A 53117-nucleotide genomic window follows, 5' to 3' on the forward strand; every position below is an offset into this window, starting at 1 on the left:
ACATGGCAGACAAAAAGCAGGATTCGCCGATTGACCTCGGCATCTATGGCAGCAGGGCCGGGCCGTCGGGCCTGACCGCGGCCGATATCATTGCCTTTGCGCTCAGCCTGCTGTGGCTGGCCGCGTCGGGCGCGTTTTTCATGTTCGCCAAATCGGGGCCGGAAAGCCTGCAATTCGGTCCGATCACCTTCGTTCTGACCTTCGTGGCCATTGCCATGCCGGTCGCGCTGATCTGGGTCGCGGCCTCGGCCGCGAAAAGCGCGCGTGTGATGCGCGAGGAATCGGCGCGGCTTCAGGCCGCGATCGACGCGATGCGCCATACCTATATCCAGCAGCAGCAAAGCGTCGGCATGGGCACCCGCCCCACGGTCGAGAAGAAGCTGGACGAAATCGCCGCGGCGCAAAAGCAGGCCGAAAGCGCGATGGCCACCTTCGCCAGCAGCCGCGCGCGCCCTGTCGCGGTCGCCGCCGCGCCGGTACCGGCGGTCAAGGCGGATACCGATCAGCCGTCGCTTGCCCTGGGCACCCCCGCCGAAGAGCTGAGCCCGCCGCTGCCGGTCGAGGATTTCATCCGCGCGCTGAACTTCCCCGAAACCGCCGACGATCAGGACGGGTTCCGCGCGCTGCGCCGCGCGTTGCAGGACCGTGCGGCGGCCAAGCTGATCCGCTCGGCCCAGGATGTGCTGACCCTGCTCAGCCAGGACGGCATCTATATGGACGATCTGCGCCCCGACCGCGCCCGCGCCGAGATCTGGCGCAGATTCGCCACCGGCGAACGCGGGGCCGCGGTGGCGGGTCTGGGCGGGGTGCGCGACCGGTCGTGCCTGGCGCTGACCGCCGGGCGGATGCGGCAGGATCCGATCTTTCGCGATGCCGCGCATCACTTTCTGCGCCAGTTCGACCGCACCCTGACCGAATTCGCACAAACCGCCAGCGATCAGGAAATCAGCGATCTGGCCGAAACCCGCACCGCGCGCGCGTTCATGCTGCTGGGCCGGGTCTCGGGCACCTTCGACTAACGCGCCAGCCCCACCTGCCCCAGGATGAAATCGGCCACCGCGCCGGTATCGTCCAGCGCGAAGACCGGCACATGCAGTCCCGGCTGCGGCACGTCGCTGGCCACCGCCCGCACGGTGGGATCGCCGGGCGCGATCAGCGCATGACCGGCATCATCGCGAAACGCCTCGACCTTGGGATGGGCGTCGCGCTTGTAGCCTTCGACCAGCACCAGATCGACCGGTGACAGCCGGGCCAGCAACGCCTCCAGCGGTGGCTCGGGCGCGTCGCACAGTTCGTGCATAAGCGCCCAGCGCTGCCCCGAGGCCAGCAGCACCTCGCGCGCACCGGCGACGCGGTGGCGAAAGCTGTCCTTGCCCGGCTGGTCCAGATCGAAATGATGATGCGCATGTTTCACGGTCGAGACGCTGAAGCCGCGCGCGGAAATCTCGGCCACCAGCCGCTCCATCAACCCGGTCTTGCCGGCGTTCTTATAGCCCACGACGCCGAAAACCCGCATCAGCCGCCCCCTCGCAACAGCGCCGCGCCCTGCACAAGATCGGCCTGCGTGTTGATGTTGAAAAACGGGTCGAACGCGCCCGCCGGAAACGCCGCCGTCACCGCGCCATGCCCTTCGGCCCAGGCCCGCACACGGCGCGTGCCCGCCGCGAGGGCCGCGCGCAGATCGTCGCGCAGGGCCACCGGCCACAGCCCGAAGGTAGGATGCGCCCGCCCAAGGGACGCGGCCAGCGCGATCGGCGCGCCCGCCTGCACGGCGGCCCGCTGCAACCCGGCCACCAGATCGCGGGGCAGGAACGGCGTGTCCACGGCGGCGGTCACGATGCAGTCGGCGCCGTTGTCGGCGGCCCAGTCCAGCCCGGCCAGAATTCCCGCCAGCGGGCCGGGAAAACCCGCCATGCTGTCGGGCAGAACCGGCAGCCCGGTTGCGGCGAACCGCGCCGGATCACCATTGGCGCTGATCGCCAACCGGTCCACCTGCGGCCCCAGACGGCCCGCCACATGCGCCAGCAGGCTTTGCCCCCCCAGCGCCAGCAGCGCCTTGTCGCCGCCGCCCATCCGCGCCGCCTGACCGCCGGCAAGGATCACCCCGAACGGTTGCATCGCACCCCCTTGCCCGCGCATGATTGCATCTGCCCCACCACTGTCCTAATGGCGAAGGGGCCTGAGACAGTCTAGGGGCAGCGCATGGCATCCTCCACCACCAAATCGGCCTATTGGCTGGGCGCCCGGCAGGGCGCGCCGTTCGTGTTCGTCGTCGGGCCGTTCGGCCTGCTGTTCGGCGTGGTCGGCACCGAGGCTGGGTTGAACCTGGCCGAGGTGATCGGATTTTCGGTTCTGGTGATCGCCGGGGCCTCGCAGTTCACCGCGCTGCAACTGATGACGGAAAACGCGCCCACGCTGATCATTCTGGCCGCCGCGCTGGCGGTGAACCTGCGCATGGCGATGTATTCGGCCGCGCTGACCCCGCATCTGGGGGCGGCACCGCTGTGGCAGCGGGTATTGATGGCCTATCTGCTTGTCGATCAGTCCTATGCGCTGCCCGTCGCCCATTATGAAACCGAACCCGGCATGAGTCTGGCCGCCCGGACCGCCTATTTCTTCGGCGTGGTCACCCTGCTGGGGCCCAGCTGGTACGGCATGACCTATCTGGGCGCGGTGATGGGGCAAGGCATCCCACCTGAATATGCGCTGGATTTCGCGATGCCGATCACCTTTCTGGCAATGGTCGCGCCGGCGCTGCGGACGCTGGCCCATGTGGCGGCGGCGGTGGTTTCGGTGGCGGTGTCACTGATGCTGGCCTTCGTCCCCTATAGCGGCGGGCTGCTGATCGCGGCCCTGACGGCGATGATGGCCGGCGCGCAGGTCGAACTCTGGCTGAAAAGGCAAAACCGATGGATATGAGCAGCGCCAGAATATGGCTGATCATCGCCGGGCTGGGCATCGGCACCTTCCTGATCCGGTTTTCCTTTCTCGGGCTGATCGGCGACCGGCCTTTGCCGGAATGGGTGCTGCGCCATCTGCGCTATACCCCGGTGGCGGTGCTGCCCGGCCTGATCGCACCGCTGGTTCTGTGGCCCGCCGCCAATAACGGCCAGACAGAGCCCGCCCGGATGCTGGCGGCGCTGGTAACGCTTGGGTTGGGCGTGGTCACGAAAAACACGCTGCTGGCGATCTTCGGCGGCGCCGGCACGCTGTATCTGACGCTGTATCTGTTGGGTTAGTTCGCGACCGAAACGCTGGCGGATTGCTGGCTGCTCAGCACTGCCATGTTGTTATCGGAATCGTCGTCATAATAGATCCGTGTCGTCACCCCCGGCAGCGCCCCGAAGGCCCGCATGATCCTGCCCGGATAGAACGTGCGCGGAATGGACGAGAACCCCGGCAATTGCCGCAACACACCACTGGTAGAGCGGCCGCACAGCGCCTTGGGCACCGCGCCGTAGCCTTCGACGATCGCCAGCGCCTGTTCCGCCACCTCGGGAGAGACCAAAATGGTCTGCTCGACCACGCGGTATGTCTCGCGCGCATGATAGTCGAGGTAGAATTTTTCCATCAGCGGGGTCATGCCGTAATGCACGTCATTGCGTTCGGGCACGGTGCGATGCCACCAGGACCCGGCCGGGTCGAACACGACACGCTGGCTGGCATTGATCATCAGCCCGCTATGCGCCCCCTCGTTCGAGCGGTTGTTGACCATGGTATAAAGCGTGATCGAGGGCGGCGTGTCGGATCGGTAGGCCGCGGCCTTGACCGCCTCTTCGGGGGCCCAGACGGAGACCGCCGTGCAGGCCGCCAGAAGACAAGGGAACAGGACGCAAATCAACAGGCGGCGCATGACTTCCCCAAAATAACGCTGGTGCCGGAACGGGCGGGGGCAGCCCCGCCGCCAATCCTTTAGCCGTTCACAAGAGCCATGAAGATCAGGACCACGATGGCCGTGATCGCAACGCCGGTCGCCATGCGGATGAACCCTTCGAAGGTCTTCTCGTGCTCGGTGATATCCATCGAGCCATGCTTGTACTCAGCCATCTGGGGGTCTCCTTTTCCCTGTTCGTGCAGATTCGGGATACCCGAATAGAAACCGCATGTCACGGCCCGGGTCGGCGCAAAAATACGCTTTCAGCCATCCTGTTCCAGATCCGCCGCCAGACGAAAGCCGATCCGCCGCGCCGCAGGGATGTTTTCCGGCTTGGGCAGGGCACGCAGCATCACGTTCAGCTGACTGACATGCTGCACCAGTTGGGTGCGCGCGCCGGTCAGATCGGTGCCGTAGAAGGTCACGATGTCGGGATCGAAATAGCCCACGCCCTCGATCTTCAGCACGCCCGCGTCGCCGCCGGTGAAGCCCATCGCGATCTCATGCTCGGCATCCAGATTTTCTTCGAAATTCTGGATGTAAAGGATGACCCGCTCATAGGCCCATTCGGCCGCGCTTTTCTGATCGACCGGCTTGCGGGTGACCGCCGCGGGCAGCGGTTTCTGCTCGGGCGAGGCAGGCGCGCAGGGATCGGCATGAACCGCGCGCCCGCGGGGCTCGGCGCAGGGGGGCGTGCGGTCCTGTGCCATCACGCGGCCTGCCACAGCCACGCGCCGTCGGCGCGGCGCTGGCGGGTGACCTGACCGGCCTGCAAAAGGTGGTTCAGATGCGCCACGGCCTCGACCAGGGCCAGCCCGTATTCCGATGCGCCGATATCGCGCCGGAACAGCACGATGAAACATTCGGTGGCGGTATGGGGCCGGTCCAGATACGCCAACAGGCGATCCAGCGCGCTGTGGTGGTTGTCGATCAACTGGCGCAGCCGGATCGGCAGGCCGGTAAAGGGCAGCTTGTGGCCCGGCAGCACAAGCTGATCGTCCTGCGCCAGCGTGGCGAACCGCTCGCAGCTTTCCAGCCATTCCCCCACCGGGTCGGCCTCGGGCTCGGTGGCATAGACCCCCAGATTGGGCGAAATCGACGGCAACAGCTGATCGCCGCCCAGCACAAGGTTGTCGTCGCGGCTCCAGAAGGTGGCATGTTCCGGGGCGTGGCCATGGCCGATATGCACATGCCAGTCGCGCCCGCCGATGCGGATCACATCGTCCTGTTTGATGCGGCGATAGCCCAGCGGCAGCGGCGCGACCGTGTCGGCGAAATTATAGGGCCGCTCGGCCTGACGCTGCGCCAGCATCGCCGGGTCCATCCCCGCGCCGCGCCAGAACGCCACGCTTTCCTCGGCAGGTCGGTCCTGCGCGTCCAGCACCAGCATCCGCGCCAGCAGCCAGGCGGTGCGGGTGGTGCACAGTTCGGCGCCGTGGACGGTTTGAAACCAGCCGGCCAGCCCGATGTGATCGGGGTGGTGATGGGTCGCGATCACCCGCCGCACGGGCTTGCCCGCCAGCGGCCCGGCCAGGCAACATTCCCAGATTATACGGCCCTTGCCGGTGGCAAGGCCGGTATCGATGATCGTCCAGCCATCGCCATCGTCCAGCGCATAGACGTTCACATGGTCCAGCTTCATCGGCAGGGGCAGGCGCATCCACAGCACCCCCGGCGCGACCTCGGTCGCGGTCCCCTCTTCGGGTGCCGCCCTCCATGGATAGCGTATGGCGGCGGGCCGATCCCGCATCACGCCACCAGATCCTCGGGGCTGAGCGCGTACAGGCCGGCCGCGCCAGCACGCGCATGGGCCAGTTGGGCGGTGTATTCCGGCATCATCCGCTTGATGAAGAACTCGGCCAATGCGGTGCGCGGGCCGTTGCCACCCTCGGCCATGGCGGCCTTCAGATGGAAATGCCCGCCCAGCACCCGTGCGCAGGCGCGCAGGAACGGCACCGCCCCGGCGAAGCGGTCGTTCACCTCCTGCGCGACCATCCACTCGGTGGCCTCGCGCAGGGTCTCGGTCGCGGCCCAGACATCGTTCGCCAAACCCGGCAGCACGGCGCGCGCGGCCTCGGCATCGGTTTGGATCTCTTCGAGCATGCGATAGGCCGCTTCGCCGCCATCCATCATCTTGCGCGCAACCAGATCCATCGCCTGAATACCGTTGGTCCCCTCATAGATCGCGGTCACCCGCACATCGCGCAGATATTGCGCGGCGCCCGATTCCTCGATGAACCCCATGCCGCCATGCACCTGCATCCCCATCGAGGCTACCTCGATCCCGACATCGGTGCCATAGGCCTTGGCCACCGGCGTCAGCAGCGCGGCACGCGCCTGCCAGTCGGGGTTGCCCGTGGCGCGGGCCATGTCCAGCGCCACCGCGCAGGCCAGCGCGATCGAGCGCGCGGCGAACACCTCGGCCTTCATCGTGGTCAGCATCCGGCGCACATCGGCGTGATCCAGGATCGTGCCGGTGCCGCCCGCGACCGGGGTCTGGCCCTGCCGGCGCTCCTGCGCATAGGCCAGCGCGTGCTGATAGGCCCCTTCGGCCACGCCGATCCCCTGCACGCCGACGCCCAGCCGGGCGTTGTTCATCATCGTGAACATCGCGGCCATGCCCTTGTGCGGTTCGCCGACCAGCCAGCCGGTGGCGCCGTCATACTGCATCACCGCGGTGGGCGAGCCATGCAGCCCCATCTTGTGTTCCAGGCTGACCACGCTCAGGCTGTTGGCCACGCCGGGGTTGCCATTTTCGTCGGGAATGCGCTTGGGCACCATGAACAGGCTGATCCCCTTGGTGCCGGGGGCGCCGTCGGGCAGCCGCGCCAGCACCAGGTGGCACACATTTCCGGTAAAGTCGTTATCGCCCCAGGAGATGAAGATTTTCTGCCCGGTGATCGCATAGGTGCCGTCGCCGTTCGGCACCGCGCGCGAGACCAGCGCGCCGACATCGGATCCGGCCTGCGGTTCGGTCAGATTCATCGTACCGCACCATTCGCCCGAAATCAGCTTGGGCAGATAGACCGCCTTCAGCGCGTCGCTGGCGTGATGCTCCAGCGCCTCGATCTGGCCCTGGCTCATCAGCGGGTTCAGCTGCAGCGACAGGCAGGCCGCGCTCATCATCTCGTTCACCGCGGTGGTCACCGCCATCGGCAGGCCCATGCCGCCGTTTTCAGGCGCGGCGGCGATGCCGATCCAGCCGCCTTCGGCGATCTGGTGATAGGCCTCGGAAAATCCGGGCGAGGTGCGCACGACGCCGTTTTCCAGAACCGCCGGATGCAGATCACCGGCACGTTGCAACGGGGCCATGACCTCTTCGCACAGGCGCCCGGCTTCGGTCAGGATCGCATCGGTGACATCGGCGCTCGCATCGGCAAACAGACCGGTCCCGGAAACCTGACCCAGATTCACCACATTTTCGAAGATAAACCGGTAATCCCCGACCGGTGCACGATACGCCATTGATCCCTCCCCCTCAGACGCGCCTTGTGAAGGCGCAGGCACACAAGTATGTCACGTTATCCAATGGCTCAAGCGTAATAGCCGGGGCCCATCCATCAAGGCAAACGCAGCGTCACATGACAGGCACGCTTCAGACCGAAACCCTGACCCCCGACGATACCGGCCTGACCCGTGCGGCGGGGCTGCTGGCGCGGGGGGCGCTGGTCGCCTTTCCGACCGAAACGGTTTACGGGCTGGGGGCCGACGCGCGCAACGATCTTGCCGTCGCCCGGATATTCGAGGCCAAGGGCCGCCCGCGCTTCAACCCGCTGATCGTGCATCTGCCCGATCTGGCCGCCGCCCGGCACTATGCCCTGTTCGATGACGCGGCCGAGCGTCTGGCCGATGCGTTCTGGCCCGGTCCGCTGACCCTTGTTCTGCCGCTGCGCGCCGATGGGGGGCTGTCGCCGCTGGTGACGGCGGGCAACGATACTGTCGCGATCCGCGTGCCCGAGCACCCTGTCGCACGCGCACTGCTGACAGCCTTTGGCGGGCCGCTGGCCGCGCCGTCGGCCAACCCCTCGGGCAAGGTCAGCCCGACCCGCGCCGAACATGTGCTGGACGGGTTGGGTGGCCGGATCGAGGCGGTCGTCGATGGCGGCGCCTGCGCGGTGGGGCTGGAATCCACCATCATCGGGTTGTCGGGCGGCACCGCCACCCTGCTGCGCCCCGGCGGGCTGCCGACCGAGGCGATCGAGGCCTGCCTGGGCGCGCCGCTGGCCCAGCGTGATCAAAACGCTGCGATCACCGCGCCGGGTCAGCTCGGCTCGCATTACGCGCCCGGTGCCGCGATCCGGCTACAGGCCGATGCGCCGCAAGCGGGCGAGTTGTGGCTGGGTTTCGGGCCGCATTGCGATGGCGCAGCGATGACGCTGTCGGCCAGCGGCGATCTGGTCGAGGCGGCGGCGAACCTGTTCCACCACCTGCGCGCGCTGGATGCGATGGCCGCGCCGGGACAGATGATCGCCGTGGCACCGGTGCCCGACCACGGGCTGGGCCGTGCGATCAACGACCGGCTGCGCCGCGCCGCCGCGCCCCGGCCCTGATCCGTCAGGCCCGCCCCGCCGCCGATGACAGCATTTGCGGATCGACCCCCAGAACCTTCAGCGCACGCCCCCATTTGGCGCCATCGTCACGGTCGAACACGATCTCGGGGCTGGCATCGCAGGTCAGCCAGCCGTTCCGGCCGATCTCGGCCTCCAGCTGGCCCGGCCCCCAGCCCGAATAGCCAAGCGTCAGCAATGTTTCCCGCGGCCCGGTGCCGCGCGCCATGTCTTCCAGAATGTCCAGCGTCGCGGTCAGGCCGAATCGGTCATCCACCCGCAGCGTCGTCGCCCGGTTGGACCGATAGTCGGAGGAATGCAGCACAAAACCGCGCCCATGTTCGACCGGGCCGCCGAAATGCACCCGGATCTCGCGCCGGCGATCGCCAAGCGGGATGTCCAGTTGCCTGAGCAGATCAATAAAGCTCAGATCCGGCGCGGGCTTGTTGACGATCAGCCCCATCGCGCCCTCGGGCGAATGGGCACATATATAGACCACGCTCCTGTCGAACCGCGGATCGCCCATGCCGGGCATCGCGATCAGCAGCTTGCCGCTGAGGTCCATCGGGGTGTCTGACATATCCATCCCTTAACAATGGGGTGTGGGCGGGTTTACTTGCAAGGGTGCGAAAAGACACAGTCGCGGGGCAATCTCCCAATTGTGATTTCTCTATATCTGCGGCGTGCTTATGTTCAGCGCCATGAAAATACGCATTCTCAGCCCGCTTTGCCTGGCCATGGGTCTTGGCCTTTCCACGCAGGCGGCAACCGCCGGCAGCGCCGATGTGCCCCTCGACTCCGTCATCACCGCCGAAATCCTGCCGGGCTGGGAAACCCCCGACGGTACCCAGATGGCCGGGCTGCGGCTGACCCTTGCACCGGGGTGGAAAACCTATTGGCGCGCGCCGGGCGAGGCCGGCATCCCGCCCAGATTCAACTGGACCGGGTCCACGAACATGGCCGCCGTGCAACTGCACTGGCCCCGTCCCGAGGTGTTCTATCAAAACGGCATGCGGACCATCGGCTATAAGCACGAGGTCGTGCTGCCGCTGGAACTGACGCCCACAGACCCGTCGCAGCCGATCAGCATGAGCGGCCATGTCGATCTGGGCGTGTGTCTGGATATCTGCATGCCGATGGCGCTGGAACTGCACGCCACCCTGCCCTCGGACGCGCAGCCCGCCCCGATCCGCGCGGCGCTGGACGCGCGGCCCGCGTCAGGCCAGGCCGCCGGTGTCGGCACGGTCACCTGCACGACCGCGCCGATCGACGACGGGATGCGCCTGACCGCACGGATCACGGTGCCGCCGCTGGGCGCGCGCGAGGTGGCCGTGGTCGAGCTGTCCGATCCGTCGATCTGGGTGGCCGAGGCCAAGGTCACGCGCGACGGCGATGCGCTGACGGCGGTCACCGATCTGGTGCCGGTCAACGCCCAGCCCTTCGCGCTGGATGGTGCGAACGTGCGGATCACGCTGCTGTCTGGCGCGAATGCGATCGACATCGCGGGCTGTGCGGTGAACTGACCCCGGTCAGGGCGCCGTGCGCTGCCGCAGCGCATAGATCAGCGCCGCGCCCAGATAGACCAGCGTCAGCAGCCCGGCCGCCCCCGCCACGAACAGGATCAGCGCCGCCGCCATCACCGGCGCATCCGGCAGCACACCGGCCAACGGCCCCGGCAGGCCGCCGCGCAGCACCGCATGGCCCAGCGTCGCCGCGAACAGCGCCGCCACCGCCAGCACCGCCGCGCCGGTGATCAGGCCAAGACCGCGCGCCCGGTCCTGCAAGGTCAACCCCCGCCGCAGCGCCCGGAACTGGCGCGCCACATCCTGTTGCATCGCCAGCAGCGCGGGCACCATCAGCAACACCAGAACCATGCCGAAGCCCAGACCGTAGACCAGCGTGATCACCGTGGGCTTCAGGAACTGCGCCTGCTGCGAGGTCTCGTACAACAGCGGCGCCAGCCCCAGAACCGTCGTCGCCGTGGTCAGGAACACCGGGCGCAGCCGATCCGCCGCGCCGTCGATGATCGCCGGCACCAGGCCGCGGGTCTGGGCGTATTCCTCGACCGTGCCGACCAGAACGATCGCATCGTTGATGATGATCCCGGTCATGCCGATCAGCCCGATCACGGTGAACATCGACAGCGGCACCTCCCACAGCGCGTGGCCATAGATCGTACCGACCAGCCCGAAGGGAATGATCGCCATCACCACGATGGGTCGGGTCCAGCTGGAAAAGATCCAGGCCAGCGTCAGATAGATCCCGATCAGGCACAGGGTCAGCCCGGTCATCGCGTCGGCCAGAAACTCGTTTTCCTGCTCGGCCAGACCCGCCATCCGCCAGGCCACGCCAAAGTCGCTTTCGATCCCCGGCAGAATCGTGTCTTGCAGGATCTGGGTAATCTCCTGCGCGCGGGCCGGGTCGTCCTCGGATATGTCACCAGTGACAGAGATGATCCGCAGCCCGTTTTCGCGCCGCACGGTGGAAAACCCGGTCTGGCGGGTAACGGTGACGATATCGGCCAGCGGCACATATTGCCCCCCGGACGAGCGCAACAGCGTGCGGTCCAGGAAATCGGCGGTCAGTTCACCCTCGGGCAGTTCCACCCGGATCGCGGCCGAGCGCAGGCCATCGGGATAGGTCGCGGCCTCGATTCCGTTCAGGCGGTGGCGCAGCACCCGGCCCAGCGCGTCGGGGGTAAAGCCCAGCGCGGTGCCCTGCGGCGTCAGTTCCAGCACCAGTTCCTGCTTGTCATAGGCCAGGCTGTCCTCGACCGCCGACACCTCGGGGTATGGGACAAGCTGCGATTTCAGGCTCTCGGCCGCCGCCTTCAGCGTTTCTGCGTCGGCACCGTAGAATTCCACGTCCAGCGCGTCGCCACCGGGCCCCGAACGCCAGCCGCGAAAGCTGAGGGTCTCGACCAGCGGGTGCTGGCGCACCTCTTCCTGCAGATCGGCCAGAAACCTGAACGACGAATAGGGCCGCAAATCGGCGTCGATCAGCTCGATCGCGATCGAGCCCAGCAGTTCGGCATCCTTGTTTTCGACCCCCGACAGACCGCGCCCGGTGTTTCCGCCCACCTCGGACAGCACGTAATCCAGCGGGTTGGTGCCGTATTCGGCGGCATAGCGCGCAGCCACCGCATCGGTGGCGCGCTGCATCTCGCGCATCATCGCCATGGTGTCGGACCGCGAGGCGCCCGGCGCCATCGCGAAATTGCCGGAAATGGAGCCCCGCTCGGGCGCATTGAAGAACCGCCACTGCACATCGCCGCGAATAAGCAGCGCGACCTGCGACGCCAGCAGGAACAGCACCAGCGCCATCACCGGATAGCGCGCCTTGACCACCCCCGCCATCAGCGGCCGGAACAGCGCCCGCTGCACCCAGACGAACCCGCGATTCACCACACGCGACGGCAGATCGTACCAATGCGCCTGCGACGAATGGGCCAGCGCGTGGGACATGTGGTTGGGCAGGATCAGAAAGCATTCGACCAGCGACGCCAGCAAAACCACGATCACCGTGAACGGGATATCGGAAATCATCGCCCCGAACCGCCCGCCGATGGCGGTCAGCCCGAAAAACGCGATTACCGTGGTGACGGTGGCCGAAAACACCGGCGCGGCCATGCGGCGGGCGGCGTTTTCGGCGGCCTGCACCGGACCTTCGCCCAGACGGCGGGCGCGGAAATCGGCGTGTTCGCCCACCACGATGGCGTCGTCCACGATGATGCCCGTCGTGATGATCAGCGCGAAAAGCGAGATCATGTTGATCGTCAGCCCGGCCACATACATCAGCGCGATCGTGGCCAGCATCGAGACCGGAATTCCCGCCGCGACCCAGAACGCGGTGCGCGCGTTCAAAAACAGAAACAGCAGCACCAGAACCAGCGCCAGCCCGACCAGCCCGTTATCCAGCAGGATGTTCAGCCGTCCGGTGATCGCCTCGCTGCGGGTGCGGATCAGGTCGATGCGCACGCCTTCGGGCAGGCCCAGCGCCAGCGTGTCGGCGGCCTGCTGCACCTGATCCTGGATCGCGATGGCATCGCCCCGGTCCGAGCGATCCACCCGCACCGAAATCGCCGGGTTTTCGCCCACGAAATAGGCGCGCTCGCGGTCGATTCCGCCGACAAGCACCTGCGCCACGTCGCCGATCCGCAGCTTCGATCCGTCCGGGTTCGAGCGCAGCTCGATATTCGCGATCTGATCGGCGCTGCGCTTGGCCACCCCGGTGCGGACCCGCGCGTTGGCGCCGGTGACATCGCCCGCGGGGGCGGTATCGACCTCGGCGGCGATCGCTTCGGCAATTCCGGCCATGGTCAGATCGTGGCGGATCAGCGCGGCCGAGGGCACCTCGACAATCGTTTCCGGCGTGGCAAAGCCACGGATCGTGGTGCGCGTCACGCCGGCGGCAAACAGGCGGGCCACGAATTCATCGGCGAACCGGCCCAGCTGATCGACGCCCACCGGCCCGGTGATCACCACATCGGTTACCCGGTCGCGCCACGCGCCGCGCCGCACGACCGGATCGTCGGCCTCGTCCGGCAGGGTTGTGGTGCTGTCCACGGCCTGCTGCACATCGGCTGCGGCGCGCGACATGTCCCAGCCCGGTTCGAATCTCAGGGTGATCCTGGCGCTTCCCTCGGACGCGCGCGAGGCGGTGCTTTCCACACCCTCGACCGCCAGCAGCGCCGGTTCCAGCACCTGCGCGATCCCGGCATCCACATCTTCGGCGCCCGCGCCGTCCCAGGCGACGGAAACGGTCACGTCGTCATTGATGATGTCGGGGAAGAACTGAGTACGCATCTGCGGCACCGCCGCCAGCCCCAGAACGATCATGATCAGCAGCAGCAGATTGGCCGCCGTGCCATGCCGGGTGAAATAGGACAGCACCCCGCCCGCCGCCCTTTCGATCCGCCCCGGCCCCGGTGACATGGTCTAGCCCCCCATGCGGCTTTCCAGCCGCTCGATGGTGCGCGCCGGCACCCGGTCTTGCGCCAATTGCGCCAGCACCCGGTCCTTGGCCTCTTTCGGCATGAAGGCGTTAGCCTCGACAAAGGCGATCAGCTGGGCCCGGCGATCCGGTGTCAGTGCAACCATTTCGGGCGCGTCGCCCGTCGCCACAGCCGCCTCGGGGCGGATCGGGCGCACCTTGATTCCGGCGCCCAGCAGGGGTGAGCGTTCGGTTACCACCTCGCGCCCGTCCAGTTCCGGGGCCAGGCGCAGGATCACGTCGTCGCCTTGGCGGCGCAGCAGGTCGGCCTGCGCCACCTCCAGCCGATCGTCGGGGCCCACCACCAGCAGCGCACCCGCCGCATCCAGCGCAGTCGAGGGCAGCACGACCACATCCGTCAACACCGGTTCGGCCACCTGCACGGTCACGAAATCGCCGGGGCGAAATCCTCTGGCCCCGTCCAGCCGGGCAAACAGCAGCCGCCCGGTCTGACCCTCGGCCACCGCGCCGCTTTCGCGGGTCAGGGTGCCCTCGGCCAGCAGATCGGCGCCATGGGCATCCAACGTCACCGCGACGCGCGCCGGGGTCAGCGCGCCGCGCGCGTCCAGAAGCCGCGAATATTGCGGGGTCGAGACGCGGAACGACACTTCCAGATCATCCGGGTCGATCAATTGCGCCACCTGCTCGTTCACCGCCACCAGCCCACCCTCGACCAGACTTACGGCGCTGAGCGTCCCGGAAAACTCGGCGTGAAGCTCGGTATCGGCCAGGCGACGCTCGGCCTCGGCCAGGGTGATCCGGGCGCGGGCCAGACCGGTCTCGGCCTGATCCACACGGCTTTGCGCCGTGGCCAGCGATTGCCGGTGCGACAAAACCGTCTGCCGGGCCGACGCGGCGGCAAGCCCGGCCTCCTCGACCAGCGCGTCCGACCCGAAACCGCGGTCGCGCACGCTGATCTGACGCTCCAGCGCCTGGGCGCGCAACTGGGCCTGTTCCTGGGCGGCGGCCAGCTCGTCGCGGGCCAGATCCAGCGCGCGGGCCGCGTCGCGCTGTTCGGCGCCAGCCTCGGCCAGGTCGGTCTGGGCCACCTCGACCGCGGCGCGCGCATCGGCCTGATCGACGCGCAGCAACAGCGCGCCGGCCCGAACCTGCCCGCCCTCCTCGAACGCGTCATGCAGCGCCACCACCGGCCCCGCCGCCCGCGCCCGCAGATCAAGCGTGCGGCGGCTGCGCACCTCGCCAAAGGCGGTCAGAACCGGCGTCACCACCTGTGGCGCAATGGTGGCGACATTGACCGCGAACACCCGCTCGCGCGGCTGGCCCGGCATACTTTCCTCGGCCCAGCGGGCCTGAAGCGCGGTATAGACCGCCTGAGCGGCATAAGTGATCAACCCCGCCGTCAGGGCCAGCAGGAACACTCCGACAAGGCTGCGGCGCAAAAAGCGCATATCGCGGAATCCTTCCCCATGGGAAACGCAGTCATTTCAATCAGATGTCAGAATAGCGCCACGCGCGGGCGCCTCCAAGCACAACCGTGTTACGCGGGCCGCGGCTATTTCCGTCGCTTATCTTCGTCCAGACGCGGCAGAATTTCCACAAAATTGCAGGGCCGGTGCCGGTAATCGAGCTGAAACGACAGGATTTCGTCCCAGGCATCGCGGCACGCGCCCGGACTGCCGGGCAGTGCGAACAGATAGGTGCCGCCAGCCACACCGCCGGTGGCCCGCGACTGCACCGCCGAGGTGCCGATCTTCTGCATCGACACGATGGTGAAAACGGTGCCGAACGCGTCGATTTCCTTTTCATAGACATCGCGGTGCGCCTCGACCGTCACATCGCGGCCGGTCAGGCCGGTGCCCCCGGTGGAAATCACCACGTCAATGCCCGGATCGGCGCACCAGGCGCGCAGCTGCGCCGCGATCTCGGCCCGTTCGTCGCGCAGAATTTTGCGGTCGGCCAGGATATGCCCGGCCCCCGTGATCCGGTCCGCCAACGTCTGGCCAGAACGATCCTCGGCCAGGCTGCGGCTGTCGGACACGGTCAGCACCGCGATGCGCACCGCCACGAAATCCTTGCTGTCGTCGATCCGGCCCATCCTCACCCCCGTTGCAAAAACGCCAACCGCAGCGCCAGCGCCGAAAAGATCGCCGCACTGACATAGCCCAGGCCCCGCGATACCCCCCGCGACCGCGCCAGCCGCCGCCCGATTCCGCCCGCCGACACGCCGACCGCGCCGTTCACCACGAACCCGCCCGCCGACAGAACCAGACCGAAGATCAGGAACTGCGCCAACACGCTGCCGCGCGCGGGATCGACGAATTGCGGGATGAAGGCCAGCACGAACAGGATCACCTTCGGATTGGTCAGGTTCACCAGCACGGCATCGCGAAACGCCCGGCCGGGGGCAACCGGCACGGCCTCGGCCGACACCGCACCGCCGCGCACCGCGCCAAAGGCCAGCCACAAGAGATACCCCACCCCAACCCAGCGGATCACATCGAACAGCCACGGCAGCGCGGCCACCAGCGCGCCCAGCCCCAGCCCGGCCAGCAACACATGCACGAAGGCGCCCACGGAAATCCCCGCATCTGCCGCCAGCGCCGCGCGCGGCCCGCCGCGCAGCCCCTGCCCCATGCAAAACATCATGTCCGCCCCCGGCGTCAGGTTCAGCGCCAGCGCGGCGGGGACAAAGGTCAGCAACGTGACCGGATCGACGGGAAAGCTCATCACACCTCTCGCAGCTTGGCCTGCAGCATCAGCAGATCATGCCAGGCCTCGCGCTTGGCATGCGGGGTGCGCAGCAGATAGGCCGGGTGGAACATCGGCAGCGCCGGCCGGCCCAGCGCCTGCATCCAGTGGCCGCGCAGCCGGGTGATGCCCTTGCGCCCCAGCAGCGCCTGACAGGAATGATTGCCCATCAGCACCAGCAAATCGGGATCGGCCAGGTTCACATGCCGCTCGACAAAGGGCAGCATCATCGCCACCTCGTCGGGCCGCGGGTCGCGGTTCTGCGGCGGCCGCCAGGGCAGGATATTGGTGATATACAGCGCATGCTCCAGATCCGGCGCGGCGCGGCCCATGCCGATGGCCGCGAACATCCGGTCCAGAAGCTGCCCGGCCCGCCCGACAAAGGGCTTGCCCTGCTGGTCCTCGTCGCGCCCCGGCGCCTCGCCGATGATCATCACCCGCGCGCCGGGCCGCCCGTCGGCAAAGACCAGATTGCGCGCGCCCTTCTTCAACTCGCAATGCTCGAATGCGGCCAGCACCGCGCGCAATCCTTCCAGATCCTGCGCCGCGGCGGCGGCCTGCCGTGCCTCGGCCACCGGATCGGCCGCCTGCACCTGCGTCAGCGGCGCGGCCTGGGGCGCGGCGGGCGCGCGGGCCGGCTGCGGCGCGGGCGCCTCATAGCGGTTCACCGGCACCTCGCCGATCGCCTCGGTCGCGCCAAGTTCGATCTGCCAGTCCAGTAGCGCCTTCGCCGTGTGATAATCCAATGCGGGTTCCATCGCGCCACGCTAGAACCGTGCCGCGCAAAGGTAAAGAATGCCCCGTTTCTTCTTCGGATAAATATCCCCGCCGGAGGCACACCCGAGCCGCCCGCCGGGCGGCGAGACAAAAGCAATGGCGCGGCACGCGCCGCGATTTCGTCACACAACCCTCCCTTGCCGCGCGCCCCGGCAGTTTCTATAAGCAACCCGATCAGGACGGGGGCCACATGACATTCCGCGCGAAACACCTCCTTGGTATCGAGCCCCTCCACCCCGGGGAAATCCGCTCCATCCTCGATCTTTCCGATCAGTATGTAGACCTGAACCGCCGGGCCAACAAACATTCCGACGCACTGGCCGGCCTGACCCAGATCAACATGTTCTTCGAGAATTCGACCCGCACCCAGGCGTCGTTCGAACTGGCTGGCAAACGGCTGGGTGCCGATGTGATGAACATGGCGATGCAGGCGTCCAGCATCAAAAAGGGCGAAACCCTGATCGACACGGCGCTGACGCTGAACGCGATGCACCCCGATCTGCTGGTGGTGCGCCACCCGCATTCCGGCGCGGTGGACCTGCTGGCGCAAAAGGTCAACTGCGCGGTGCTGAACGCAGGTGACGGGCGGCACGAACATCCGACCCAGGCGCTGCTCGATGCGCTGACCATCCGCCGCGCCAAGGGCCGGCTGCACCGGCTGACCGTCGCGATCTGCGGCGACATCGCCCACAGCCGGGTGGCGCGCAGCAATATCCTGCTGCTGGGCAAGATGGAAAACCGCATCCGCCTGATCGGCCCGCCCACCCTGATGCCCGCCGGTATCGGCGACTTCGGGGTCGAGGTATATGACGACATGAAACAGGGGCTCGACGGCGCCGATGTGGTGATGATGCTGCGGCTGCAGAAGGAACGCATGGACGGCGGCTTTATCCCGTCCGAACGCGAATATTACCACCGCTACGGGCTGGACGCCGAAAAGCTGGCCCATGCGAAAGAGGACGCCATCGTGATGCATCCCGGCCCGATGAACCGGGGCGTCGAGATCGACGGCGAAATCGCCGACGACATCAACCGTTCGGTCATCCAGGAACAGGTCGAGATGGGCGTGGCGGTGCGCATGGCGGCGATGGACCTGCTGGCGCGGAACCTGCGCGAACAGGCCCGGGGCGGTGGCGTCTATGTATGAGATGAACGCCCGCGCCCCGCTGACCGAGGGCGAAACCGTGGTTGACAGCTTCAGCGCCGACCGCGCCACATATATCCGCGATCATGTGATCATGGGCGTGCTCGGCGCGCTTGGCGCAATGATCGCGCTTTACTGGATGGGCGAGGTTTGGTGGGTCGGCGCCCCCGCCGCCGCCGCCGCCATTTCGGTGCGCGGGTTCTATCTGGCCTCCGACGACATGACCGCCCAGTGGGATCTTACGCAAGAGCGGCTGCTTGGCCCGCAGGGGCGCACCGTGATGCTGAGCCAGATCAAGGCGCTGCGCGGGCTGGGCAGCGCGGTGCAGATCATCACCAAGGGCGGCGACAAACACCTGATGAAATACCTCGCCGACAAACCCGCCACCCGCGCCCGGATTGAAGCGGCAATGAAGGGGGCGATATGACTGGCCCGCTGGGAACCCTCAAACAGGTCGATCTGCGGGATATCTGGAAATCCGAAACGCAGGATTTCACCCCCTGGCTCGCGCGCGAGGACAATCTGGCGCAGCTTGGTGAAACCCTTGGCATTGATCTGGAGCTTGAAGCCGTCGAACAGAATGTAGGGCCTTTCCGCGCTGATATCCTGTGCAAGGACACGCTAAGCGACCGCTGGGTGCTGATCGAAAATCAGCTTGAACGCACCGACCACACCCATCTTGGCCAACTCCTGACCTATGCCGCCGGGCTGGATGCCGTCACGATCATCTGGATCGCTGCGCGAGTCGCCGAAGAGCACCGCGCCGCCATCGACTGGTTGAACGAAATCACCGACTCGGAGGTGCGTTTCTTTGTTCTTGAGGTCCAGCTCTGGCGCATCGGTGACAGCCCGGCCGCACCGAAGTTCAACATCGTCAGCAAGCCGAACGACTGGTCGCGCTCCACCAGCGGGGCGAAGAAGGCAATTGAAGAGGGCACCCTTACAGAATCCCGCAAAATGCTGCTGGATTACTGGACTGCGTTCGAAACCACGCTGCCGGATTACAGCGCGCGCGTCCGCCCGGTGAAACCGCTTGTTCAAAACTGGCTGGTGCACAGCCTTGGCAAGTCAGGCGTCACACTGAATGGCAGTTGGAACCGTCGGGAGAACTGGGTGAGGGGAGAGGTTTACCTGACCGGCAAGACTGCCAAAGACTATTTCAACTGGCTCAGGCAAGAGCGCGAGGCGATCGAGCTGGAATTTGGCGAAATCCTTACATGGTATGACGACGCGACAAATGACCGGCGAATTTTCGTTTCCAAAACCTTCCCCGACGTTTCGGATCGCGCCAGTTGGCCCGATCAGCATGCCTGGCTGGCACAGGCGCTGGACAGGCTTCACCGTGTTTTTCATGACAGGGTGAAGAAACTCGACCCCAACAGTGCCGGATTGGTCTGACATGACAGCAACATTCCTCACCAACGCCCGCCTGATCGACCCCGAAGCGGGGACCGAGGCCACCGGCAGCCTTCTGATCGAGAACGGCGTAATCAAAGCGGTGGGCAATGTCGCCGCCCCCAAGGCCGCAAAGGTGGTTGATTGCGGCGGCAAATGCCTGGCCCCCGGCATCGTCGATATCGGCGTCAAGGTCTGCGAGCCGGGCGAGCGGCACAAGGAATCGTTCAAATCCGCCGGGCTGGCGGCGGCGGCCGGGGGGGTCACCACCATGGTCACCCGGCCCGACACCCTGCCCCCCATCGACACGCCCGAGGTGCTGGAATTCGTCACCCGCCGCGCGCGCGAGGCGTCCCCGGTGCGGATCAAGCCGATGGCCACCCTGACCAAGGGCCGCGAAGGCCGCGAGATGGTCGAGATCGGGTTCCTGCTGGATGCGGGCGCGGTGGCCTTCACCGATGGCGACCGGGTGACCACCAACACCAAGGTGCTGAGCCGCGCCATGACCTATGCGCGGTCGCTTGGCGCACTGGTGATGGCGCATCCGCAGGATCCGGGCCTGTCGCAGGGCGCCGCCGTGACCTCGGGCAAGTTCGCCTCGTTGCGCGGGCTGCCCGCCGTGTCGCCGATGGCCGAGCGCATGGCGCTGGACCGCGATCTGGCGCTGGTCGAGATGACCGGCGTGAAATACCACGCCGATCAGATCAGCACCGCGCGCGCCCTGCCCGCGCTGGAACGGGCCAAGGCCAACGGGCTGGACGTCAGCGCCGGGGTATCCATCCACCATCTGACGCTGAACGAGCTGGACGTGGGCGATTATCGCACCTTCTTCAAGGTCAAGCCGCCGTTGCGGTCCGAAGATGACCGCCAGGCGATGGTGCAGGCCGTGGCCAGCGGGCTGATCGACGTGATCAGTTCCATGCACACGCCGCAGGACGAGGAATCCAAGCGCCTGCCGTTCGAAGAGGCCGCAAGCGGCGCCGTGGCGCTGGAAACCCTGCTGCCCGCCGCGATGCGGCTGGTCCATGCCGGTGCGATCGCGTTGCCCATACTCTGGCGCGCGCTGTCGCTGAACCCGGCGAAACGGCTGGGGCTGGACACCGGGCGGCTGGCCGTGGGCGCGCCCGCCGATCTGGTGCTGTTCGACCCTGACGCGCCCTTCGTGCTGGACCGCTACAAGCTGCGCTCGAAATCCAAGAACACCCCGTTCGACGGCGCGCGGATGCAGGGCCGGGTGCTGGCCACCTATGTCGCCGGCCACCAAGTGTTCGGAGGGGCCAAAGATGCCTGAAATCGTCACCCCGCAATACCTTCTGATCCTGGTGGCACTGCTGTCCTATCTGCTGGGCGCGGTGCCGTTCGGGATGGTCATGGCGCGGGCCTTCGGGCTGGGCGATCTGCGCAAGATCGGGTCGGGCAATATCGGTGCGACCAACGTGCTGCGCACCGGAAACAAGCTGGCCGCGCTGCTGACGCTGGTGCTGGACGCGGGCAAGGGTGGAATCGCGGTGCTGCTTGCCCGCTCTTTGATCGGGGCCGAGGACGCGGCGCAACTGGCCGGGCTGTCGGCCTTTGTCGGGCACCTGTTCCCGGTCTATCTGGGGTTCCGGGGCGGCAAGGGCGTGGCGACCTTTCTGGGCACGATGCTGGCGCTGTCGTGGCCTGTGGGGCTGGCGGCCTGCGGCACCTGGTTGGTGGTGGCGGCGGTCACACGCTATTCGTCGCTTTCGGCGCTGATTGCGGCGGCCACGTCACCGATGTGGATGATCTATGTCGGCGAAGGCCGGATGGTGCTGCTGGGCGCGGCGCTGACCGTGCTGATCTATCTGCGCCACTGGCCCAACCTGCGGCGGCTGAAGGCGGGAACCGAGCCGAAGATCGGCAAGAAGGGCTGACGCCACCCGCCCCCGAGACCCGCCCTCAGTAGCTGAATTCGGCGTAAATCCGGCTCAGATCGCCCTGCCAGTCGCCGTGGTAATGCTCCAGCAACTCATCGGCGGGCACCTTGCCGCTTTCGACGCTGTCTTCCAGCGCATGCAGAAAGTGGCGCTCGTCCGGGATCATGCCGCCCGCGCCGGGTTTGGCGCGCGCGCGCAGGCCGTTGCGCGAAATCTCCAGCACATGACCGGCCAGTTCGCGCATGTCGATACCGCCGACCTTGGCCTGCAACGCATCCTTCGACGCGGCCACGCGCAATGCCTCGCGCGTTTCGGCATCCCAGCCCTTGACCAGATCCCAGGCCGCATCCAGCGACGCCTGATCATACATCAGCCCGACCCAGAACGCGGGCAGCGCGCACAGCCGCCGCCACGGCCCGCCATCGGCCCCGCGCATTTCCATGTATTTCTTGATCCGCGCCTCGGGGAAGGCGGTGGTCAGGTGATCGGCCCAATCCGACAGCGTCGGCGTCTCGCCGGGCAGCGCGGGCAGCGTGCCGTTCATGAAATCGCGGAACGACTGGCCCAGCGCGTTGATATATTTGCCGTCGCGATAGACGAAATACATCGGCACATCCAGGGCGTAATCCACGTACCGCTCGAACCCCATGCCGTCTTCGAACACGAAGGGCAACATGCCGGTGCGCGCATCGTCCAGATGCCGCCAGACATGGCTGCGCCAGCTTTTGTAGCCATTGGGCTTGCCGTCCAGGAACGGCGAATTGGCGAACAGCGCGGTGGCGACCGGCTGTAACGCCAGCGCCACGCGCAGCTTTTGCACCATGTCGGCCTCGGACGCGAAATCGAGGTTCACCTGCACCGTGCAGGTCCGGCGCATCATGGTGGTGCCCATGGTGCCGACCTCGCCCATATAGGCATCCATCAGCTTGTAGCGCCCCTTGGGCATCAGCGGCATCTGGCCATGGGTCCAGACCGGCGCCGCCCCCAGACCGATAAAGCCCACGCCGACCTCGTCGGCGATATGTTTCACATCGCGCAGATGGGCGTTCACCTCGTCACAGGTTTCATGAATGCTATCAAGCGGCGCGCCCGACAGTTCCAGCTGCCCGCCCGGTTCCAGACTGACATTGGCGCCGTCCTTTTCCAGCCCGATCAGGTAGTCGCCCTCAAGCAGCGGGGTCCAGCCATGGCGGTCGCGCAACCCTTCGAGCACCGCCAGGATCGACCGCTCGCCGGCATAGGGAATCGGCTTCAACGTATCCTTGCAATAGCCGAACTTCTCGTGCTCGGTGCCGATGCGCCAATCGTCTTTCGGCTTGCAGCCGCTTTCCAGATACTCGGCAAGCTGGTCAAAGCTTTCGATCGGGCCGCCGCCGGACTGAGGGATGGACATGGACAGGGGCTCCGATCTGTTCGCGCATTCGTGGGGTCCAGAGGTGCGACGGCAAGGCGGTCAAGTCAAGGCCGGCCGGTGGTTCCGTCGCCAAACCGTGACCGTGCCTTCGGCGGGCCGGCGATCCAGCGCCGTCAGGATGCGGGCCGGGTCCGCCCCCGGCAGGGCCACGAACACGTCGAACAACGCCGCCGCCCCCGCGGCGGAAACCGGAATCGCCAGTGGTGGCGCGCCGGTCTGGAACAGCTGCCAAAAGGGCCGCCCGGCCGGGTCAAAGCCCAGGGCGATCTCGCGCAGCTCGCTCAGCGCCGCGAATCCGCCGCCCGCAGGCGCCAGATAGGTGATCTGCCCCTCTGTCACCTGCACCACGCCCGGCGCGGCACCGTCGCGGTGAAACCGCAGCCGCCGCCGCGCGACGAAGGCCAGCGCCAGACCCAGCACCGCCACCAGCCCGCCCAGCCCCTGAAAGACATAGCCGCCAAGGCCGATCACCCACAGGCCCAGCGCCGCCACGCCCAGCCCGATCAGAACCTCGCGCCAGCGGGTCAGGGCGGCCAGGATTTCCGGTCTGACGAATGCCATTGCCCTAGGCCCCGATCACTTGGGGGGTCTCGAACCCCACCAGCGCATAACGGCCGATCCGGGAAAACCCGATCGCCGCATAAGCGCGGGCGGCGGAATCCGACGCCGCGAACAGGATGGCGCGGGTCACGCCGCGCGCCCGTGCTTCCTGCAGATGCAGGGCCACCGCGCGCCGCGCATGGCCGCGCCCGCGCAGCGGCGACGGGGTAAAGACCGACCCGATCTGCACCATGTCGGGCAGCTCGGCGTTGAAGGCCGTCATCGCAAGCGGCGTGTGGCCATCCCAAAGCAGCCTTCCCTGCCCGTCTGCGATCAGGCGCTCGGCGCGGTCCTCTGCTTCGGCCTGGCTGGCGGGGGTGGCCGGGGCGCCCAGCGATTCCTGGTCGAAGGCCCAGCGCCAGCCGGTCACCAGCGCCTTGTCCCCGGCCTGCATCGAGCGCAGCTCGCCCACGCCGCCCGGAATCCGCAGATCGACCAGATCCAGCGCGAAATGCGGATCCTCGTCATCCAGCAGCGTTCGCTTGTGCAAAAGCCCAAGTGCGGCGCGCGCCGCGGCAACCTCGGGGGCGGGTCCGTTCAGGCCGACACAGGGCTCGCCCGCCAGTGCCTGCGCGAAGCCGGACCATATGTCGGGCCCCGCCTGCGGACCGATGACGTTGAGATAGCCGTTATTGGTCAGCCCCATCACGGCAAGCAGCCCCTCTGGCCCTTCGGCCAGCCAGAACCGATAGGCAAAGGGCTGATCCACCGTGCCGATGCCGAATTGCATCAACCCGCCGCGCAGAAACATCGCCCTGTCGGCATGGACCTGAAGAAAGGCCGCCAGCGCGGGGACATCCGTCTGCCCCGCCTGCCGGATCACCGCCAATCCCCCAGCGTGCTCTGCCACAGTGTCAGCGCCGCCACCGCCGCCGTATCGGCGCGCAGGATACGCGGGCCGAGACTGACAGCCACGGCTTGGGGCAGGGCCGCAAGGCGTGCGCGCTCGGCTTGTGAAAAGCCGCCTTCGGGTCCGATCAGAATGGCCCAGGGGCCTGCTCTTCCGCCGGGTCGGACGTCATCGCCGCGTTCCGCGAGGAGAGCCGTCAGGCTTGACGAGCATCCCGCCAGCGCCTCGTCGCAGAACATCAACTTCCGATCCTCGGACCAGCCATCCAGAACAGCGTTCAGCCTGCCCAGTTCGGCGACCGCGGGCACATAGGTGCCGCCGCATTGCTCGGCCGCCTCGACCGCATGGGCCTGAAGCCGGTCGCGGCGAATGCGTTCGGCATTGGTAAACTCGGTCTGCACCGGACAGATTCGCGCGGCCCCCATCTCGGCCGCCTTTTCGACGATGAAATCGGTGCGTGCTTTCTTGATCGGCGCGAACAGCAGCCACAGGTCGGGCGGCATCTGCAAGGGTTTGGTCTGCGCGATGCAGTGCAACGCGCCGCCGCGCTTGCCGGCCTCGGCCACCTCGGCCAGCCATTCGCCGCTTTGCCCGTCGAAAATCAGTACCGGGTCACCCGGACCCAGCCGCATCACCCCGAACAGGTAATGCGCCTGCTCGCGGGTCAGAGGAATGGTTTGCCCCTGCCCCAGTGGGTGCTCTACATAGAGCCTGATCTTGGCTGCGGATTTCTTTTCGCTCATGGGGGCAGACGATATGACCGGGACAGACGAAACGCCAGAGGCCACAGGCCAGGTTTTCGATGCGGTAAAGGGAAACTGGGTCGACCGAATCGCCCCGCCCCGCGCCCGACCCTATCTGCGCCTGTCGCGCGCCGACCGGCCGATCGGCACCTGGCTGCTGCTGATGCCCTGCTGGTGGGGCGTTCTGCTGGCCGCGAATTCCACCGGCGCGCGCTGGTTCGATCTGTGGATCATCGCGGGCTGCGCACTGGGCGCCTGGCTGATGCGCGGCGCGGGCTGCACCTGGAACGACATCACCGACCGCAAGATCGACGCCCAGGTGGCGCGCACCCGGTCGCGCCCGATTCCGGCGGGGCAGGTCACGCCCAGACAGGCGACAATCTGGATGGGCGCGCAGGCGCTGATCGCCCTCGCGATCCTGCTGACCTTCAACCGTGCCACCATCACCCTTGGCGTCGCGTCGCTGGTGCTGGTGGCGATCTATCCCTTTGCCAAGCGGTTCACCTATTGGCCGCAGGTGTTTCTGGGGCTTGCGTTCAACTGGGGCGCGCTGCTGGCCTGGACCGCGCATACCGGCGCGCTGGCCCTGCCGGCGGTGCTCCTGTATCTGGCCGGCATCTGCTGGACGCTGTTCTATGACACGATCTATGCCCATCAGGACAAGGACGACGACGCCCTGATCGGCGTGAAATCCACCGCGCTGCTGTTTGGCGAACGCACCGCGCCGATGTTGCGGCTGTTCATGATGCTGGCGATGATCGCCATGACCGCCGCCATCGTCATGGCGCTGTTGCCTGCGGCCAGCCTGCTGAAGATGCTGGTCGCCATTGCCGGGGTCTGGGCCTTCGGCTGGCACATGGTCTGGCAACTGAGCCGGCTGAACACTGACGACCCCGACACCTGCCTGATGCTGTTTCGCGCCAATCGCGATGCGGGGGCGATTCCTGCGCTGTTTCTTGCCGCCGCCTTGCTGCTGTGATTGCACCGGGCCGCCCGCGCCACTAAGACATTCCGGATAACAAGAACCGGAGCGACCAAAGCCGATGCGCATTGCCCCGAACCTGATTGCCCTTGCGGCCATTCTGCTGGCCGGGTTTCTGGCCCTGCTCAGCGCGGTCGTCGCCGTCAACGCCGTCGAACGGCGCACAGAGGCCGAGATCCGCAGCGCCCTCGCGGCCGAAGGGATCACCTGGGCCACGGCCGAAGCGGACGGCGTGCAGGTCCATCTGACAGGCACCGCCCCGACCGAGGCCAAGCGCTTTCGCGCCCTGGCGATCACCGGCGGCATCGTCGATGCCGCCCGGGTGATCGACGACATGGACGTGACCCCCAGCAAACCCGTCGAGGCGCCGCAATTCACGCTGGAACTGCTGCGCAACGATGACGGCGTTTCGATGATCGGCCTGATCCCGGCCAACGGGCAGCGCGCGGCCATCGCCGCGGCGGTTGGCAAGGCCGCCCGGAGCGTGCCGGTCACCGACATGCTGAACACCGCCGACTATCCGGCCCCCGAAGGCTGGGACGCGGCGCTGGACTATGGGCTTGCGGCCTTGGCGATGCTGCCGCGCTCCAAGATCTCGATCACGACGGACCGGGTGGCCGTCACCGCGATTTCCGACAGCGCCGCGCAAAAGCGCAAGCTTGAAAGCGACCTGGCCCGCAAGGCCCCCAGCGGGCTGATCGCCGCGCTGGAGATTTCGGCCCCGCGCCCGGTGATCACCCCGTTCACCCTGCGCTTTCTGATCGACGAGGGCGGCGCGCGGTTCGATGCCTGTTCGGCCGACACCCCCGAGGCCGCCACCCGCATTCTGACCGCCGCCCGCGCCGCCGGGCTGGAGGACAAGGGCGCCTGCACCGTCGGACTGGGTGTACCGTCGCCCAACTGGGGCCGCGCGGTGGAAACCGGCATTCGGGCGCTGGCCGATCTGGGCGGCGGCACGCTGACCTTTTCGGATGCGGATGTGACGCTTGTGGCGCTTGATACCACGCCGCAGGCCCTGTTCGACAAGGTGACCGGCGCGCTGGACAGCGACCTGCCAGAGGTGTTTTCCCTGCACGCGGTGCTGCCCGAACCCGTCAAGGTGGATGGCAGCGGCGCAGGGGACGGCCCGCCCGAATTCGTCGCCACCAAAAGCCCCGAAGGTCTGGTGCAGATGCGCGGGCGCGTCACCGACGATCTGACCCGCACCGCCACCGAAAGCTATGCCCGCGCGCGGTTCGGGCTGGGCAATGTCTATGGCGGGATGCGCCTGGACGAAGAGCTGCCCGATGGCTGGCCGCTGCGGGTGCTGACCGGGCTCGAAGGGCTGGCCGAGCTGAACCATGGCAGTGTCGTGGTCCAGCCCGAATTCGTCGAGCTGCGCGGCGTGACCGGCGATGCCGAGGCCAACGCCCGCATCGCGCAGCTGTTCGGCGCCAAGCTGGGCGACGCGCAGAATTTCCGCATCGACGTATCCTATCAGGAAGCGTTGGATCCGATCGCCGCGCTGCCTAGCCCAGAGGAATGCGTAGACAGCCTTAACGCCATTCTGGCCGAGCAGAAGATCACCTTTGAACCCGGTTCGGTCACGATCGACGGCGGCTCGCTGAAGGTGGTCGACCGGATCGCCGACGTGCTGCGCGGCTGCCCCGATGTCGAGATGGAGATCGGCGGCCATACCGACAGCCAAGGCCGCGAAGAGATGAACCAGCAGCTGAGCCAGCAGCGGGCCGACGCGCTGTTGAACGCACTGATCGCGCGGCGCATCCTGACCAGCACCCTGACCGCGCGGGGCTATGGCGAAAGCACCCCGATCGCCGAGAATGACACCGAAGAGGGGCGCGAGGCGAACAGGCGTATTGAATTCAGGCTGATTTTGCCGGAAGAGGAAAGCGTCACCGAAGAAGAGGCCGGCGCGGCACAAGCCGAAGACTCCGCCGCCGAAGGTGACGCGACCGCAGAGGCCGAAGCAGAAACAGGGACGGACAGCGCCAATGAACAGGACTGAGTTTATCATCGCCACGGCCGTTATCCTGTTCGTGGCGTTTTTGATGGGCTGGTTCGCGTCCTGGCTGATCCACCGTGTGACCCGCGTCACCCAGTCCGAAATGGGCGAACTGGATCAGATGGCCCAGCAACTGCACGAGGCCGAGGAAACCCGCGATCAGGCGATCACCTATCTGCAACAGCGCGAGGCCGAACTGACCAATCAGCTGAACCAGACCGAGGCCGAGTTGCGCGCCGCGATGGACGGTCTGCGCGAGGCCCGGCACGAAGCCGAGGATCTGCGCGTCTATATCGAACGGCAAAGCCTGAGCGCGGGCTGAAACAGCCCGGCGGCATTCACCCCTTCGCGTCCCACCGGCCCAGCGCCGCCTCGTCCGCGTCCTTGCTGGCGACCCAGCTTTCCCCGGTTCCGGTGATTTCCTTCTTCCAGAACGGCGCGCGGGATTTCAGATAGTCCATCAGGAATTCGGCCGCCTGAAACGCATCCGCCCGATGCGGTGACGCGGTGGCCACCATCATGATCATATCGCCCGGCGCCAACACGCCATAGCGGTGCAGGATCAGGCAATCCTTCAGCGTCCAGCGCGCACGGGCCTCGGCCTCGATCTTTTCCAGGGCGCGTTCGGTCATGCCGGGGTAATGCTCTATCACCATGCGGGCCAGATCGCCCTGTGCCAGATCGCGCACCAGCCCGGTGAAGGTGACGACCGCCCCCGCATCCCGGCGCCCGGCGGCGAAGGCGTTGACCTCGGCCCCCAGATCGAATGCGACCTGCTGCACCCGCACCGTCATCTTCTCAGCCGCCCGTCATCGGCGGAAAGAACGCCACTTCGCGCACACCGGCCAGCGGCGCGTCGAACGTGGCCAGATCCTGATCCAGCGCCACCCGCAGCGCGGTCAGATCGGCAAAGGCGGCGGCGTAACGCTCTTCGCGCGCTTTCAGTTCCTCGACCAGATCGGCCACGGTGGCGGCGTCGGTTTCCAGCCGTTCCTTCGGCAGGCCGATACGTTCGCGCACCCAGGCGAAATACAGGACGTCGATCATTTCGCCCCCTCGTCGCGCAGATAGGGAACCGCCTTGGTGAAATAATCCCATCCGGTGATCACGGTCAGCACCGCCGCCAGCCACATCAGGAACACGCCGCCGGCCCAGGTCGCCAACATGCCCTGATATTTCCAGGCCAGGCCCAGCGTATCCTCGACCCGGCCATCCAGCACGGCGGCAAAGGTTTCTGCGTCCATGCCATAGCTCAGCATGCCGACGTAATGCTCGAACAGCCCCTGAACGAACAGAACCGTGATCGCCACCATCTGCGTCGTAGTCTTCCACTTGGCCAGTTTGGTGACCTTCAGCAGCCCGGCGGTGGTGCCCAGAAATTCGCGCAGGCCGGAAACGAACACCTCGCGGAACAGGATGAAGGTCGCCGGCACCACCAGCAGATAAGGCATCCCGGCATAGCCGGTGACCACCAACAGCGCGATCACCACCATCGCCTTGTCGGCAATCGGGTCCAGCATCGCGCCAAAGCGGCTTTCCTGCCCCCATTTGCGGGCCAGATAGCCGTCGATCCAGTCGGTCGCGGCGGCGCCCACGAACAGGATCAACGCCACCCAGTCGGCATAGGGGCGCGGCAGAAACACGAAGGCCAGCGCCACGCCGGGGGCGGACAGCAGGCGCAGAACGGTCAGGATATTGGGAATGTTCCAGGTCATGCTGCGATCCTTACCCTGTCAGCCTTTCTCATGGAAGAAGCCATAGATGGTTTCGGCGATGCTGTCGGAAATCCCGTCGACCGCTTTCAGATCCGGCAATCCCGCGCGGCTGACCGCCTTGGCCGATCCGAAATGCGCCAGCAGCGCCCGTTTGCGCGTGGCGCCGACGCCGGGGATGTCGTCCAGCGGGGTCGCGCCCACCGCCTTGGCCCGTTTCTGGCGATGCGCGCCAATGGCGAAGCGGTGCGCCTCGTCGCGCAAACGCTGCACGAAATAAAGCACCGGATCGTTACGCTGCAACGCGAAGGGGCGGGTGCCGGTGCGGTGGAATTCTTCCTTGCCGGCGTCGCGGTCGATGCCCTTGGCCACCCCGACCATCGGGATGTCCTGCACGCCCAGCTCGGCCATGATCCCGGCCACGGCGCTGACCTGACCGGCACCGCCATCGATCAGCAGCAAATCGGGCCAGGTGCCGCCCTGCCGATCCGGGTCCTCTTTCAGCAACCGCTTGAAGCGGCGGGTCAGAACCTCTTTCATCATCCCGAAATCGTCGCCGGGGGTCAGGTCCTCGCCCCGGATGTTGAACTTGCGGTACTGGCTTTTCAGATATCCTTCGGGTCCGGCCACGATCATCGCGCCGACCGCGTTGGTGCCCTGGATATGCGAGTTATCGTAAACCTCGATCCGCTGCGGCGGGGCGTCCAGAGCGAAAGCCTGTGCCAGACCGGCCAGCAGCTTGCCCTGCGCCGCAGACTCGGCCAGCTTGCGGCCCAGACTTTCGCGGGCGTTGCGGGCGGCGCCGGCCACCAGTTCGGCCTTCTCGCCGCGCTGGGGCACGGCCAACTCGACCCGGCGCCCGGCCTTGTCCGACAGCGCCTGGGTCATCAGGTCGTCATCCTCGATCCCGTGCGACAGCAGGATCAGGCCCGGCGGCTGCTTGTTGTCATAAAACTGCCCCAGGAAGGCCTGCAGCACCTCGGTCTCTTCGGCCCCGGCACCGGTGCGGGGATAGAAATCGCGGTTGCCCCAGTTCTGATGCGCGCGGATGAAAAAGACCTGCACACAGGCCTGCCCGCCCTCCATGTGCAGGGCGACGACATCGGCCTCGGCCACGCCGCGCGGGTTGATGCCCTGGGCCTGCTGCACCTGGGTCAATGCCTTGATCCGGTCGCGCAGCGCCGCCGCGCGCTCATATTCCATCGCCTCCGAGGCCGCATCCATCTGCGCCGCCAGTTCGGCCTGCACATGGGTGCTTTTGCCCTGCAGGAACCGTTCCGCATCGGACACCAGACCGGCATATTCATCCTCGGCGACCTTGTCGACACAGGGCGCGGCGCAGCGCTTGATCTGATGCAGCAGACAGGGCCGGGTGCGGCTTTCAAAAACGGAATCCGAGCAGCTGCGCAGCAGAAACACCTTTTGCAGCTGGTTCAGCGTCCGGTTCACCGCACCCGCGCTGGCGAAGGGACCATAATAGCTGCCGTTGTCCTTTTTCGCGCCGCGATGCTTGGTGATCTGGGGAAAGGCGTGATCCTTGGCGATCAGGATATAGGGAAAGCTTTTGTCGTCACGCAGCAGCACGTTGTAGCGCGGCTTGAGCTGCTTGATCAGGTTCTGCTCCAGCAGCAGCGCCTCGGTTTCTGTCCGGGTCGTCAGGAACATCATCGACGCGGTTTCGCGGATCATCCGGGCGATGCGGGGCGTGTGGCCGCTGGGGCTGGCATAGTTCGAAACCCGCTTTCGCAGGTTGCGCGCCTTGCCGACATAAAGCACCCGGCTTTCCGCATCCAGCATACGGTAGACGCCCGGCGAATTGTCCAGCGTCGGCAGATAGGACTGGACGCAGGCATGGCCGGTCGGGCGCTCTGTGCCGCTGTCCGCCGTCACGATTTTCGGATCATCAGTCATATGCACCATATCGTGATTCCTGCGCCGGGCTGCAATGATATGCTGGGCGGGGCAAGGAAAAACCTGTCCACCACTTATGTGGATAAGTTTGAGGGTAACTATTCGCCAGACGGAAATTTTCGTTATATTCGGCCAATTTCGTTGAATTGCACATTTTTTGTGCTGTTTTTTAATGCGTTGATTTTATTGGAAAATTTTTTGAGCGCCTTGCAAATATTTGAAAACACTCAAGAATTCATGACGCTTTTGTAAATATAATGTTTCATGTGGACGAGTTGGCGTGAGGGCCACCTATCGCACCGGCGTTACTCCAGCCCCAGCACATCCGGGGTTTGCCAGGCCAGGTGCTGGCCGCCATCGACGCAGATCATCTGCCCGGTCACGGCGGGGGCTGAAAGCAGGTATTCCAGCGCTGCGGTAATGTCCTCTTCGCCCGCGCCCCGCCCCAGGATCGTGGCCGCGCGCTGCGCTTCGAAATGGGCCGTCGTCTGGCGCGCGCCGCGCAGTGTCGGGCCCGGCCCGATCCCGTTTACGCGGATATCCGGCGCAAGCGCCTGCGCCGCGGTCCGGGTGAACGCCCACAACCCCATCTTTGCCAGGGTATAGGTCATGAATTCCGGCGTCAGCTTGTGCACCCGCTGGTCGATCAGGTTCACCACCAGCCCCGCCGCCACCGGTTCACCCTGCCCGTCGCGATCCGCCGGCGGCACCTGCGCGGCAAAGCGCTGCGTCAACACAAACGGCGCACGCAGGTTCGATCCCATGTGCCGGTTCCAGCTATCGCGGCTGGCGGTTTCAAGGGTGTCATGCTCGAAGATCGAGGCATTGTTGATCAGCACCGTCAACGGCCCGCCCAGCGCCTGCGCCGCGCGATCGATCAGGGCGTCCGCCTCGTCCTCGATCAGCAGGTCGGCCTTCAGCGCCACGGCACGGCGGCCCAGGGCGGTGATTTCCGCCACGACGGCATCCGCCGCATCCTGCGAGCTGTGGTAATGTACCGCCACGTCATAGCCGCGCCGCGCCAGGCACAGCGCCAGCGCCCGGCCCAGCCGTTTCCCCGCCCCTGTCACCAGGGCCCCGCGCGTGTTCATCGTGGCCTCCGTCATATCAGCACGCTCAGCACATAGCCGAAATAGAGGGTCGTCAAGATAACCCCCCGGCGCTTCGTGATGTTCCAGCCGAAATAGACGAAGGGGATCAGCAGCAGCGACGCGCCCAGCATCACCCACAGGTCATAGCTCAGCATTTCGCGCGGCACCGCCATGTCGCCGACAAAGCTGGCAATGCCGATAATGGCCAGAAGGTTGAACATGTTGGACCCGATGACATTGCCCAGCGCCACATCCGCCTGCTTGCGCAAGGCCGCCATGACCGTCGTCGCCAGTTCGGGCAGCGACGTGCCGACCGCGACCAGTGTCAGGCCGATCACCGTTTCGCTGACCCCGTAGTCACGCGCGATATTGACCGAGCTGTCAACCAGCAGATCGGCGCCCAGCGGCAGGCCGACCAGACCCAACCCCATGAACATAACGATTTTCCAGACCGGCAAGGTGGGATCGGCGCCCTCGATCTCTTCCAGCTCGATCTCGTTTTCGTCTTCCGCCTCTTCCTCGGCTGCGGCCGCGCCGTCCCGAAGGTCGCGGCGATGCGCCCGCGCCGCGGCAAGCGCGTCATACAGCACCACCGACAGCAGCCCGAGCAGCACAATACCATGCAGCCAGCGGATCGGCCCCATGAAACAGATCGCGATGAACAGCAGCGTCGCGGCCAGCATGAAGGCATAGTTGCGCCGTGTGTCGCATTCGTCGGTCTGCAGCCCGGAAATCATCGCCGGGATACCCAGAACCAGCAGCACATTCGCGGTGTTGGACCCCACCACATTGCCCAGCGCGATGCCCGGCGCATTGTCCAGAACCGCCTTGACCGCGATCAGAAGCTCGGGCGCCGAGGTCCCGAAGGCGACGATGGTCAGGCTGACGATCAAGGCCGGAATGCCGACCCGCAGGCTCATGTTGACCGCGCCCTTGACCAGCGAATCCCCGGCCAGAAGAAGGATCGCGAGCCCCAAAATCGCATAGAGAAGATCCGCCATCCCTGTCGTCACCCCTTGCTGCAGGGGCACGGCCCCTTGCCAAGTTTGTATCGCCCGCATCGGGGACATTTCGAAGGCCGCGACAGGCCGGTGATCTTGCCACCCGTGCCCGGAAACCGCAGCCGGCCGAACATGGCCAGCACCAGCATTCCGATCAGAAACAGGGTAACGGCCTTGATCACCACGTCAGAGGCCGAACCGCGCCCAGTGGGCCCGTTCCTCTATGTCATGGGCCAGGCCGGCGACGGCCTGCGCCCCGACCCGTTGCCAGATCGGGCGGCGCACCCCGTAAGACCGCAGGCGCACCTTGTCGCCGAACCGCTGTTTCATCTTCGGGACCAGATGGCCCACCCCGTCGGCCAAGCCCACCTCGACCGCTTTCGCGCCCACCCAGACATCGCCGTTGAACAGCTCTGTGTCGTCGCTCAGGCGGGTACCGCGCCGCGCCCGGACCAGCGCGATGAAACTGGCATGGATCTGCTCTTGCAGCTCTTTCAGCCGGGCCACATCCTCGGACTTTTCAGGCTGGAACGGGTCAAGCAGGCTTTTGGATTTTCCGGCCGTATGCACGCGCCGTTCGACCCCGTAGCGGGCGATCAGATCGTGAAACCCGAACCCGGCCGAAATCACGCCGATCGACCCGACGATCGAGGTTTCATCGACCCAGATCTCATCCGCCGCGCAGGCCAGCCAGTACCCGCCCGAGGCGGCCACATCCTCGACAAACGCATAGACCGGCAGCTTCTTTTCCGCGGCCAGCCGACGGATGCGCGCCGCGATCAGCGAACTTTGCGCAGGCGAACCGCCCGGCGAGTTCAGCACCAGCGCCACCGCGTCGGGCCGGCCCTTTGTGAACGCCTTTTCGATCAGCGGGGCCAGCATCGCGTCATTCAACGCGCCCATGCGCCCGCCCGATGCAATAGTGCCCGCAAGCCGCAGCACGGCGACGCTCGGGCGAGAGGGCAGAAAAGGCAACCAGCGTTTCATGCGCTCGATGTAGAGCCCCCGTCAGGCGGGAACAAGACGCTAAGCGTAAACAGCTGGCAGTGTTGCAGCCATATCGCTGCAATACCCGGTCGCGCCACCGGACCCGCCAGGTGGAAACGAACCGTTTCCGGGGCGGCGCGATCGGGCAAGGAAGCGGCGCGCAAAAGACAAAATCCTGCCGCATCCGCGCGGCAACCTTCCAGCAAGGGGCAGAAACGGAGATATCATCATGAAGCTCGGCAAGCTGCTTCGGCAGCTGAACCCAAACAAGACGCGCGGCAACGCTGCCTTCGAAGCGCGCATGGCCGCGCTCGGGCGCAGCAACAAGCAGGCCCCCAAAGCGGCTTGCGCCGGTCGCGTGTTCAAAAATCCACGCGCACCCCAGGCAGATTGAGCGCGCCCATCAGGTCGCGCAATTCCTGGCGCGCGGCGACGTTGGACAGGTTCAGCCCCTTGACGCCGATATCCTTGAGGTCAAGCAGGGTCAGACCGTTGGGGAACAGTTCGCGAAAGATCACCCGCTCGCTGAACCCCGGCGCGACCCGGAACCCGATCCGGCGCGACAGGTTGGTCAGCGCGTCGCCCATCTTCTTCTTGTTATGCATCTGCTGCGCACCGACCCGGTTGCGCAGCACGATCCAATCGATCGCGGGCAGCCCGGCCTGGGCCCGCAACTGACGCGCGCTCCAGACCATTTCGGAATAGATCGACGGGCCAAGGATCTTGCCACTTTGCGGTTCGACCCGGGCCAGCAGATCGAAATCCACGAAACTGTCATTCAGCGGCGTGATCAGCGTATCGGCCAGCGAATGCGCCACCTGGGACAGCCGGGTATGCGAGCCGGGGCAGTCGATCAGGATGAAATCCACCGCCTGCTCCATGCCCGCCACGGCCATCGACAGGCGCCGATCATAGATGTTTTCGCCCGGGTCAAGTTGTTCACGGTCGATATCGGGCAGATCGCGGTATTCGGGCGTCGGCAGGTCCAGCGCCTCGCGGATGCAATAGGCGCGGCGGTTGTCCATATAGCGGCCGAAACTGCGCTGACGCAGGTCCAGATCCAGCGCGCCGACCTTGTGTCCCATGCGCGCAAGCGCCGTCGCCACATGCATCGACATGGTTGACTTGCCCGCGCCGCCCTTTTCGTTGCCCACGACGATGATATGTGCCACGCCGCTGTCCCTTTCTAATGTCAAGGGTTACGCCCTTGATCCGTGCGCCCCTACTATATGTTGTATAACCCTACAAGGGAAGCGCGGGCGCAGCGCCCAAACGCCCAACCTTTGGCTTTGTTGCAGCATGATGACATGCGAGACGCGGTCCTTAGCCGCCACCGGCGGGCGGGGCAAGAGCACCCGGCCCGTGCGACCGGCGCAAAAGGAAAAGCCCACCGTGTTTTCCACGGCGGGCTTCGATCATCGCAAAGGCGGGATGGCTTAGAAGCCGAGGCCCGCATACTTGTTCTTGAACTTCGACACGCGACCGCCGGCGTCCATCAGGCGGGTCGAACCGCCGGTCCAGGCCGGGTGAACCGAGGGGTCGATGTCCAGCGCCAGGGTGTCGCCCTCTGCGCCATAGGTCGATTTCATCTCGATCATGGTGCCATCGGTCATCTTGACGTTGATCGTGTGATATTCGGGATGGATGTCTTTTTTCATCGCTCCGCTCCTTACGCTTCGGCGCCGGATTTCGGCTTGTAGTTGGATACTTCGGCGATCCGGGCGGATTTGCCGCGACGCTCGCGCAGATAGTAGAGCTTGGCCCGGCGAACGCGGCCGCGACGCACCACTTCGATCGTGTCGATATTGGTCGAATAGAGCGGGAACACACGTTCCACGCCTTCGCCAAAGGAAATCTTGCGCACCGTGAACGATCCGGCGATGCCGCCGCCGTTCTTGCGCGAAATGCACACGCCTTCGTAGTTCTGCACACGGGTGCGGGTGCCTTCGGTCACCTTGTAACCGACGCGGATGGTATCACCGGCCTTGAAATCCGGGATGGTCTTTTCGAGACCGGCAATCTGCTCGGCCTCGATCTGTGCGATCAGGTCCATCGCAATCACTCCTATATGCTCACGGTTTGCCCGCGAAGTTGGTTTGCGTCCTCAGAGCTCTCGGTCTTCTTCCGGGTCCTTGCCTGAATGTTCAGGTCAAGCCCGCCAGAGATCAGGGCGACGTTCCTTGATGTCCGGCCTGTCTGCGCCAAAATGCCGGTACAGGGATCAGGCGAAGAAACCTGGCTGCAGGCATCGGCAAACAAACCGTCCGAATACGAAAAGAAGCCGACGAAACAGATTCTTCGGCGGCCTCCCCTATACGGACGTGCTGTTAAGGCCAAGTTCCGTTGCAATCAAGGGGTAATCGCGGGTTTCACCCCTTATCGTCATCCTTTGCCGCCAGATAGGCCGCCCAGAGGTCGGGGCGGCGGTCGCGGGTCAGCGTTTCGGCCTGTTCGCGGCGCCATTCCTCGATCCGGCCATGATGGCCCGACAACAGCACCTCGGGGATTTCGCGCCCTTCCCAGACGGCGGGGCGGGTATATTGCGGATGCTCCAGCAACCCGTGGGAAAAGGATTCCTCTTCGGTCGAGGCCTGATTGCCCAGCACATCGGGCAACAGCCGCACGGTGGCGTCGATCAGCGCCTGCGCGGCGATCTCGCCGCCGGTCAGGACGAAATCGCCCAGGCTGACCTCCTCGACCGCGAAATGCTCCAGCACGCGCTCGTCCACGCCCTCGAACCGGCCGCACAGCAGGGTCATACCCTCGGCCCTGGCAAAGCGTTGCGCCATGGCCTGATTGAACGGCCTGCCGCGCGGGGACAGATAGATCACCGGCCAGACCGCCCGGTCCTTCGGGGTGTGCCGCGATGCGTGCTTCAGCGCGGCCCCCACCACATCGGGGCGCAGCACCATGCCCGCGCCGCCGCCCGCCGGGGTGTCATCGACATTCTTGTGTCGCCCTTCGCCGAACATGCGCAGATCGATGGTTTCCAGCGCCCACAGCCCCTGATCCAGCGCGCGACCGGTCAGCGACTGGCCCAGAACGCCCGGAAAGGCGCCGGGGAACAGGGTCACGATCTTCGCCATCCACGCGTTTTTCACGCGGGGCCGCTCGGCCATCAGATCGCGCGGCTGCAGCGAGGCCGAGATCGACAGCCGGCCATGGGATTTGTTGGGTTTATCGCTCATGGCGCGGTCTCTAGCCGGTTTTGCGCGCCGCCAAAAGCCCCGATCGCCGGGCGCACCGCGCGGCTGGCCGGTCTTCTAGCTGCCCAGCAGAGTTGCCTTGGCCAGCTTCGCGGCCTCCGGGCCCAGATCGCTGCGATTGATCCGCAGCAGCTCTTGCAACAGATCGTCCCCGCGCCCGACATTGCGGCGCGGGCCCGGGGTCAGGGCGGCGCGGCGCGCGTCGGGCAGGCGCATCAGATCCAGCAGCGGGGTGGCGGGGCCAAGCGGCAGATCGCCGACCTCTTCCAGCCAGGCCGACCGCACCTCGTGCGGCGTCACGGCGCGGCACACCTCGTCGATGGTGGCGGGCAGATCGGCAGACCCGGCATAGCGCGCGGCATAGTCGTCGAAATCAAGCACCATGCGCGAAGATTTGACATGTTCCCAATAGACGCTTTTCAACCAGGCGCCGGGCTGGCGCAGGCTGAAGAAGAAGGTCAGGTCCAGCCGGTCGCCAAAGATGTCTTCCAGCTCATCCGCATAGCACTGCATCAAATCGGGCGCGGCGGAATAATCGGCCAGATCGCCGCGCCCCGGCATATGGCCCGACAGCTCTTCGGCCGAGATCAGAAGCTGGCGCCTGGGCGACAGCTCCAGCCCGCGGACAAAGGCGCCGAACCGCGTCCCTGCCTTGGCCAGGCTGATCGGATCGCGCCAGGTGGAATAGCCGCGCGCCGCCGAAACAACCGGCTGTATCTTGCCGCGCAGCGCCAGCGCCATCACCGGCCACAACACCGGGCCGTTGGCCCGCAGGGTGGCCTGAATGCTGGTGGTGCCGGTCTTGTGAAACCCGGCATGGATCACCACGCGCTGGCGGGGGGCGGGCATTGCGGCTACTCCGGGAACAGCCCTTCGGGCGGGTCGGCGATGATCCGGCCCGCGGCCAGATCCACCGTCGGCACGGCCGCATTGGTGAAGGGCAGCAGGATCGTGGATTTCAGCCCCGGCCCGTGAATTTCCAACAGATCGCCGGCGCCGTGGTTTTGCACCGACCGCACATGGCCCAGAAGCGTGCCGCCGGTATCCAGCACCTCCAGCCCGATCAGATCGGTGTGGTAATATTCGTCATCGGGCAGCGCGGGCAGCGCGTCGCGGTCGGCGAACAGGCGCAGGCCCTTCATCGCGTCGGCCTGTTCCTTGGTCGCCACGCCCGACAGACGCGCGGCAAAGCCGCCCTTGATCGCGCGGGTGATCTTCAGCGTGAAGCGCTGCGCGCCATCCTCGCTGTACAGCGGGGCGTAATCGGCAATCGCCGCGGGGTCGGCGCAGAAGCTTTTCAGCCGCACCTCGCCGCGCACCCCGAAAGAGCCGGAGATCGCGCCCACGCATATCCGATCGTCGCTCATCATCGCATCCCCCGAGGCCTGTACACCGCCCGGACATGTGTATCCGGGCGGGTATGTGTCGCATGTGACAGGGCGGATTATTCCGCCGTCTCTTCTGCGGCGGGCTCTTCGGCCGGGGCAGCAGCGGCTTCGGCAGCCTTGGCGGCTTTCTCTTCTGCGCGCTCTTTGGCTTTCTTGCCCGGCTCGCCGGCTTTCGGGTTGTTGCGCTCTTTCTTGGTCAGAACGCCGGCGGCTTCCAGCATACGGGCGATCCGGTCGGTCGGCTGGGCGCCTTCACCAAGCCAATGCTTGACGCGATCCAGATCCATCTTGATGCGCTCTTCGCTGTCTTTCGGCAGCAGCGGGTTGTAGACGCCCAGCTTTTCGATGAAGCGGCCATCGCGGGGCATGCGGCTGTCGGTGGCCACGATGCGATAGAACGGGCGCTTTTTGGAGCCGCCACGGGCGAGACGAATTTTAAGTGCCATTGTCAGTTTCTCCTTGATCTGGCGTTCGGCGGATTGGCCGCCTATTTCTGATGTTCGATATGGTGGTGGATGACTTCCTGAATGATGAAGTTCAGGAATTTCTTGGCGAATTCCGGGTCGAGGTCGGCGCGTTTGGCCAAATCCTCCAGCCGGGCGATCTGAATGGCCTCGCGGGCCGGGTCAGAGGGCGGCAGGTCATGCTCGGCCTTCAGCCGGCCCACCGCCTGGGTGTGCTTGAACCGCTCGCCCAGCGTATAGACGAGGATCGCATCCAGACGGTCGATGCTTTCGCGGTGTTCTTTCAGCACCTCTGCGGCGCGGGTCACGGGATCAGTCAATGGCGAACCCCTTCGGTTTGAACAACGGGTTGATGTAGTTCTGGATCTCCAGCGCGATCCCATCGGCCATCTGCCCGGAACGCAGACGCGCGGGCGAGGGATGACGGTAAACCGCGTCATTGCCGTCGATCGTCGCGGCATCGTGATCCTTGACCGCGCCCAGACGTTCGGCCAGGCGGATGGAATCAAGGTTCTTGGGGTCGATATAGCTGACCGCGCCATCCCACCCGCATTGGGTGTAGAAATAGCGCCGGGCGGCATCGGTGGCTTCCAGCGCATAGCCGTGACCGGCCTTGTCAGGCCAGATGATCCAGGCAATCTCGCTCTCGGGCCAGCCTGCGGGCTGCCAGCCGCCGGCCATGCCATAGGTTTCATCGGTGACGCGGTCATGGATCATCCACATGCCGAAGCCGCGAATCTGCCAATGGCCGATCTCGGCGGCATAAAGCATCCAGGCCTCGTATTTGTTCAGCGGTCCCCCCATGAAACGCGAGCGGTAGGAACTGAACGTGGCCTTGAAATCCGGGTAATCCTGCGGCTCGGGGCCGCGCAGGATCAGACGCTCGGTTTCCAGCGTCGGAATGGTCTGCTGCGGCATCAGTTCGCCCCCCCGGCAGGGGTCGGGTGGCGATAGATGTCCAACGCGCCAAAACGGGCATGTTCGAACTGGCCGTCCCTGACCGCGCCCAGCCGTTCGGCCACACGGGCCGAGCCGGTATTGGCGGGCTTGACCAGGCTGATCGCGGTGACCCAGCCCAGCGTGTCAAAGGCGAAATCGCGGGCCGCGCGGGCGGCTTCGGTGGCATATCCGCGCCCCTCGAACCCATCGAACAGATCCCAGCCGATTTCCGGCTCGGGAAAGCCTTCGGGGCTCCACAGCCCGATCATGCCCACGGCGCGGCCGGTCTGTGTGTCCTCGGCGATCCAGCGGCCATAGCCGCGCAGCGTCCAGTGCCCGATCTCGCAGGCCAACTGCCGCCAGGTCTGTTCGGCAGTCATCGGTCCGCCGACGAATTGCGAGCGATCAGAGGCATAGAATTCCACCAGCGCCGGGAAATCCTGCGGGCCGGGGGCGCGCAGGGTCAGGCGCGCGGTGGTCAGCGTAGGGATCACCGTCATTTCAGCGCCTCCGGCGACGGATGGCGATAGACCAGCGTCGATGCCTCGGCGCCGAACGGGTGCGAAACAGTCGGGTCGAGGACACAGCCCAGCCGCTCGGCCAGCGCGCGGGAGCGGGTATTGTCGGCGTCGATATAGCTGATCGCGGTGGTCCAGCCGAGCGTGCCATAGGCATAGTCGCGGCAGGCCAGCGCGGCCTCATGCGCGATGCCCTTGCCCTCGGCCGCCTCATACAGGATCCAGCCCAGTTCGGGCTCGGCCCAGCCTTCGGCGAACAGCGGGCCGACCACGCCAAGCGCCGCGTCCGAGCCGCGCAGGGTGACGGTGAACATGCCGTAACCGCGCATCGCCCAATGGCCCCAGCGGGCGGCGAAGCCACGCCAGGCGGTCATGCGGGTATAGGGGCCACCGACGAATTGCGCCCGGTCAGAGGTGCGGAAGGCGGCGTCGGCCTCCCAGTCTTCGGCCTTGGGGCCGCGCAGGATCAGGCGCTCGGTCTCCAGCGTCGGGATATTGATTTCGATCTTCATTGCAGCGCCTCCGGGGCCGGGTAGCGATAAACCAGATCCTGTGCATCGTGACGTTCGGCGGCATCGTCCCTCGTGGCGCCCAGCCGCACGGCTAACGCGATCGAGCGGGCATTGTCCGCATGGATATAGCTAACCAGCGTATCGGCCCCAAGCGGTCCGAAGGCGTAATTGCGCGCGGCTGAAGCGGCCTCATACCCCAGCCCCCTGCCCTCGAACCCCTCGAATAACAGCCAGCCCAACTCACGTTCGGGAAAATGCGGCGGGTGGGTGATTGCGACTTGCCCGGCCAACGCACCGTCAAGGGTTTCGATCGCCCAGCCGCCCTGACCCTGCAGATCCCAACTGCCCACCTCGGAGGCTAGCCCATACCACAGATGGGTGCGACTGTTCGGACGATCCATATAGACCGCACGCGGGCTTTGGTAGAACGTCCAGAACGCTTCCAGATCATCCATCCGGTGCGGGCGTAGGCGCAGCCGTGCCGTGGATATGCAAGGTGCGGTCATCACTTCTTCTTTCCAAGCCCGCTCAGACCCGGCGGCAGCGCGCCGCCGCCCAGGCCGGGCAGACCGCCGGGCAGCTTGCCGCCCGCGCCCATCTGTCTGGCCGCCGCTTCCAGCGCCTTGGGGTCCATGCCCGCGGCGCCCATGTCGGGCATCCCGCCTTTGCCGAACATGCCCTTCATGGCCTGTTTCAGCATCCCGCCCTTACCCTTGCCGAGCTTCTTCATCATGTCGGCCATCTGGCGGTGCATCTTCAGCAGCTTGTTCAGTTCGGACACTTCCAGCCCTGCGCCCTTGGCGATCCGCTTCTTGCGGCTGGCCTGAAGAAGCTGCGGATTGGCGCGCTCTTTCTTGGTCATCGACTGGATCAACGCGATCTGGCGCTTCAGAACCATGTCGTCGAACCCGGCCTCCTGCGCCTGCTTGGCCATCTTGCCCATGCCCGGCATCATGCCCATGACACCTTCCATGCCGCCCATTTTCAGCATCTGTTCCAGCTGCATCTTCAGGTCGTTCATGTTGAACTGACCCTTCTGGAACCGGCGCATCATCCGCTCGGCCTGTTCGGCCTCGATGGTTTCTTGCGCCTTTTCGACCAGCGACACGATATCGCCCATGCCCAGGATGCGGCCCGCGATACGTTCGGGGTGGAATTCCTCGATCGCGTCCATCTTTTCGCCAAGACCGACGAACCGGATCGGCTTGCCGGTCACGGCGCGCATCGACAGCGCCGCACCGCCGCGCCCGTCGCCATCCATCCGGGTCAGCACGACGCCCGAGATGCCGACCTTGCCGTCGAATTCCGACGCCACGTTGACCGCGTCCTGGCCGGTCAGGCCATCGACCACCAGCAGGGTTTCACGCGGGGTGGCGACATCGCGGACCGCCTGCACCTCGTCCATCAGCACGTCGTCGATATGCAGACGGCCTGCGGTGTCCAGCATATAGACGTCATAGCCGCCCATCGTCGCCTGCTGCTTGGCGCGCCTGGCGATGTCCACGGGCTTCTGCCCCGGCACGATCGGCAGGGTATCGACCCCGATCTGGGCGCCGAGGATGGCAAGCTGTTCCATGGCGGCGGGGCGGTTCACGTCCAGCGATGCCATCAACACCCGCTTGCCGTTCTTCTCCTTCAGCCGCTTGGCCAGCTTGGCCGTGGTCGTGGTTTTACCCGAGCCCTGAAGGCCGACCATCAGGATCGGCGCGGGCGGGTTGTCGATCTTCAGCGCGCCGGGGTCGTCGTCGCCGGTCAGCACATGCACCAGTTCGTCATGCACGATCTTGACGACCTGCTGGCCCGGTGTCACCGATTTGGTGACTGCCTGGCCGGTAGCCTTGTCCTGAACCGCGCGCACGAATTCGCGGGCCACGGGCAGCGATACGTCGGCCTCAAGCAGGGCGACGCGAACCTCGCGCATGGCGGTTTTCACGTCCTCTTCGGACAGCGCGCCCTGTTTGGTCAGCCGGTCAAAGACGCCGGAAAGGCGTTCGGACAGATTTTCAAACATTCCTACGGCTCCTTACGCCCATTGCACCTGCCGGATATGTAAGACCCGACGCCCCAAACGCCAACGGCACCAGTGGGCGCAACGCGCTGACTGGTGGCGATCCCGGCTGTGATCCGGGACCGGAAGGTATGGCACACTTCCGGAAACTTGGCTGGCGTTTAGGCCGCAATGGGCCGGGAGTCAAGCCGGGGCAGCTTATCGGTCCTTGCGGCCCTCTGCGCCAAGGGGCGCGCAGACAGCCGCAAGGATGAATCAGCCACGCCTCAGATCGCGACGGTCAGGCCGGCGATCGCGTCATTCGCGGCTTTCATCGACGCTTCGGGGTCAATCGCCATTCGGTCGGCAGCGACGAACTGCACATCGGTGATGCCGATGAAGCCCAGCATGTGTTGCAGATAGGACGAGGCAAAGTCGATCTCCGACCCCATCTGCGTGCCGTTCGAAGCCACGGCGATGATCGCGCGGGTGCCCTTCACCAGACCCTCGGGGCCGGCTTCGGAATAGCGGAAGGTTTCGCCGGCGCGGCACAGGTGGTCGATCCAGGTCTTGAGCTGCGCGGGGGCGGCGAAATTATAGATCGGCAGACCGATCATCAGAACATCGGCGGCTTTCACCTCGGCGATCAGGGTATCGGACAGGGCCAGGGTGGCGGCCTGCTCGGGCGTGCGATCCTCGGCCGGGGTAAAGGCGGCGCCGATCCAGCCGCCGTCGATCATCGGCAGATCCATATCGGCCAGATCACGGGTGGTGACGCTGGCATCGGGATTGGCGGCGGTCAGCCGGGCGATGATGTCGTCGGACAGTTGCTTGGACAGCGATTGCGCACCCTTGATGGACGAATCGATACGAAGGATGGTTTTCGGCATGGGATGCTCCTGTTGGGCGTTAAACTCTGCCCTCAAGATCACGCTTGCTCAAATGAACACAATCGGCCACCTTCAACAGGCGATGTGAGGTGGTGCACATAATGAATATCGACAACTGGGACGAGATCAGAACCGCCTTTCATGTGGCGCGGCTGGGCACGGTCAGCGGTGCGGCCGAAGTTCTGGGCGTTCACCACGCGACGGTCATCCGCCATATCGACGCGCTGGAGGGACGGTTGGGCGTGAAATTGTTCCAGCGCCACGCCCGCGGCTATACGCCGACCGAGGCCGGGCTCGACCTGTTTCAAGTGGCACAGGCGACGGCGGACCAGTTCGAACAGCTGGCCGGGCGGCTGCATGGCCACGGCGCCGCGATGACCGGCGAACTGGTGCTGACCTCGGTCGACAGTCTGGCGCCGCTGCTGGCGCCGGTGATGGCCGGATTTCAGGAAGAGCATCCCGATCTGGCGATCCGGCTGATCACCGGCCCGCGCCTGTTCCGGCTGGAATATGGCGAGGCGCATGTGGCGATTCGTGCCGGATCGAAACCCGACGATCCCGACAATATCGTGCAACCGCTGGCCAGCCTGAAAATGGCACTTTATGCGCATCGCTCCTATGTCGCCGCCCATGGCGGGATCACGGGGCCCGCGGATATCGCCTGCCACCGTTTCATCGGCCCCGACGACGTGGCCCACCGCGCCGCCTATTTCCGGTGGATGAAGGACAATATCCCCGCAGAGTGCATCAAACTGCGCACCTCGGACAGCCGCGATGGCAGCGACGCGGTGCTGGCCGGGGGCGGGGTGGGTTTTCTGTCGCTGTGGCGGGCGCAAACCGACCCAGATCTGGTGGAAATGATGCCGCCGCGCCCTGAATGGGACGTGCCGCTGTGGCTGGTCACCCATGTGGATCTGCATCGCACCGCCAAGGTGCAGGGCTTTGCCGACGCCCTGAAAGAGGCCGCCAAGGCATGGCCCTGACCCGCGCGGCCGAGGCCCGGCGGGGGCATCTGGCGATGCTGCTGTTTTCCGCCCTGATCGCGGGCTCGTTCAGCTTTGGCAGCATGGTGGCGCGCGACATCGACCCGGTCGCGCTGACCGCGCTGCGGTTCTTGCTGGCCGGGCTGCTGATCGGTGGTGCGGCCGTGGCCGGGCCGGGCATGAAGGCCGCGCATTTCCGGGCGCCCTGGCGCTATGCGCTGCTGGGCGTGCTGTTCGCCACCTATTTCGTGCTGATGTTCGAAGGGCTGAAAACCGCGCTGCCGGTCGCGACCTCGGCGGTGTTCACCCTGACGCCGATCCTGTCGGCGCTGTTCGGCTGGCTGTTCTTGCGCCAGATCACCACCCCGCGCATGGCCTTCGCCCTGCTGGTGGGCGGGGTTGGGGCGCTGTGGGTGATCTTTCGCGCCGATCTGTCGGCGCTGCTGGCGTTCGACATCGGCCGTGGCGAGGCGATTTTTTTCGTCGGCTGCGTCGCCCATGCCGCCTATACGCCGCTGATCCGCCTGTTCAACCGGGGCGAGCCCGCGCTGGTCTTTACCTTCGGGATGATGCTGGCTGCGTTTCTGGTGCTGATCGCCTATGGCGCGCCGGCGATCCGGGCCACCGACTGGGCCGCACTGCCGCTGCGGGTCTGGCTGGTGGTGGGCTATCTGGCGGTGTTTTCCAGCGCGATGACCTTCGTCTTGCTGCAATACGCCGCGTTGCGCCTGCCCTCGGCCAAGGTGATGGCCTATTCCTATCTTACCCCCAGTTGGGTCATCTGCTGGGAGATCGCGCTGGGCCACGGCATGCCGGGCGGGATGATCCTGGTGGGCGTGGCGCTGACCGTGGCGGCGCTGGCAATCTTGCTGAAGGACGAAGCCCCCCGCCCAGAAGCGGCAGCATAGCACCGATGGAAACTGCCCGACAGCGTCGGCCTATCAGCGGAATTTCAGAAGGTAATGGCGCGCTGGGGAGGATTCGAACCCCCGACCCCTTGATTCGTAGTCAAGTACTCTATCCAACTGAGCTACCAGCGCGTGGAGGCGTCATTTAGCGGGGCCTGCCGGGCATTGCAAGGGGCTATCGAAAGTTATTCCGCCGCCTGCCCCAAAAGATCGGCCCCCTTGGGCAGCCGGATGACGAAACTGGTGCCCTCCGCATCCGAGCGCTGCAGTTCCAGCCGCCCGCCATGGCCGCGGACAAGTTCGGCCGAAATCGCCAGGCCCAGCCCGGTGCCACCCTTGCGGGTACCGCCCTGGAACGGCTGGAACAGATATTCGCGCGCGCGCGGCGGCAGGCCAGGGCCGGTATCCGTGACCCGGATCGTCCATTCGCCCTCGTCCTCTTCGGCGCTGACGCAGATCTCGCCGGTCTTGCCGCTGGCGGTGATCGCCTGGCGGGCATTGCGGATCAGGTTGGACAGCACCCGGAACAACTGTTCGGGATCGGCACGCAGCACCAGCCCCGCCGGCACATCCTCGCTGAAGGAAATATCGTCCTCGCCCGCGGCCAGACGCTCGCTGTCCACCACATCGTTGACGATCATCGCCAGCGACACGCGGTCCAGCGCGGGCGGTGGCTCTTCGGCCTTGCCGAAGGCCAGGGTGGTTTCGCACAGGTTCACCGCGCGCGAGATCGAGGCGACCAGTTTCGGCGCCGCGCGTTTCACGGCCGGATCCTCGCTGCGTTCCATCCGGTCGGCCAGCAACTGGGCGGTGGTCAGGATATTGCGCAGATCGTGGCTGATCTTGGCCACCGCACCGCCAAGCTGGGCCAACCGCTCTTTCTGGCGCAGGGCACCGGTCAGCTGCCGCTCCATGGATTGCAGGGCGATCTCTGCCTCGCGCAGTTCTGTGATCGCGGCGCTGGGTTCGATGATGCGGCGGGCGTCCTCGGGCGCATCGGCGTAGATCTGCATCGCGCGCACCACCCGGCGGATCGGCGTCACCAGAATGCGCTGCACCACCAGAAACAGCAGCAGCGCGGTGATTATCGAAATCACCGCTGACAGCACCAAAATCCGCAACCCGTAGTCGATCATCGCCATGCGCAGCGGCGCGGTTTCCATCGTCACCTCGATCAGCAGCCCGGCCTGCTTGACCGGGTCGCCAATGACACGGATCACCCGGTTCTGCCGGTCCAGCAGTTGCAGCACAGCATCGCGCATCAGTTCCACCGCCATCGCGTCGCGCAGATCGAAACTGTCATGGATCGGGCCGGGAATGGGCGAGGATAGCACAAGCTGGCGCATCTGGTCGCGCCGCAGCACCACGTTGAACACGCCCGCATTGGTCAGCAGCTCGGCCTCCAGATCGTCACTGATCATGTCTTCGGCCGCCAGCAGCGCAAGCGAGGCGATCTGCGCCCGTTCCAGCCGCGACAGCAGGAAATCCTCGCGGAAGCGCGCGATCGAGGGCACGAAGATCAGCACTTCGGCCAGCATGACGAACACGAACGTCAGCATCAGGAATCGGCCGGAAAGTGTGTTCAGCACCGTGCGCCTCCCGCAGGGGTGGATCAGGGCAGGACCTTCTGGACCAACCGCACCGCCCGTTTCACCCAAGGATTATCAAATAGTTTGGGAGAGAAATAGGCACCCGCAGCGCGCTTGTTAACCTCGCCCAGTGTCGGATATGGCGCGACCATGTTGGCGATGGCGCTCATTTTCAGCCCGTTGGCGATGGTCAGCGCCCAGATCCCGATCAGATCGCCCGCCCCGGCCCCGACGATCGAGGCCCCGACAGGCCGCCCCCCGACCACCATCACCTTGATCAGCCCGGCGGTCTGGCCGGTGGCGATGGCGCGGTCATTGCCGCCATAGTCAAAGCGCGCCACGGTCAGCGCGTCGCCGTGGGCCGCGCGCGCCTGGGCCTCGGTCAGGCCGACCTGCGCCAGCTCGGGCGCGGTATAGGTGACCCAGGGGATGTGATCGGTGCGCGCTTTCGAGGGTAACCCCAGCAGGACCGACCGGATCACAACCCCCGCGTGATAGCCCGCCACATGGGTGAATTGCAGCCCGCCCGCCACATCGCCGATGGCATAGATGCGCCGGTTGCTGCTGCGCAGATCGGGGCCGACAGTGACGCCCGTGCGGGTGGTTTCCACCCCGGCCGCATCCAGGTTCAGCCGCTCGATCGCCGGTTTGCGCCCCACCGCCATCAAAAGATGGGTGCCGCGATACACAGTGCCACCCGCAGTTTCCACCGATATGTCGCCCGGCCCGCCCGACACTTTCGCGGCCTGCTGGCCCTCGACGATCTGCACGCCCTCGGCGCGCAGCCGGTCCAGCACCACCGCCGCCAGTTCGGGGTCGTCCTTGCCCAGCGCCTTCGCGCCTTCGATCACCGTCACCTTGCAGCCCAGCCGCACATGCGCCTGCGCCATTTCCATCCCGATCGGCCCGCCACCGATGACGATCAGGTGTTCGGGTGCCTCGCGCAGGTCGAACAGTGTCTCATTGGTCAGATAGGGCACGGTTTCAAGCCCCGGAATCGGCGGCACCAGCGGGGATGACCCGGTGGCGATGACAAAACGGCGTGCCGAGATCAGATGTTCGCCGGCCTCCAGCTCGGTGGCAGAGGTGAACCGGCCGAAGGCGCGAATGACCCGCACGCCCAGCCCCTCGAACCGCTCGACACTGTCATGCGGGGCGATGGTGGCAATGACGCGCGCTACATGATCCTTGGCAGCGGCATAATCCACCTGCGGCGCCACCGGGGCCACGCCGAACCCGCCCTCGCGCAGCGCCTGGGCCCGGTTGCCCGCCGCCAGCAGCGCCTTGGAGGGCACGCAGCCATAGTTCAGGCAATCGCCGCCCATCTTGTGGCCCTCGACCAGGACCACGCGCGCGCCCATCTGCACCGCGCCCGCCGCCAGCGACAGCCCGCCCGAGCCCGCGCCGATGATACACAGATCCGTCCTGATCCGGGTCATGTCAGATGTCCTTTCTGCGGCGCAACGCCTTCAGCACGATTGGCAGCGCCGCCAGCGCGCACAGGCCCAGAATCGGGCCCAGGATATACGGATCGAATATAAGGCCCAGATCGGGGGTTTCACCGCGCGCGAATACCGCGCCCAGCCCCGCGCCCACCCACGTATAGACCACACCGCCGGGAATGATGCCCAGGAATGTGGTCAACACGAACCGGGCCACCGTCACCCCGACCAGCGCGGGAAGAAGATTGGCCACGAAAAACGGCACCACAGGCACCAGCCGGATCAGGAACAGCACCGAAAGCTCGTTCTCGCGGATGCCGTCCTTCAGGTGCCGGATCAGGCCGCTGCCCGCATCCATCCGGGCGGCCAGCCGTTCGCCCATGCCCAAGCGCGCCGCCAGAAAGATCGCAGTGGCACCGATCGTGGCCGCCGTGACGTTGAACAGCACGCCGGGGAACAGCCCGAACAGGAAACCGCCGGTCAGCGTCGCGATCGTCGCACCGGGCAGCGAAAAGCCCACGATTGCAATATAGACCGCCATGAAGCCCAGCGCTGTCCACAGGTAATGCGCATCCCGGAACGCGATCAGCGCCTCGTGATGCTCGGCCAGCGTCTCGAACGAGATATAATCACGCAGGGTAAACGCGCCTGTCACGGCCACCGCCAGAATCGCCAGCAGGGGCAATCGCCGCATCCAGCCGGGTTTCGGCGTCTCGCCTGCATCATTCATCGGGATGTCTTTCATGGTGGGTCCTTGTGCTCTGACCCACAACATGCGCTGCATCGGGGTGCTGTGACAGCCCTCTCACGCGCGGTTGATCGCGGGTGAGGCTTTGTTTCAGATCGTGGGGTGATTTCACGCAAACTGTAATATTCCGGCGGGATACAGTGGGGGCGAGGCCCTGAAATGTTGCACAAAACCCGCGAACAGCGAATTGACTTGCCGCGCGCAAGCCCCTAAAGGACGGGCTTCGAACATTAACGGCCCTCGAATCCATCGGGGTTCGGGCCTGACCTGACGGAGCTAAGCGCGATGAAACGCACATTCCAACCGAGCAACCTGGTTCGCAGCCGCCGCCACGGCTTCCGTGCGCGCATGGCCACCAAAGCCGGTCGCAAGATCCTGAACGCACGCCGCGCCAAAGGCCGGAAGTCGCTCAGCGCATAAGACCTGCCGAAAGGCATTTCGACATGATACCGCCGGAGGCACATGTGGCAGGCAATACGCCGGACGCCGCATCAAGGCCCCCGGCGATTTCGTCATGCCTGCTGATTCTGAACAAACGCGCCGATTTCCTGCGCGCCGCCCGCGCACGCCGGCAGGCGGCCAAGGGCTTCGTTCTGCAGGCCCGCCGCCGTGCCCCGGACGAGGCCGACCCGGCCGCGATCCGCGTGGGGTTCACCTGTTCCAAGAAGGTCGGCAACGCGGTGGCCCGCAACCGCGCCAAGCGCCGCCTGCGCGCCATCGCCCGCGCGGTTCTGCCCGAACAGGGCAGGCCCGGCTGGGACTATGTGCTGATCGGCCGCGCCGGCGCCACGGCCGAGCGCCCCTATATGGAGCTGGAGGGCGACCTGCGTCACGCCCTGCGCAAAATCCATGGGGATGAAAAATGAGCCCGCTTGCCCATATCGCCGCCCTGCCCGTCCGCGCCTATCGGCTGATCCTCAGCCCTTGGGTCGGGCATAACTGCCGCTATCAGCCGACCTGCAGCGCCTATGCGCTGGAGGCGCTGGAAAAGCACGGGGCGGTCCGGGGCAGCTGGCTAGCGCTGCGCCGCATCGGGCGGTGTCACCCACTGGGCAGTGACGGCTATGATCCGGTGCCCGACAAGTCCGACACCTGACGCCCGCCCGCGCCCCTGCGCCATTCAGCCGGTTTTACGATGCTTCAACGTCCATATGCCGGGGGGACGATGCTCGAACCGCACCGCATCCCCCTCGCCGATCCGCACTTCGTCCAACCCGATGGCGGGGATTTCAAGAATGCCCAGGGCGATCACCCCGGGTTTCAAAATATTGTACCCTTCCTTCGGGTCAAATTCCATCGATCCTGGCGAAAACAACCCCAATGTGCGCCCTTTCCAAGCGACCTCTCCCTTGGGCATCCCCAGGAAGTCGGGCTTGTTGCACATCCATGTTTCCTTGCCGGGCAGATCGGTAATCTCAATACGCAACGATGCCGTTTGCCCCGCCGACGCTAATTCCATGTGATACGACGACATCTGTTCCTCCTTACAAATACCGCTAAAGTATGCACTGAAGCGCCGTGAATGTCCTTGACCGGCATCAACCCAAAGATGAAATGCGCCCGAAGACAGGGCCGCGCCTGCGGTCCATATCCCCTTGGCGCGTTCGTCCTTTCGGCACCACACGCCTCTTGCCCGAAATCCGCAACAGCGATAAAGCCGCCCCATGCTTGACGATCTTGATGATATCCACCCGCTGTTCCACGGCGCGCCCTCCTCGACGGAGTTCAAGAAGCTGCGCAAACGCATCGTGCGCTATGTGCGCGAGGCGGTGGAGCAGTACGGCATGATCGAGCCCGGCGCGCGCTGGCTGGTCTGCCTGTCGGGTGGCAAGGACAGCTATACCCTGCTGGCTGCTCTCTATGAGCTGAAATGGCGTGGGCTGCTGCCGGTCGATCTGCTGGCGTGCAATCTGGATCAGGGCCAGCCGGGCTTTCCCGCCACCGTGCTGCCCGCGTTTCTGGAAAAGATGCAGGTGCCGCACCGGATCGAGTATCAGGACACCTATTCCATCGTGATGGACAAGATCCCGCAGGGGCGCACCTTTTGCGCGCTGTGTTCGCGGCTGCGGCGCGGAAACCTGTACCGCGTCGCGCGGGAAGAGGGATGCTCGGCCGTGGTTCTGGGCCATCACCGCGACGACATCCTGGAAACCTTCTTCATGAACCTGTTTCACGGCGGGCGGCTGGCCACCATGCCGCCCAAGCTGCTGAACGAAGAGGGCGATCTTTTCGTCTATCGCCCGCTGGCCCATGTGGCCGAGGCCGATTGCGAGCGCTTCGCCAAAGCGATGAATTACCCGATCATCCCCTGCGATCTGTGCGGCAGCCAGGACGGCCTGCAGCGCCAGCAGGTCAAGCAGATCCTTGACGGGTGGGAAGCCAACAGCCCCGGCCGCCGTCAGGTGATGTTCCGCGCGCTGATGAATGCGCGCCCGTCGCACCTGCTGGACCCCAAACTGTTCGATTTCGCGGGGCTGGCGCGCCAATCGATAGAATTTGACGAAAACACCGCACAGATTCCCCGGCTGCGTTAACACCGGGATCAGGGAAATTTCCTAGCGTCGCAGGCGGAACGTGACCGCGCCGGTCACCTGTTGCACAAGGACGTTTTCCCGATGCCGCGTATCACCGGCCCGTTTCCGCCCCGCGCCCGCGCCATGCTTGTCACGGTATTCGGGCTGCCGCAGGGGCTGGCCTTTCTGCCGGCGCTGACGCTGGCGGCCTTCTGGATGGGCGGCGAACGGGCGCTTTTGCTGATGGCACTGCTTTTTCCGCTGATGGTTTCGGTCTTCGGGCGGCCCGCCCGCCCGCAGGCGGGGCGCGACCAGAACACCGATGCCGCCACCGGCCTGGCCCTGCCCGATGCGGTCGCGACCGCACTGGACGACTCGCTGGCCGACAGGGATGGAACGGG

Annotated in this window: 64 protein-coding genes and 1 tRNA gene (1 of these 65 only partly in view); 22 read left to right on the forward strand and 43 right to left on the reverse strand. The window is 65.9% G+C overall.

The window, feature by feature from the left end:
- Window positions 1-2 precede the first annotated feature (2 nt).
- A complete protein-coding gene (locus ACSR1C_RS12000) occupies window positions 3-1019 on the forward strand; it encodes a hypothetical protein (RefSeq protein WP_460259616.1) in 1017 nt (338 codons plus the stop codon).
- Here ACSR1C_RS12000 and mobB read toward each other — a convergent pair.
- Window positions 1016-1516, reverse strand: coding sequence for a molybdopterin-guanine dinucleotide biosynthesis protein B (gene mobB / locus ACSR1C_RS12005; protein WP_460259617.1), 501 nt, complete (start codon window positions 1514-1516; stop codon window positions 1016-1018). The genes ACSR1C_RS12000 and mobB overlap by 4 nt on opposite strands.
- On the reverse strand, window positions 1516-2118 hold the full coding sequence (mobA, locus tag ACSR1C_RS12010) for a molybdenum cofactor guanylyltransferase MobA (protein ID WP_460259618.1): 603 nt from the start codon (window positions 2116-2118) through the stop codon (window positions 1516-1518). Before mobA ends, mobB begins: the two co-directional genes overlap by 1 nt.
- Window positions 2119-2202: 84 nt before the next feature.
- Between mobA and ACSR1C_RS12015 the strand changes: the two genes are divergently transcribed.
- Window positions 2203-2919 carry an AzlC family ABC transporter permease gene (locus tag ACSR1C_RS12015; protein ID WP_460259619.1) on the forward strand — a complete coding sequence of 239 codons (717 nt, stop codon included), beginning with the start codon at window positions 2203-2205 and terminating at the stop codon, window positions 2917-2919.
- Window positions 2910-3239 carry an AzlD domain-containing protein gene (locus ACSR1C_RS12020; protein ID WP_460259620.1) on the forward strand — a complete coding sequence of 110 codons (330 nt, stop codon included), beginning with the start codon at window positions 2910-2912 and terminating at the stop codon, window positions 3237-3239. Before ACSR1C_RS12015 ends, ACSR1C_RS12020 begins: the two co-directional genes overlap by 10 nt.
- On the opposite strand, the gene ACSR1C_RS12025 is transcribed toward ACSR1C_RS12020, so the two are convergent.
- The 5 genes from ACSR1C_RS12025 to ACSR1C_RS12045 all read right to left on the reverse strand — a co-directional run bounded on the left by ACSR1C_RS12025 (window position 3236) and on the right by ACSR1C_RS12045 (window position 7339).
- On the reverse strand, window positions 3236-3853 hold the full coding sequence (locus ACSR1C_RS12025; protein WP_460259621.1) for a hypothetical protein: 618 nt from the start codon (window positions 3851-3853) through the stop codon (window positions 3236-3238). The genes ACSR1C_RS12020 and ACSR1C_RS12025 overlap by 4 nt on opposite strands.
- Before the next feature lie 59 nt (window positions 3854-3912).
- Window positions 3913-4047 carry an aa3-type cytochrome c oxidase subunit IV gene (locus tag ACSR1C_RS12030; protein WP_460259622.1) on the reverse strand — a complete coding sequence of 45 codons (135 nt, stop codon included), beginning with the start codon at window positions 4045-4047 and terminating at the stop codon, window positions 3913-3915.
- Between the two features lie 90 nt (window positions 4048-4137).
- The gene (locus ACSR1C_RS12035) at window positions 4138-4584 is read right to left on the reverse strand and encodes a DUF6173 family protein (RefSeq protein ID WP_460259623.1); all 447 of its coding nucleotides are present in this window, start codon (window positions 4582-4584) and stop codon (window positions 4138-4140) included.
- Window positions 4584-5624: an MBL fold metallo-hydrolase gene (locus ACSR1C_RS12040; RefSeq protein ID WP_460259740.1), complete on the reverse strand. Its 1041-nt coding sequence runs from the start codon at window positions 5622-5624 to the stop codon at window positions 4584-4586. Before ACSR1C_RS12040 ends, ACSR1C_RS12035 begins: the two co-directional genes overlap by 1 nt.
- Window positions 5624-7339, reverse strand: a complete 1716-nt coding sequence (locus ACSR1C_RS12045) for an acyl-CoA dehydrogenase (RefSeq protein WP_460259624.1) — start codon at window positions 7337-7339, stop codon at window positions 5624-5626. Before ACSR1C_RS12045 ends, ACSR1C_RS12040 begins: the two co-directional genes overlap by 1 nt.
- 116 nt (window positions 7340-7455) lie before the next feature.
- On the opposite strand from ACSR1C_RS12045, the gene ACSR1C_RS12050 reads away from it, so the two are divergent.
- Window positions 7456-8424, forward strand: coding sequence for an L-threonylcarbamoyladenylate synthase (locus ACSR1C_RS12050; RefSeq protein WP_460259625.1), 969 nt, complete (start codon window positions 7456-7458; stop codon window positions 8422-8424).
- 4 nt (window positions 8425-8428) lie between these two features.
- On the opposite strand, the gene ACSR1C_RS12055 is transcribed toward ACSR1C_RS12050, so the two are convergent.
- Complete coding sequence (locus ACSR1C_RS12055; RefSeq protein WP_460259741.1) at window positions 8429-8986, reverse strand: YqgE/AlgH family protein; 558 nt, start codon at window positions 8984-8986, stop codon at window positions 8429-8431.
- 136 nt (window positions 8987-9122) lie between these two features.
- Here ACSR1C_RS12055 and ACSR1C_RS12060 point away from each other — a divergent pair, with 136 nt between their 5' ends.
- Window positions 9123-9944: a protein-disulfide reductase DsbD domain-containing protein gene (locus ACSR1C_RS12060; protein WP_460259626.1), complete on the forward strand. Its 822-nt coding sequence runs from the start codon at window positions 9123-9125 to the stop codon at window positions 9942-9944.
- A 6-nt stretch (window positions 9945-9950) separates the two neighbouring features.
- On the opposite strand, the gene ACSR1C_RS12065 is transcribed toward ACSR1C_RS12060, so the two are convergent.
- From ACSR1C_RS12065 to ACSR1C_RS12085, 5 genes are all read right to left on the reverse strand, one after another.
- Window positions 9951-13355 (reverse strand): efflux RND transporter permease subunit, encoded by a 3405-nt coding sequence (locus ACSR1C_RS12065; RefSeq protein WP_460259627.1) that lies wholly within the window; start codon window positions 13353-13355, stop codon window positions 9951-9953.
- A gap of 3 nt (window positions 13356-13358) precedes the next feature.
- Window positions 13359-14822 (reverse strand): efflux RND transporter periplasmic adaptor subunit, encoded by a 1464-nt coding sequence (locus ACSR1C_RS12070; RefSeq protein WP_460259628.1) that lies wholly within the window; start codon window positions 14820-14822, stop codon window positions 13359-13361.
- A 104-nt stretch (window positions 14823-14926) separates the two neighbouring features.
- A complete protein-coding gene (gene moaB / locus ACSR1C_RS12075) occupies window positions 14927-15469 on the reverse strand; it encodes a molybdenum cofactor biosynthesis protein B (RefSeq protein ID WP_460259629.1) in 543 nt (180 codons plus the stop codon).
- 2 nt (window positions 15470-15471) lie between these two features.
- Entirely contained in the window at window positions 15472-16101 is a 630-nt protein-coding gene (locus ACSR1C_RS12080; protein WP_460259630.1) for a LysE family translocator, read from the reverse strand.
- A complete protein-coding gene (locus ACSR1C_RS12085; protein WP_460259631.1) occupies window positions 16101-16880 on the reverse strand; it encodes a uracil-DNA glycosylase in 780 nt (259 codons plus the stop codon). The genes ACSR1C_RS12080 and ACSR1C_RS12085 overlap by 1 nt, the downstream gene beginning before the upstream one ends.
- A 209-nt stretch (window positions 16881-17089) precedes the next feature.
- Between ACSR1C_RS12085 and ACSR1C_RS12090 the strand changes: the two genes are divergently transcribed.
- Genes ACSR1C_RS12090 through plsY form a run of 5 tightly spaced genes read left to right on the forward strand, consistent with a single transcriptional unit; the run spans window position 17090 to window position 21333 of the window.
- Window positions 17090-18046 (forward strand): aspartate carbamoyltransferase catalytic subunit, encoded by a 957-nt coding sequence (locus ACSR1C_RS12090; RefSeq protein ID WP_460259632.1) that lies wholly within the window; start codon window positions 17090-17092, stop codon window positions 18044-18046.
- A complete protein-coding gene (locus ACSR1C_RS12095) occupies window positions 18039-18470 on the forward strand; it encodes a hypothetical protein (protein ID WP_460259633.1) in 432 nt (143 codons plus the stop codon). Before ACSR1C_RS12090 ends, ACSR1C_RS12095 begins: the two co-directional genes overlap by 8 nt.
- A complete protein-coding gene (locus ACSR1C_RS12100; protein WP_460259634.1) occupies window positions 18467-19441 on the forward strand; it encodes a DUF4268 domain-containing protein in 975 nt (324 codons plus the stop codon). Before ACSR1C_RS12095 ends, ACSR1C_RS12100 begins: the two co-directional genes overlap by 4 nt.
- 1 nt (window position 19442) lies before the next feature.
- Window positions 19443-20729 carry a dihydroorotase gene (gene pyrC, locus ACSR1C_RS12105; protein ID WP_460259635.1) on the forward strand — a complete coding sequence of 429 codons (1287 nt, stop codon included), beginning with the start codon at window positions 19443-19445 and terminating at the stop codon, window positions 20727-20729.
- Window positions 20722-21333, forward strand: a complete 612-nt coding sequence (plsY, locus tag ACSR1C_RS12110) for a glycerol-3-phosphate 1-O-acyltransferase PlsY (RefSeq protein ID WP_460259636.1) — start codon at window positions 20722-20724, stop codon at window positions 21331-21333. Before pyrC ends, plsY begins: the two co-directional genes overlap by 8 nt.
- Window positions 21334-21358: 25 nt before the next feature.
- On the opposite strand, the gene ACSR1C_RS12115 is transcribed toward plsY, so the two are convergent.
- From ACSR1C_RS12115 to ACSR1C_RS12130, 4 genes are read right to left on the reverse strand one after another with little or no spacing between them, the layout of a single operon-like run.
- A complete protein-coding gene (locus tag ACSR1C_RS12115; RefSeq protein ID WP_460259637.1) occupies window positions 21359-22729 on the reverse strand; it encodes a glutamate--cysteine ligase in 1371 nt (456 codons plus the stop codon).
- A gap of 60 nt (window positions 22730-22789) precedes the next feature.
- Window positions 22790-23311, reverse strand: a complete 522-nt coding sequence (locus tag ACSR1C_RS12120) for a hypothetical protein (RefSeq protein WP_460259638.1) — start codon at window positions 23309-23311, stop codon at window positions 22790-22792.
- 4 nt (window positions 23312-23315) lie between these two features.
- Window positions 23316-24173 (reverse strand): GNAT family N-acetyltransferase, encoded by an 858-nt coding sequence (locus ACSR1C_RS12125; RefSeq protein ID WP_460259639.1) that lies wholly within the window; start codon window positions 24171-24173, stop codon window positions 23316-23318.
- Window positions 24170-24943: a 16S rRNA (uracil(1498)-N(3))-methyltransferase gene (locus ACSR1C_RS12130; RefSeq protein ID WP_460259640.1), complete on the reverse strand. Its 774-nt coding sequence runs from the start codon at window positions 24941-24943 to the stop codon at window positions 24170-24172. The genes ACSR1C_RS12125 and ACSR1C_RS12130 overlap by 4 nt, the downstream gene beginning before the upstream one ends.
- A gap of 13 nt (window positions 24944-24956) precedes the next feature.
- Between ACSR1C_RS12130 and ubiA the strand changes: the two genes are divergently transcribed.
- The 3 genes from ubiA (at window position 24957) to ACSR1C_RS12145 (ending at window position 28249) form a co-directional block, all read left to right on the forward strand.
- A complete protein-coding gene (gene ubiA / locus ACSR1C_RS12135) occupies window positions 24957-25922 on the forward strand; it encodes a 4-hydroxybenzoate octaprenyltransferase (RefSeq protein WP_460259641.1) in 966 nt (321 codons plus the stop codon).
- 64 nt (window positions 25923-25986) lie between these two features.
- Window positions 25987-27930 (forward strand): OmpA family protein, encoded by a 1944-nt coding sequence (locus ACSR1C_RS12140; RefSeq protein WP_460259642.1) that lies wholly within the window; start codon window positions 25987-25989, stop codon window positions 27928-27930.
- The gene (locus ACSR1C_RS12145; RefSeq protein WP_460259643.1) at window positions 27917-28249 is read left to right on the forward strand and encodes a hypothetical protein; all 333 of its coding nucleotides are present in this window, start codon (window positions 27917-27919) and stop codon (window positions 28247-28249) included. The genes ACSR1C_RS12140 and ACSR1C_RS12145 overlap by 14 nt, the downstream gene beginning before the upstream one ends.
- 16 nt (window positions 28250-28265) lie before the next feature.
- Here ACSR1C_RS12145 and ACSR1C_RS12150 read toward each other — a convergent pair whose 3' ends face one another.
- Genes ACSR1C_RS12150 through uvrC form a run of 4 tightly spaced genes read right to left on the reverse strand, consistent with a single transcriptional unit; the run spans window position 28266 to window position 31550 of the window.
- Window positions 28266-28721 carry a molybdenum cofactor biosynthesis protein MoaE gene (locus ACSR1C_RS12150; RefSeq protein ID WP_460259644.1) on the reverse strand — a complete coding sequence of 152 codons (456 nt, stop codon included), beginning with the start codon at window positions 28719-28721 and terminating at the stop codon, window positions 28266-28268.
- A 4-nt stretch (window positions 28722-28725) separates the two neighbouring features.
- Window positions 28726-28974, reverse strand: coding sequence for a molybdopterin converting factor subunit 1 (gene moaD, locus ACSR1C_RS12155; RefSeq protein ID WP_460259645.1), 249 nt, complete (start codon window positions 28972-28974; stop codon window positions 28726-28728).
- On the reverse strand, window positions 28971-29642 hold the full coding sequence (gene pgsA, locus ACSR1C_RS12160; protein WP_460259646.1) for a CDP-diacylglycerol--glycerol-3-phosphate 3-phosphatidyltransferase: 672 nt from the start codon (window positions 29640-29642) through the stop codon (window positions 28971-28973). Before pgsA ends, moaD begins: the two co-directional genes overlap by 4 nt.
- A gap of 18 nt (window positions 29643-29660) precedes the next feature.
- Window positions 29661-31550 carry an excinuclease ABC subunit UvrC gene (gene uvrC, locus ACSR1C_RS12165; RefSeq protein ID WP_460259742.1) on the reverse strand — a complete coding sequence of 630 codons (1890 nt, stop codon included), beginning with the start codon at window positions 31548-31550 and terminating at the stop codon, window positions 29661-29663.
- Between uvrC and ACSR1C_RS12170 the strand changes: the two genes are divergently transcribed.
- On the forward strand, window positions 31551-31802 hold the full coding sequence (locus tag ACSR1C_RS12170; protein ID WP_460259647.1) for a hypothetical protein: 252 nt from the start codon (window positions 31551-31553) through the stop codon (window positions 31800-31802). It begins immediately after the preceding gene.
- A gap of 53 nt (window positions 31803-31855) precedes the next feature.
- Here ACSR1C_RS12170 and ACSR1C_RS12175 read toward each other — a convergent pair whose 3' ends face one another.
- From ACSR1C_RS12175 to ACSR1C_RS12185, 3 genes are all read right to left on the reverse strand, one after another.
- Window positions 31856-32641, reverse strand: coding sequence for an SDR family oxidoreductase (locus ACSR1C_RS12175; RefSeq protein WP_460259648.1), 786 nt, complete (start codon window positions 32639-32641; stop codon window positions 31856-31858).
- A gap of 11 nt (window positions 32642-32652) precedes the next feature.
- Complete coding sequence (locus ACSR1C_RS12180) at window positions 32653-33642, reverse strand: calcium/sodium antiporter (RefSeq protein WP_460259649.1); 990 nt, start codon at window positions 33640-33642, stop codon at window positions 32653-32655.
- Between the two features lie 186 nt (window positions 33643-33828).
- A complete protein-coding gene (locus tag ACSR1C_RS12185; protein WP_460259650.1) occupies window positions 33829-34629 on the reverse strand; it encodes a S49 family peptidase in 801 nt (266 codons plus the stop codon).
- 229 nt (window positions 34630-34858) lie between these two features.
- On the opposite strand from ACSR1C_RS12185, the gene ACSR1C_RS12190 reads away from it, so the two are divergent.
- Complete coding sequence (locus ACSR1C_RS12190; RefSeq protein WP_460259651.1) at window positions 34859-35023, forward strand: hypothetical protein; 165 nt, start codon at window positions 34859-34861, stop codon at window positions 35021-35023.
- Here ACSR1C_RS12190 and ACSR1C_RS12195 read toward each other — a convergent pair.
- The 14 genes from ACSR1C_RS12195 to ACSR1C_RS12260 all read right to left on the reverse strand — a co-directional run bounded on the left by ACSR1C_RS12195 (window position 34992) and on the right by ACSR1C_RS12260 (window position 44533).
- Complete coding sequence (locus tag ACSR1C_RS12195) at window positions 34992-35801, reverse strand: division plane positioning ATPase MipZ (RefSeq protein ID WP_460259652.1); 810 nt, start codon at window positions 35799-35801, stop codon at window positions 34992-34994. The two genes, ACSR1C_RS12190 and ACSR1C_RS12195, sit on opposite strands and share 32 nt — an antisense overlap.
- A gap of 264 nt (window positions 35802-36065) precedes the next feature.
- Window positions 36066-36287: a 50S ribosomal protein L31 gene (rpmE, locus tag ACSR1C_RS12200; RefSeq protein ID WP_460259653.1), complete on the reverse strand. Its 222-nt coding sequence runs from the start codon at window positions 36285-36287 to the stop codon at window positions 36066-36068.
- Window positions 36288-36298: 11 nt separating this feature from the next.
- Window positions 36299-36682, reverse strand: coding sequence for a 50S ribosomal protein L19 (gene rplS, locus ACSR1C_RS12205; RefSeq protein ID WP_460259654.1), 384 nt, complete (start codon window positions 36680-36682; stop codon window positions 36299-36301).
- 316 nt (window positions 36683-36998) lie between these two features.
- Window positions 36999-37817 (reverse strand): tRNA (guanosine(37)-N1)-methyltransferase TrmD, encoded by an 819-nt coding sequence (trmD, locus tag ACSR1C_RS12210; RefSeq protein WP_460259655.1) that lies wholly within the window; start codon window positions 37815-37817, stop codon window positions 36999-37001.
- Between the two features lie 75 nt (window positions 37818-37892).
- Window positions 37893-38684: a hypothetical protein gene (locus tag ACSR1C_RS12215; RefSeq protein WP_460259656.1), complete on the reverse strand. Its 792-nt coding sequence runs from the start codon at window positions 38682-38684 to the stop codon at window positions 37893-37895.
- A gap of 5 nt (window positions 38685-38689) precedes the next feature.
- Complete coding sequence (rimM, locus tag ACSR1C_RS12220) at window positions 38690-39202, reverse strand: ribosome maturation factor RimM (protein ID WP_460259657.1); 513 nt, start codon at window positions 39200-39202, stop codon at window positions 38690-38692.
- Window positions 39203-39279: 77 nt separating this feature from the next.
- Window positions 39280-39669 carry a 30S ribosomal protein S16 gene (gene rpsP, locus ACSR1C_RS12225; protein WP_460259658.1) on the reverse strand — a complete coding sequence of 130 codons (390 nt, stop codon included), beginning with the start codon at window positions 39667-39669 and terminating at the stop codon, window positions 39280-39282.
- A gap of 41 nt (window positions 39670-39710) precedes the next feature.
- The gene (locus ACSR1C_RS12230) at window positions 39711-40007 is read right to left on the reverse strand and encodes a chorismate mutase (RefSeq protein WP_460259659.1); all 297 of its coding nucleotides are present in this window, start codon (window positions 40005-40007) and stop codon (window positions 39711-39713) included.
- Complete coding sequence (locus tag ACSR1C_RS12235) at window positions 40000-40605, reverse strand: GNAT family N-acetyltransferase (RefSeq protein ID WP_460259660.1); 606 nt, start codon at window positions 40603-40605, stop codon at window positions 40000-40002. Before ACSR1C_RS12235 ends, ACSR1C_RS12230 begins: the two co-directional genes overlap by 8 nt.
- Window positions 40605-41126: a GNAT family N-acetyltransferase gene (locus ACSR1C_RS12240; RefSeq protein ID WP_460259661.1), complete on the reverse strand. Its 522-nt coding sequence runs from the start codon at window positions 41124-41126 to the stop codon at window positions 40605-40607. Before ACSR1C_RS12240 ends, ACSR1C_RS12235 begins: the two co-directional genes overlap by 1 nt.
- Complete coding sequence (locus ACSR1C_RS12245) at window positions 41123-41656, reverse strand: GNAT family N-acetyltransferase (protein WP_460259662.1); 534 nt, start codon at window positions 41654-41656, stop codon at window positions 41123-41125. Before ACSR1C_RS12245 ends, ACSR1C_RS12240 begins: the two co-directional genes overlap by 4 nt.
- The gene (locus ACSR1C_RS12250) at window positions 41653-42162 is read right to left on the reverse strand and encodes a GNAT family N-acetyltransferase (protein ID WP_460259663.1); all 510 of its coding nucleotides are present in this window, start codon (window positions 42160-42162) and stop codon (window positions 41653-41655) included. The genes ACSR1C_RS12245 and ACSR1C_RS12250 overlap by 4 nt, the downstream gene beginning before the upstream one ends.
- Window positions 42162-43667, reverse strand: coding sequence for a signal recognition particle protein (ffh, locus tag ACSR1C_RS12255; RefSeq protein ID WP_460259664.1), 1506 nt, complete (start codon window positions 43665-43667; stop codon window positions 42162-42164). Before ffh ends, ACSR1C_RS12250 begins: the two co-directional genes overlap by 1 nt.
- Window positions 43668-43930: 263 nt before the next feature.
- Complete coding sequence (locus tag ACSR1C_RS12260; RefSeq protein WP_460259665.1) at window positions 43931-44533, reverse strand: FMN-dependent NADH-azoreductase; 603 nt, start codon at window positions 44531-44533, stop codon at window positions 43931-43933.
- A 107-nt stretch (window positions 44534-44640) separates the two neighbouring features.
- Between ACSR1C_RS12260 and ACSR1C_RS12265 the strand changes: the two genes are divergently transcribed.
- Entirely contained in the window at window positions 44641-45516 is an 876-nt protein-coding gene (locus tag ACSR1C_RS12265) for a LysR family transcriptional regulator (protein WP_460259743.1), read from the forward strand.
- Window positions 45507-46424: a DMT family transporter gene (locus ACSR1C_RS12270; RefSeq protein ID WP_460259666.1), complete on the forward strand. Its 918-nt coding sequence runs from the start codon at window positions 45507-45509 to the stop codon at window positions 46422-46424. Before ACSR1C_RS12265 ends, ACSR1C_RS12270 begins: the two co-directional genes overlap by 10 nt.
- 55 nt (window positions 46425-46479) lie before the next feature.
- Here ACSR1C_RS12270 and ACSR1C_RS12275 read toward each other — a convergent pair.
- The 4 genes from ACSR1C_RS12275 to ACSR1C_RS12290 all read right to left on the reverse strand — a co-directional run bounded on the left by ACSR1C_RS12275 (window position 46480) and on the right by ACSR1C_RS12290 (window position 50200).
- A tRNA-Arg gene (locus tag ACSR1C_RS12275) sits at window positions 46480-46556 on the reverse strand.
- Between the two features lie 53 nt (window positions 46557-46609).
- Complete coding sequence (locus ACSR1C_RS12280) at window positions 46610-48013, reverse strand: sensor histidine kinase (RefSeq protein WP_460259667.1); 1404 nt, start codon at window positions 48011-48013, stop codon at window positions 46610-46612.
- 23 nt (window positions 48014-48036) lie between these two features.
- Window positions 48037-49452 carry a dihydrolipoyl dehydrogenase family protein gene (locus ACSR1C_RS12285; protein WP_460259668.1) on the reverse strand — a complete coding sequence of 472 codons (1416 nt, stop codon included), beginning with the start codon at window positions 49450-49452 and terminating at the stop codon, window positions 48037-48039.
- 1 nt (window position 49453) lies between these two features.
- A complete protein-coding gene (locus ACSR1C_RS12290) occupies window positions 49454-50200 on the reverse strand; it encodes a TVP38/TMEM64 family protein (protein WP_460259669.1) in 747 nt (248 codons plus the stop codon).
- 288 nt (window positions 50201-50488) lie between these two features.
- Here ACSR1C_RS12290 and rpmH point away from each other — a divergent pair, with 288 nt between their 5' ends.
- Genes rpmH through yidD form a run of 3 tightly spaced genes read left to right on the forward strand, consistent with a single transcriptional unit; the run spans window position 50489 to window position 51299 of the window.
- On the forward strand, window positions 50489-50623 hold the full coding sequence (gene rpmH, locus ACSR1C_RS12295) for a 50S ribosomal protein L34 (protein ID WP_037210846.1): 135 nt from the start codon (window positions 50489-50491) through the stop codon (window positions 50621-50623).
- A 23-nt stretch (window positions 50624-50646) separates the two neighbouring features.
- Window positions 50647-51069 carry a ribonuclease P protein component gene (rnpA, locus tag ACSR1C_RS12300; RefSeq protein WP_460259670.1) on the forward strand — a complete coding sequence of 141 codons (423 nt, stop codon included), beginning with the start codon at window positions 50647-50649 and terminating at the stop codon, window positions 51067-51069.
- Window positions 51066-51299, forward strand: coding sequence for a membrane protein insertion efficiency factor YidD (gene yidD, locus ACSR1C_RS12305; RefSeq protein WP_460259671.1), 234 nt, complete (start codon window positions 51066-51068; stop codon window positions 51297-51299). The genes rnpA and yidD overlap by 4 nt, the downstream gene beginning before the upstream one ends.
- A 24-nt stretch (window positions 51300-51323) precedes the next feature.
- On the opposite strand, the gene ACSR1C_RS12310 is transcribed toward yidD, so the two are convergent.
- Complete coding sequence (locus ACSR1C_RS12310) at window positions 51324-51677, reverse strand: hypothetical protein (RefSeq protein WP_460259672.1); 354 nt, start codon at window positions 51675-51677, stop codon at window positions 51324-51326.
- Between the two features lie 190 nt (window positions 51678-51867).
- Between ACSR1C_RS12310 and ttcA the strand changes: the two genes are divergently transcribed.
- Together ttcA and ACSR1C_RS12320 are read left to right on the forward strand one after the other, a co-directional pair.
- Window positions 51868-52737, forward strand: coding sequence for a tRNA 2-thiocytidine(32) synthetase TtcA (ttcA, locus tag ACSR1C_RS12315; protein ID WP_460259673.1), 870 nt, complete (start codon window positions 51868-51870; stop codon window positions 52735-52737).
- Between the two features lie 81 nt (window positions 52738-52818).
- Window positions 52819-53117: the 5' end (the start) of a putative bifunctional diguanylate cyclase/phosphodiesterase gene (locus tag ACSR1C_RS12320; RefSeq protein WP_460259674.1), read on the forward strand. 1249 nt of this gene lie beyond the right edge of the window; only the first 299 of its 1548 coding nucleotides appear in the window; it begins with the start codon at window positions 52819-52821; the stop codon falls past the right edge of the window.

The sequence above is a fragment of the Actibacterium sp. D185-2 genome, assembly GCF_054954595.1.

Bases quoted from the DNA above. Each gene is read 5' to 3' on its own strand.
- ACSR1C_RS12000 (WP_460259616.1), top strand. From the start codon at position 3: ATGGCAGACAAAAAGCAGGATTCGCCGATTGACCTCGGCATCTATGGC.
- mobB (WP_460259617.1), bottom strand. From the start codon at position 1,516: ATGCGGGTTTTCGGCGTCGTGGGCTATAAGAACGCCGGCAAGACCGGG.
- mobA (WP_460259618.1), bottom strand. From the start codon at position 2,118: ATGCAACCGTTCGGGGTGATCCTTGCCGGCGGTCAGGCGGCGCGGATG.
- ACSR1C_RS12015 (WP_460259619.1), top strand. From the start codon at position 2,203: ATGGCATCCTCCACCACCAAATCGGCCTATTGGCTGGGCGCCCGGCAG.
- ACSR1C_RS12020 (WP_460259620.1), top strand. From the start codon at position 2,910: ATGGATATGAGCAGCGCCAGAATATGGCTGATCATCGCCGGGCTGGGC.
- ACSR1C_RS12025 (WP_460259621.1), bottom strand. From the start codon at position 3,853: ATGCGCCGCCTGTTGATTTGCGTCCTGTTCCCTTGTCTTCTGGCGGCC.
- ACSR1C_RS12030 (WP_460259622.1), bottom strand. From the start codon at position 4,047: ATGGCTGAGTACAAGCATGGCTCGATGGATATCACCGAGCACGAGAAG.
- ACSR1C_RS12035 (WP_460259623.1), bottom strand. From the start codon at position 4,584: ATGGCACAGGACCGCACGCCCCCCTGCGCCGAGCCCCGCGGGCGCGCG.
- ACSR1C_RS12040 (WP_460259740.1), bottom strand. From the start codon at position 5,624: ATGCGGGATCGGCCCGCCGCCATACGCTATCCATGGAGGGCGGCACCC.
- ACSR1C_RS12045 (WP_460259624.1), bottom strand. From the start codon at position 7,339: ATGGCGTATCGTGCACCGGTCGGGGATTACCGGTTTATCTTCGAAAAT.
- ACSR1C_RS12050 (WP_460259625.1), top strand. From the start codon at position 7,456: ATGACAGGCACGCTTCAGACCGAAACCCTGACCCCCGACGATACCGGC.
- ACSR1C_RS12055 (WP_460259741.1), bottom strand. From the start codon at position 8,986: ATGGACCTCAGCGGCAAGCTGCTGATCGCGATGCCCGGCATGGGCGAT.
- ACSR1C_RS12060 (WP_460259626.1), top strand. From the start codon at position 9,123: ATGAAAATACGCATTCTCAGCCCGCTTTGCCTGGCCATGGGTCTTGGC.
- ACSR1C_RS12065 (WP_460259627.1), bottom strand. From the start codon at position 13,355: ATGTCACCGGGGCCGGGGCGGATCGAAAGGGCGGCGGGCGGGGTGCTG.
- ACSR1C_RS12070 (WP_460259628.1), bottom strand. From the start codon at position 14,822: ATGCGCTTTTTGCGCCGCAGCCTTGTCGGAGTGTTCCTGCTGGCCCTG.
- moaB (WP_460259629.1), bottom strand. From the start codon at position 15,469: ATGGGCCGGATCGACGACAGCAAGGATTTCGTGGCGGTGCGCATCGCG.
- ACSR1C_RS12080 (WP_460259630.1), bottom strand. From the start codon at position 16,101: ATGAGCTTTCCCGTCGATCCGGTCACGTTGCTGACCTTTGTCCCCGCC.
- ACSR1C_RS12085 (WP_460259631.1), bottom strand. From the start codon at position 16,880: ATGGAACCCGCATTGGATTATCACACGGCGAAGGCGCTACTGGACTGG.
- ACSR1C_RS12090 (WP_460259632.1), top strand. From the start codon at position 17,090: ATGACATTCCGCGCGAAACACCTCCTTGGTATCGAGCCCCTCCACCCC.
- ACSR1C_RS12095 (WP_460259633.1), top strand. From the start codon at position 18,039: ATGTATGAGATGAACGCCCGCGCCCCGCTGACCGAGGGCGAAACCGTG.
- ACSR1C_RS12100 (WP_460259634.1), top strand. From the start codon at position 18,467: ATGACTGGCCCGCTGGGAACCCTCAAACAGGTCGATCTGCGGGATATC.
- pyrC (WP_460259635.1), top strand. From the start codon at position 19,443: ATGACAGCAACATTCCTCACCAACGCCCGCCTGATCGACCCCGAAGCG.
- plsY (WP_460259636.1), top strand. From the start codon at position 20,722: ATGCCTGAAATCGTCACCCCGCAATACCTTCTGATCCTGGTGGCACTG.
- ACSR1C_RS12115 (WP_460259637.1), bottom strand. From the start codon at position 22,729: ATGTCCATCCCTCAGTCCGGCGGCGGCCCGATCGAAAGCTTTGACCAG.
- ACSR1C_RS12120 (WP_460259638.1), bottom strand. From the start codon at position 23,311: ATGGCATTCGTCAGACCGGAAATCCTGGCCGCCCTGACCCGCTGGCGC.
- ACSR1C_RS12130 (WP_460259640.1), bottom strand. From the start codon at position 24,943: ATGAGCGAAAAGAAATCCGCAGCCAAGATCAGGCTCTATGTAGAGCAC.
- ubiA (WP_460259641.1), top strand. From the start codon at position 24,957: ATGACCGGGACAGACGAAACGCCAGAGGCCACAGGCCAGGTTTTCGAT.
- ACSR1C_RS12140 (WP_460259642.1), top strand. From the start codon at position 25,987: ATGCGCATTGCCCCGAACCTGATTGCCCTTGCGGCCATTCTGCTGGCC.
- ACSR1C_RS12145 (WP_460259643.1), top strand. From the start codon at position 27,917: ATGAACAGGACTGAGTTTATCATCGCCACGGCCGTTATCCTGTTCGTG.
- ACSR1C_RS12150 (WP_460259644.1), bottom strand. From the start codon at position 28,721: ATGACGGTGCGGGTGCAGCAGGTCGCATTCGATCTGGGGGCCGAGGTC.
- moaD (WP_460259645.1), bottom strand. From the start codon at position 28,974: ATGATCGACGTCCTGTATTTCGCCTGGGTGCGCGAACGTATCGGCCTG.
- pgsA (WP_460259646.1), bottom strand. From the start codon at position 29,642: ATGACCTGGAACATTCCCAATATCCTGACCGTTCTGCGCCTGCTGTCC.
- uvrC (WP_460259742.1), bottom strand. From the start codon at position 31,550: ATGACTGATGATCCGAAAATCGTGACGGCGGACAGCGGCACAGAGCGC.
- ACSR1C_RS12170 (WP_460259647.1), top strand. From the start codon at position 31,551: ATGCACCATATCGTGATTCCTGCGCCGGGCTGCAATGATATGCTGGGC.
- ACSR1C_RS12175 (WP_460259648.1), bottom strand. From the start codon at position 32,641: ATGAACACGCGCGGGGCCCTGGTGACAGGGGCGGGGAAACGGCTGGGC.
- ACSR1C_RS12180 (WP_460259649.1), bottom strand. From the start codon at position 33,642: ATGGCGGATCTTCTCTATGCGATTTTGGGGCTCGCGATCCTTCTTCTG.
- ACSR1C_RS12185 (WP_460259650.1), bottom strand. From the start codon at position 34,629: ATGAAACGCTGGTTGCCTTTTCTGCCCTCTCGCCCGAGCGTCGCCGTG.
- ACSR1C_RS12190 (WP_460259651.1), top strand. From the start codon at position 34,859: ATGAAGCTCGGCAAGCTGCTTCGGCAGCTGAACCCAAACAAGACGCGC.
- rpmE (WP_460259653.1), bottom strand. From the start codon at position 36,287: ATGAAAAAAGACATCCATCCCGAATATCACACGATCAACGTCAAGATG.
- rplS (WP_460259654.1), bottom strand. From the start codon at position 36,682: ATGGACCTGATCGCACAGATCGAGGCCGAGCAGATTGCCGGTCTCGAA.
- trmD (WP_460259655.1), bottom strand. From the start codon at position 37,817: ATGAGCGATAAACCCAACAAATCCCATGGCCGGCTGTCGATCTCGGCC.
- ACSR1C_RS12215 (WP_460259656.1), bottom strand. From the start codon at position 38,684: ATGCCCGCCCCCCGCCAGCGCGTGGTGATCCATGCCGGGTTTCACAAG.
- rimM (WP_460259657.1), bottom strand. From the start codon at position 39,202: ATGAGCGACGATCGGATATGCGTGGGCGCGATCTCCGGCTCTTTCGGG.
- rpsP (WP_460259658.1), bottom strand. From the start codon at position 39,669: ATGGCACTTAAAATTCGTCTCGCCCGTGGCGGCTCCAAAAAGCGCCCG.
- ACSR1C_RS12235 (WP_460259660.1), bottom strand. From the start codon at position 40,605: ATGCCGCAGCAGACCATTCCGACGCTGGAAACCGAGCGTCTGATCCTG.
- ACSR1C_RS12240 (WP_460259661.1), bottom strand. From the start codon at position 41,126: ATGACGGTGATCCCTACGCTGACCACCGCGCGCCTGACCCTGCGCGCC.
- ACSR1C_RS12245 (WP_460259662.1), bottom strand. From the start codon at position 41,656: ATGAAGATCGAAATCAATATCCCGACGCTGGAGACCGAGCGCCTGATC.
- ACSR1C_RS12250 (WP_460259663.1), bottom strand. From the start codon at position 42,162: ATGACCGCACCTTGCATATCCACGGCACGGCTGCGCCTACGCCCGCAC.
- ffh (WP_460259664.1), bottom strand. From the start codon at position 43,667: ATGTTTGAAAATCTGTCCGAACGCCTTTCCGGCGTCTTTGACCGGCTG.
- ACSR1C_RS12260 (WP_460259665.1), bottom strand. From the start codon at position 44,533: ATGCCGAAAACCATCCTTCGTATCGATTCGTCCATCAAGGGTGCGCAA.
- ACSR1C_RS12270 (WP_460259666.1), top strand. From the start codon at position 45,507: ATGGCCCTGACCCGCGCGGCCGAGGCCCGGCGGGGGCATCTGGCGATG.
- ACSR1C_RS12285 (WP_460259668.1), bottom strand. From the start codon at position 49,452: ATGACCCGGATCAGGACGGATCTGTGTATCATCGGCGCGGGCTCGGGC.
- ACSR1C_RS12290 (WP_460259669.1), bottom strand. From the start codon at position 50,200: ATGAAAGACATCCCGATGAATGATGCAGGCGAGACGCCGAAACCCGGC.
- rpmH (WP_037210846.1), top strand. From the start codon at position 50,489: ATGAAACGCACATTCCAACCGAGCAACCTGGTTCGCAGCCGCCGCCAC.
- rnpA (WP_460259670.1), top strand. From the start codon at position 50,647: ATGATACCGCCGGAGGCACATGTGGCAGGCAATACGCCGGACGCCGCA.
- yidD (WP_460259671.1), top strand. From the start codon at position 51,066: ATGAGCCCGCTTGCCCATATCGCCGCCCTGCCCGTCCGCGCCTATCGG.
- ACSR1C_RS12310 (WP_460259672.1), bottom strand. From the start codon at position 51,677: ATGTCGTCGTATCACATGGAATTAGCGTCGGCGGGGCAAACGGCATCG.
- ttcA (WP_460259673.1), top strand. From the start codon at position 51,868: ATGCTTGACGATCTTGATGATATCCACCCGCTGTTCCACGGCGCGCCC.